We start from the raw sequence: 52,162 nt of genomic DNA, 5'->3' as shown, positions 1-52,162 counted from the left end.
ATAATAACCTCTATCCATCTGTATAAAGCCGGTAATGAAACCAATTGCAGATAATATAACCCTGCAATACTCATCAAACTCTTTGAAGGTGATTTTTTCCTCACAATCTATAATTAAAAAATTATGAATATGATAAAAAAATGAAAATGTATATTTTTCTTTAATATTAAATTTTAAATAATTATTCAAACTACCGTAAGGCTCATGTGCAAATACATCACTACCAAAATGATAAAATAAATTATGATGTTTACTACTGGCATTTTCACAAGGTATCCATAGCTTATAGTAGCCTTCTCTTGTCTCATTAAATCCAACACTTGCAAATTCATATATGCTCCAATAACTAGAATCCCCCTCTTGTCTTTTAAATAGTGATGATATAATTTTTATCTTCATACCATTTATATCTAATTTCTCATCATCTATTTTTGCAGTTCTGAGATCACCATCAATGAACTCATTGTCTTTTTTTAGTAAAAATATATTTCCATCTTTATAAAAATTATTTTCTTGTGCTTCTACAACATCAATCAATTCTGTCTTTTTCATAAATTTCACTACCTTTTTTGTTTTTTGCCTAGTTATATTATACGGCATTTATTGTGTTTTTGTTATTAATGCAAAATATCTTATTGATTTAACCCGTCTCACTTTTTTCGTAAAAAAATTTCTCATTTTTAACCTTAATGTAAAAAATGAGATTTTTTACCCCTCAAATTCAATCTCTATTTCGTAATTATCCGTACTTAATCTATGGCTTACGCTTTTGATACTAAATTCGTTTGCTTCTAGTCCAGCTATACCGCTAAATTTAAGCTTTCCGCCCGCTACTATATTTGCGCCTGGTAAACTACACCTGCCGTTTATGCCGCCCTTTTGCAGTTCGTTTAGCTTGGCTTCGCCTTGTCTAAAAGCCTCGTTATCTGATTTTGGTTGGGCTATTTGCATCTTGTAGGTTTGCTCGCCCGAGCCTACCTTAATACTCTTTGTTTTTCCCGCTTCTACATCTTGCCACTCTACTATTACGGCCGTATACGAGTTTCTATTTGCCTCCGTGATCTCCAAGGAGTAAAGCTCGGCTAAATTTAGAGTAAATTTGGGCAAACTCTCGTTTTTAGGCGTATTTGAAGTTTGCGTTTCGTCTCCTTTGGCGTCTTTGGAAGCTATAACGATGGTGTTATTTTTTACCGCCATGATAAAGCCGTAATCAAAGCAAAGCCCATACAAGAAATCTAGATCTCCCGCGTCGTTTTGCAAGACGGAAGCGATGTTTTGATCCTGCCCGGACGTTTTTACGGCAAGTTTATTTTCGGCGGCTATTTTTCTTGCTATTTCAAATACGGTAGTGTTCTCCCAGCTTCTACGCTTTTTGATTTTTTGAGGGCTGGCGAAGTTTACGGCAGTGGCTCTTGCTTCGGTGGTTCGGTTTTTATAATCCCTACTAGCTGTTTGCACGCTAAACGAGCCGCAAAGATAAAGATCGTCCCCATATCCTAGCCAAAGTTTTAAGCTATCGCCGAATACGGGCTTGGCGTATATATCACTAACGCTAAAGCTTATCTCGTCGCTTTTGCTGCCTTCCTTATCGTCAAAATTTAGACTGATGAGATTTGCTTTGATGATCTCCGTAATATCTTTACCGTTTGCTTCGAGTTTAAAATTCGGGTGTTTTACCATAATTTGGCCTGTTCTTTGGCTTTCTCTTTTATCTCGGGCAAAAATACCTTGTCGCCCGCTTTAAGTGTAGCGGCTAGTTTTGGATTTAGAGATAATACTTGCTCGAAAAATCTTAAATGTCCGTAATGAGCGTAAACGATAGTATCGATCCTATCGCCGTCTTTTGCTATATAAATTTTAATCATAATCTCTCCTAAGCTCGATATTAAAGCTCTGTGTAAAAAACGCTCCGTTTGGGGTAAATACGGCTTGTTTTTCGCTGATTTTAATAACCGCAAACCTGCCGAAATATTTGCCGTTTCCGTTGGTTAGCGGATAACTTTGCCTTGAGTAAGCTATATCGTAAAGTCTTTTAAGTGCCGTTTGTTTGTCGCCGTTATAGGGCATAGTCTGGCCCTCTATGCTCACGGTTTGGTTTCCTAAATTTGCCGCAAATAAAATGGGGTGATTTTGGATACGATCCTGCGAGCTTATGCCAAACTCGGTCTCGAGCGATATGCCGCCTACTTGCTTCCAGTTAAATTTAAATCCGCCCAAATTTAAGACCATATCGTTACCTTTGCTCTCTTATTTCGGTGTTGGTGCTATTAAATTCATCTCTTTTAAGCGCCTCTTTGACTCCTCTTGTTATTTGAGCCTTAAAGCTTTCAAGATCGAATTTGCCGTTATTTGAATTAAGCAAAAAATCGCCGTTAAAGTTTATATTTATATTCGCTCCGCTTGAGGTAGCCGCTAACGCGGCGGCTTGCGGGGAAGCGGGTTTAGACGCCGCGGATAAGACCTCTTTGGCCTTTACCGGCGCGCTTTGAGGTTCTTCGTTGTTAAACCACGAAAAAGGGTTATACCAGTTGCTCTCTTTGCCGTCTCCTATACCAAGAGCGTCTTTCGTCCAATCAGTAGCCACTCCCAAGGCGTCTCCGATAGAGCTAACGATATCTACGACCCACTGAAATTTCTCGGATACCCAATCAAAAAAGCCTCCAAAGATAGATCTCCACCACTCTACTACCGAATCGAATATAGAGCTAAAGAAATTTGAAGTAGCCTCCCAATAGGGCTTTACGCTCTCCCAGATATTTCCAAAAAAGGCTTTTACTTTGTCCCAGTTTTCTATAATCCATGCCGCGCCCGCTCCTAAAGCTACTACCAGGGCTCCGATACCAGTAGAGATGAGGGCTAGGCGCATTATTTTCATGCCGGCCGCAGCCGCGAGAGATGCGCCTCTTACTGCCGCCATAGTCGCCGCCCATGCTTTGCCCACGGCGTTTGCTATCCAGGTAGCCGCTGCCGCGGCTTTCATACGAGTAGCGGTGATCAAATACGCAGCATTTAACTTTAAAGTATTTAGATATTTAAGCTTAAACACACTATTTAAAAAGCTTATGCCAGTCCCTAAAATTTTAGCTTGTTGCCATGCTATATTAAGACTCCACCACAAAATTTTAAGCATAGGAGCCACGGTGATAATAGCAAGCATACCGCCTACAATACCAAATAGTGTTTTTGACAAATTTGGAAATTTCTCGGTAAACGCGGCTATAGAATTTGTCACTTTTGAAAGTCCATTTACGATTAAATTTAACGTTGGCAAAAAGGCATCACCTATCGTGATACCTAAGCTTATGAAGCTTTGAGTAAGCCTTTCTAGTCCGCTTTTAGTAGTGGCTAGTTTAGCCTTCATCGCTTCGTCCATACTACCGATCGCTCCTTTATCGTTTACTAAATTTACAGCCTGATTGTATTGACTGATCGCGTTTACTAGCGAACCCATATCGTCGGCAAATTGAGTACCGAATAGATCGGTTAGTACGCCCATTTGAGCCTTTTTATCGACTTTGGCTAGAGTGTTTAAAAACATATCAAGCCCACCGCTAGCATCGCGTGCCATTGCAACCTTTAAGTAGTTTGCATCCATTCCAATGCTTTGCAGAGCTTTTTTAAATTTCTCGTCTTGCCCGTCGATATTTGCAAGTTTATTAAATAGCGAGTTCATTGCTGTTGAGGCCACTTCGGGAGCTTTACCTAGAGACAAAAAGCTGCTAGCAAGAGCTGAAATTTTATCACCTTTAAGTCCAAGTATCGAGCCTGAGCCTGCCGTACGACCGATTACGTTTATGATATCTCTTGCTTTTACCATAGACATTTTATCGTCAAGATAGTTTATCTTATCGCCAAGAGTTGCTATCTCATCAATTCCTAGTTTTAGGTTGTTCATCGTTAGCGCAATCGCATCGCCCGCATCTTTACCGCTCATATCAAATGCTACGCCCATTTTAGAGACTAACTTTGTAAAGTCTGCGATCTTTGAACTATCGAGTCCAAGCTGTCCGCCAGAGGCTGAAATTTGCGCTAGCTCATTTGCGTTTATGCCAAGTTCGCGACTTAGCTGTTTTATCTGCTCTCCTAAATTTTTTACCTCGTCTTTGCTTTTAAAATCGACGTATTTTTTAACTTCTGCCATCGAGCTTTCAAAATCTACGGCGAGTTTAACCGGCACCACAAAGCTAGCAGCCGTTGCTAGAGTGCTTTGCCATTTGCCCAGCTCACCGCTGATCTTGCCTACATTCGTATCGATGTTTGCTTTAAGTGCGCCGATCTTAGCTATTTTTTCATTTAGCCCAGTAACGTTTTTACCAACTTTTTCAAGCCCAGCACTAAGCTTGCTAAGTGAGCTTATATTGCCAGATAAAGCACCAAAGCCAGCTGTTTTTAGGCTAATTAATATGCCCACTTGCGTGCTATCCATTTTTGTTCTCCTTTTCTTGACTTTACTGGTTTTTTGGCTTAAAATATCCGTATGAAACGACTCATTTTTCTTACATTCGTCCTACTTTTAGGAACTCTTAGCGCCTATATGATCGAGGGTAAAATACCAAATAGCGATAATATCGCGGGCGGACTATTTTTCGGAACCATCTTGGCTGTACCGATCTTTGCTTTACTTAACGCTTTTGGATTAGCCCCGTGCGTCAAAGATCGCCCTACGCCTAATATGGATTTTCTTTTTGATGAAAAAAAAGACAGCAGCGTTAGCATTTTTGTAGCCTCGGCTCTAATTTTTTCAGGGCTAATAGGCTTTTTTAGCATTGAATTAGCTCTTGCTTGCGCCTTTGGCTCCATACTATTTCAGGGCGTTATTAAATTCTTAATAAGCTATATCTTTTATGCCAAACTTTGAGATTTAGCCTTTAAAATTTCCATCGCTATTTTTAAAAAATCCTCGTATTCATCTACGTAAAACTCCATAATTTCATCAAACGAAAAATGAAGCGCGTGTCCTATTATCGCCACGCCCTCGCGAGTGTGGCCTACGCTAAAAAACCCGCTACCGCGCTAAGAATAAGCGAGCAGTCTTTGGCTTCTAGCTCCTCAAGCTCCGCTTCGCTCATACAAGTAAGGTTGCTAGCTAGCCTAAAAGTCAAATCAGCCTCGTTGCTTCTGCCTGCGCTCATAGCAAAGCGAAGATCTTTGCCTTTTGGATGCCTGATTTTAACTTCGTTGCCGTCTGATAACGTAACGACGGTGTATTTGATGCCGTCTTGCTCGATGATTTCGTTTTTCTTGCTCATTTTTATTCCTTTGACTTAAAATTTAAGGGCCTTTAAAAAGCCGTTTAATCTATCGGCGCAGCTCTCGTCGCCGATAGAAAATATTGATTATTCGCCCAAATTTGAACGTACTTGCGCCAAATAATCCACACCGCCTATAAGGCATATCATGTTTTCGACGTCTAGTAACGCTACCGGGACTTTGCCTATATTTATATCTAAAAAATGAACGGCTAGCTTGACGCTAACTTCCATCTCTTTTCCGCTTTCAAAGCTTCCCGGGTCTATCTCGGTGATATCGCCAGTGACAGCCATAGAAAAAGGCTCGGGAGCGCCTTTGCCGGATTGAAAGATGCTAGCCTTGAATAAAAAAGGAATTCTGTTATTCCAAGTGTTTAGTCCATAACCCAAGTATGTGTTCCTATCAAGCACGCTTAGCTTAAACTCCATTTCTACGGGTTTTATCGTCCCGCTTGCGAAATTCCCGCCGAGCGCCCCTTTGGCTTCGATCGTCTCTTGTTCTATCTTTGGTATTGTGAGCGATTTAACTACGCCTAAATATCCTTGACCGTTTATGAATACGCTTGCTTCCTGAATAACTTGAGGAATTTGTCTCTTTACCATTTTTTACTCCTTATTTATTTAAATCGTTCATAAGCGTTTCACCGTATTTATCGACATAGATAAAATCAAGCGTAAGCTGTTTTACGATAGGATTGTTTTGCATGCGGACGTCCAGATAAAATTTGCCGTCCGTAATGTTTGCTAGCGTATTTTTCTCGCTCCAGCTAAGTTCGTATCCGAGCAGTACTTTTGCCCCGACCAGACTGCGCAGTAGCTCGCTAACGCTTCTTTTGGCGTGATATAATTGATCTGCTTTTCTATCGATCGCAAACAGCACTCCCTTTTGGCAAGCTTGCGAAATACGGTCAAATACCCTTACTCTTGCAAGGTCTTTCCATATAGTATCTTGATCGCTAGTCTCTCCGCCCCACGCTCTAAAACCGCTTTCTCTGATAACGGTCGAAATTTTAGCCGCCCTTAGCTCGTCCGCGGTGCAAGTTTCTCCAAGCTCAAAATCCACGTCTATTTGCGTACCAGAAACCCCTATCATAACTCTGTTTGAGTAGCTGTCGCTATATCCAAACTCGCTCATGCCGTCCGTATGAGCTATCATGCCGGCTATTCTCGCACTTTGCCCCTCATAGACATAAGCGTTCGTTTCATCATCCCAAACCTTGACATTTGGATAAGCAGCAACTAGCCTTCTAGTGCCAAAGTCTCCCATCTTTACTATCGCCGCGGCCGCATCCTGAACTTTTAGATCTACGATGCCGGTTGCTTTTAGCCTGGTTGCCATCTTTTCTATCTCGCCCTTAATCGCATCTTCGTGGCTATATTCGGGTGCTACGATTAGATTAGGGTTATATCCGAAGCGAGATTTAGCTTTAGCAAACTCTGTAACGGCACTTTTGCACTCTGTGATCTCATTGTTCGTATCGCTATCGTCGTCTTTGGTGAATACGCTTAATATTATTTGTGTATTAACCGCCTGATCTTCGATGCCCTTTAATGCCCTATAAATAGAGCCTTTTTTAAAAGCTTGGCTCGCATCCTTTTTAGCTTTGTATTTTGTTTCAAGAGCTTCAAGTGCCTTTGCTGTTGTCATATAAAAATGTAGACCATTTTCTAACACCTCTTCATACCCTGCTATACCAATAGGCGTAGTACTTTCTACGCTGATAGGCCTTGCGGCCTCGGCGCTTATGGTTACGTTTACCCCGAACTTTGCTGCCATACTATCTCCTTTTAAAATTTGTTAATGTTTGAAATTCTTTATCGGGCGTCTTCGACTCCCTTAAACGGATGAAACGCCCATACCGTCTCTAAGGCTTTCTTATCTTCGGCTTGGGTATATTCGTGCCAATTTTTCTCATTCGCGTCGGCTATGTCCATAAGTTTCCAGCCGACGTAAATTCTCGCGTAAAACCGCTTGTTCCACCTGATCATGCGGTAATAGCCGAATCTTCTCCTGCCGTCTTTGAGGCGACACTCCACCTTACACCACGAGCTTACCCTGCCGCCGTTTGAGGTTACGCTAGGGTCTCCTATCGTAACTACGCTAGCGGGATCTATGTCGTCCATCTTGACGCCTAGGTATTTGCTTGAAAAATAGCCTATGCGGTTTCTGTATAGCCAACAAAGGCGCGCGAAGTACGTGCGGTTTTTAGGAGGCGGGAAGTGATCCCGTCTCCACCCGCCGTCGCCATTTATGGCTGCATTCTCTCCGTCATAATAGTCGTTGGCGTCCTCGAACCATCTAGCCCATTTCGGGAGACGATCGTTGCTAGGCTTCGTAAAAGCTAGAGCTATGGGCACTACTACGAAAGAGGCTATCTCAAGCGGAAGCTCGATAGCGATATTTTTTGAAATTTGCAAAATTTCTTTATTGTTTAGTCTTCTCATTTTTATCCTTTTGATTTTCTTCTTGCTTTGATTCGTTTTCTTCCGTTTGATACTTTGGGCTAGCAGGGCAGCCGCTCCAAGGGCAATTTCCTTGTTTATCTAGCTTTGAACTGCATATCTCGCAGCGTTTAGTTTTCTTTTTCATTTTCGTCTCCTTTTTCTAGGGCTTGTTTTTGGGCTATAAGCTCTTTGTATTCCTCGCGAAGCTCGGGAAGGGCGCTATCGTTTCCGATGAGTATCGCATGACGGATATAGCTTTCGGTTTCTTTGATTTGCGCTTCGAGCTGCGCTAGCTCGCGCGCTTTTTCGTCTATTTTAGCGTCTAAAATTTCGTTTAGCTCAGCCTCGTCTATCGCAACCAATCCCGCTCTTAAAGGCTTCTCGCCGTCCTCGTACCCGTAAATTTCATTATTATCGTCTTTGTAGTATTTCATTTTTTCTCCTATCTGAGTTCCACCCAACCATACAAAGCACCATTGCCAGAAACTTTATACGTTGTTTTTGGAGGTATGATAAACGTTTGGGCAACATGAGTAGCTGCACTGGTATGTGCGGTATTTGACGCGGAAACCAATTCACCGCCTATGTTCACATTCAAAATTAGTTGCATGACTTTGTTTTCGTTCCAAACATCTACATACAAAACGATGGGCCTTAATGAGGTATTCTCATAAAATACGTCTAGCCTCCTAGTGCTTAATAAATTTTGGGTTGTTTGATTTATTCCCAACATCTGGTTTTTTAGCGCAAATTTCTCGTCGGTTTGAGCTTTCGTGTATGCGTCTATTTTGTCGGTCTTTTTAAAATACGTGGCCTCGGCGATAGCGCTATCTAGTTTAGGCGCTAGTAGCGCGTTAACCTCGCCTTTTGAATAGCTATCGCTTATATCGCGCTTTGAAGCTAGCTTTGCGCTAGTGTCAGATTTTAGCGTCTCTATCTCGCCTTTTAGGTATCCGGTACGGTTTGCCAGCTGAATAGCTTGCTTGTTACTTATTCCGTCCGCGCCGCCGACTACCGGGTCGGTCGTTTCTAGTTGATAAATTCCGCTCTCCCAAGCGGCAGTTTCTCTTAAATTTGCCATTTTAATACACTCCGTAATTGTAAGTTTTATCGTAGGTTGCCTTGCCGTCGTATCTTAGCGCGGTCGTTCTAGCCTCTACCGCTACTAATACGCACCTAGCGGGTGCAGCGGCGATTGCGGCCTCTTTTAGTCTTTGCGCTTTCGCGCGGTCCGTTAGCCCGCTAGTTATGATGCTATATTCCGCCCAGTGGTTGTTGCTTCCGTAAAAGCGCGAGCCGCCAAATTTAAAAGCGCCGTTATATTTCTGGCTTAGATTTCCTTCAATGATAAGCGCGTCTTTATCGTATGCGCTCACGGCTTTTTTCATAGCGTAAAAAGTACCGCTATAAAAATGTATCTCGAAGGCGTTTTTTATAAGCTCTCTGGCTGCCGCTTCACTAAGTCCATCTATATCCACGTCGTAGCTTTGAGCCAGTATAGGCAAAAGAGAAGCCGGGCAAGAGTCGGCCAGTATATTTATCGCTCCCAAATCCAGATTATCAAGCCTTACTCCGAATAGCTCGTCGAATTTTTTATCGAATTTGTTTTTGTGGTTCGGCAGTAAACTCATAACTCGGCCTTTTTGTAGCTTAGAGAAAAACTTACTCTTATAAAGCTATCTTCTCCTACTTTGGTATCCGCGCTCAGAGTTATTAGCCTTGCTCTATATACCCCGCTTCTATGAAGAGTAGAGTAGATGTAGCTTAAATTTAGATCTTCGCCGATAGAAAGAGAGGTTTTTGAGGCCTTGATTTCTTTATCTATACTATCTTGCAAAAACATATCGGTGAGCTCCAGCTCGGCCTTAACCTCTATATTTTTTATCGCAGCGTTTGCTACCGTAACCGTATCTGTTAGCGGGCGTACCTTCTCGCCGCTTAGATAGTCCGCTACGCTTTGTCTGGTCTCTTCGCTCATATCGCTAGTTTTTAGGTATACCTTTACTATGCCCGGTCCCCCATTTAATACGCTGGTTTCTTCCACCTTTGCATTTGCCGAAAGGGCGTGATATATATAGGCTTTTTTGCTTCCCGCGGTCGAAAACCTCTCCAAAGATAGCACCGCTCTTTCCCTTAGCCTTTCGTCGCTTTCACGCTCGGCTCCGCCTTCAAACTCACTTAGCTGTTTTGCTTTTAGCACGAAAGGAAAAGGCGTTTGGATATATTCGCACTTTGTTCTACTGGTTTTTGTAAACTCATCTAAGATGATCGTTCCGACGGCCTTTAATTCGTTTGCTCTTATTATCGTCTCGCTTTTTAAGGTTGCTTGCTTGCCGTTTTCGCTACGTAAAATTAGACCTTTTGGCAAATACGTATCGCTGCTTCTTGGCATAGAGAGTGTAAATTCACTCTGCGCGGTCGGCTTTTCTCCTTTTAGGCGCTCTATGCCGTATATCGCTACGATATTATCAAGATCGCTACCTTGGGCAAAAGGTAAAAGCATAGATTTTACGCTACTATTTATCCTGGCTCGCAAAAGCAGCTCGCGGTAAGCCAGCGTCTCAAGCAGGGCCGAATAGTTATCGCTCTCCAAAAGCGAAATTTCTTTATCCGTCAAATAGCTTTTAAAAAGCTCTTTAATACCGTTTAAAAGCTCGTCGTAGTTAAGCTCTTCGATCACGCCTGGATACGGTAAATTTTTTAAAAAGCTCATAGCTCTATCCCTATCTCGTCGCCGCTAATTAGAACGATCTTAAAATTTAGCCTATGGTCTTTTAGGCTTATTAGCTTTACTTCGTCTATCTTCACTCTTTTTTCCCATCTTTCTACGGCTTCTATGACGTAGCACGCCAGATCAGCACGAAATTCATCATCCACCTTGCGATCTATTAGCTCATAAATTCTGCTGCCATACTCAGGCAGCATCACACGAGAGCCAAGCGGAGTTAGGAGTATGTCTTTGATAGAGTTTTCTATATCAATTAGATGTTTCACCATTAATCCCTTGCAAGTCCGTTATTTGTATGATCTGTTAGGTTGCCACGCCCGTCACTTACGCTGCCGCCAAAGTTTGCATTACCACCTGCTGTGATTGAACCAGTGATCCTTACATCTCCATTTATCTCAAAGCTACCACTACCGCCACCGCTTCCTGCTGTATTTATTGCCCCTTCAATTAGTGTATTGCCGAGCAGCTTGATATCCCCGCTTTTTATAGTTGTATCACTAGCTTCTACCATCACATTCTTAGCCTTTACATTTGCGTTATCGCAAGTTATGTTTATAAGCTTTGGAGATGAAATTTCAAGGCAAGAGCTAGAGCTGTCATAGCTCATCTTTATGCCATCTTCAAAACTTATATGTATTTTTTTATCAGTTGCATCAGTTTTATGTGAACTTTGATAAAGCCCACGAAGCACTACGCCTGAGTTTAGCTCATCATGAACAGGGAGCACTAGCACTTGCTCTCCTACACGTATTGGTGAAAAGCTCACTGCATAAGAGTTGGCATGTGCTTGAAATACCGGCAAAAAATCAGTTACCATCGAACCAATGGCAACTTTTGCACGGTCATTTCTTACTTCGCTTATAATTCCAACTTCAATCATTTATATGCTCACTAAATTTTTTATTTCTTGGCATTCTCGTATACTTTACGCTATGCTTGATCTCTTTTACATCTTCATGTATTTCATTAAGCTTCTCTTTACTCGTTGCGAAATTTGCTGCTAAGATATCGCTTAGCTTTTCAGTGGCACTACTTTGTTTATTTATAGCTTCACTATTTTTATTCACTACATCGATCATCAAATCAGTGTTTTTGCTCGTATATCTACTAAGCAGCAAAAAGACCACCACAAAACCGATAAAGCCAAAAATCGTCATAAAGACGATAAATTCATTTAGCCCCCATGATCCAGCTAAATTTATTAATCCAGCTGTCTCTCTTATCTCATTGCCAAAATCTAGGCTATTTTCCATCTTCTTCCTTTATTCCAAGACATTGTTTTAGTTTTTTTTCGCAATCGCGGTAATAGATCATCTTTGCCTTATGCGTCTCAAATTTGCCGTCGTCTTTTGGCTTATCGGGCATCTTAGCATTGCACCTTACGGGCATATATTTTTCTTTATATACAACACTAGGCTCAGGCACTTGTTTATTCGCGCAGCCTGAAAAAAGCAGAACGAGCACCACAAAGAACACTAATATTCTCATTTAAACAGCTCCTTATATGCAGCCAACTCGCTTTCGCAACTTTTATCTTTGACGTATATCTTCTTTATCCGCTCGACCTCTTTTGACGGGGTATCGTCGATCTTTACCGCGGCAGCCTTTATAGCTTCGTTTTGCAAAGAAAGAGAGGAGTTGCAGGCGTTTAGATTATTTTTTACCGTAGCGTAGTCCTTGGTCAGTCGCTCGTTTTTCTCTTTTACACTTTCAAGGTCTTTAAGCAAGACGGAATTTATGCCCTCTAGCCTTGACTTTTCGAAATACAAATTTACGCAAGCAAAACCTAAAAGCGCGGCTAATGCAAAGCCTACGATAGGAAGTTTAGTTATCAAAAATCCCATTTAAACGCCTTTGTTTATAATTTCTACGGTTAGCGGCTTATTCTTAGCTCGCTCCATAAAGGCTTCAAGCGTCTTTTTGCTATCGTAAATTCCTCTTTCATCCGCTTTCGCGCCTATCAAAACGCAGCCTAGCGTATCTTTGGGGTAGTTTCCAGCGTGAATGAGTATACGGCGGTTTTTGCTTACCTTTTCATTAAAAAGCGTTGCTAAAACCCGTCCGAAGCGCGGGCTATATTCCCACGCCGTCTCGTATACTCCTTGCGGCACGCGTAGATCTCGCCCCGGCGTTACGCAGTCTTCACCCGCGGGTTCAAGAGTATAGCCTGAAAGTAGCGGCTTTTCGTCCGCTTCGCGCAGTTCAAACTTTCCTATCGTGCCGTCACTTATATTTTTAAAGCGCATTATCGTTAACTTCACAATAAGCCTCCTAGTACCTTTTTTGCTCTGTTTGGAGTTTGTTTCGCCCAAAGAGAGCTCATACCGCTTTGATAGGCGGCTTCGTATTCGCCCATTCTTATATGATGCATCGTGGTTACGAATTTCTTCACCTTTGAAACGCCTAGCTGATAGGCCATTTCCATCACTACTTCTTGGACGTTTTGCGGTTTCTCCTTTAACCAATCAAACGTCGCGAATACTGCGGCGGTTAGTTTTTCAAGCTTGAGCTCTAAAATTTTATCGGCCGTCTCTTTGCTCATGGGCTCTACTTTGCCGCCGTTTAGCGCTAGCTCGTCGGCCGTAAGCGCGGCAAGCAAAAAGCCGTAGCCAACGGTCGGTATTCCTAAGCTATCCTCGTAAATACACTCTTTAAAACCCTCGTTTTCTTTGATTTTTTCTATTAAGGTCATGGCATCCTCCAAACTTTTGCCGCAATATTACGCCATACCCATCCCAAAATATATCACGATTTTTTGTCAAAAAACTTTGTTAAAGTCCTGTAATAGATTTTCGGTGCGAAACATTTCATAATTGCGCCAAAAATAAACCAAAGGCGGTAAATGCTGGAAGAATTTGAAAAAGAGCTTATAAATACGATTAAAGAAGTGACCGAACCAAAAAGCTCAGTAATTAGAGCGTATCTGGGCGAGTTTAATAACAAAGAGGAGATGGAGCTATTGATAAAAGGCGGCGAGAGCTTCATATTCGTAGAGTTCGTGGATGAAAAATACGAAAACGTAGTAGAACGAAGTGCGACATATAATATCCATATACTAGCCTGCACTTCAAACAAAAATCAAAACTACCGACAAGCCAATAAATTTAAAGCCTACGCTCTATGCGAGGCGATAGATGAAAAGCTAAGAAACTCGAATTTATGTAACGAGTTTAGGATAGAGCCCCAAAGCGCTAAGGCGTCGCTAAACGATATTACCGACTATGGCTACGTCTACGTGCTCACCAGGCAGATACAAACACAACTTTTAGAAAAGGACGAATTCTTATGCTCATAACAAAAGACTTAATCGCACTAAAGGACGATAAAGAAGGAGTTTTAAGCGAAATTTGCCTGGCCGTAACTGGCGTTTGGCAAGGACACGCTGGAGGAACGTTTAGCATAGACGCCGCCGATATCGAAAAAATGAAACTAAATTTTGACAAACGCAGCCTAGATATAGTGATCGACTACGAGCACCAAACTTTAAGCGGAGAGATAGCGCCTGCTGCGGGCTGGATAAAAGAGCTTTTTATAAAAGACGGCGCGCTTTACGGGCGGGTAAGTTGGACGACTAGGGCAAAAGAATTTATCAAAAACGGCGAATATAAATATCTTAGCCCGGTTTATGACTTTATGGGGATAGATGAAAAAACCGGAGCTTGGCAGGGCTGCACATTGCACTCGGCGGCGCTAACCAATAAGCCGTTTTTAGACGAACTCGGAGAAGTAAGAGCAAATAAAAATTTCACAAAGGAGACGAGCATGGATGATACGAAAAATCCAAAAGGCGAGCCGCAGGCTCAGGCTGCTACGCAAAACGGCGCAAACTATGAGGCTCAGATAGTCGAGCTTAAAAATCAGCTTGATGCCTCTAAACAAGAGGTCGCTACGCTAAAAGAACAACTAGCTCAAAGCGCGGTAGACACGGCTATTATCGCAAATAAGCTGCCAGAAAGTCAAAAGCAGTGGGCACTCAGTTACGCAAAAGCCGATTTAAACGGCTTTAATGAGTTTTTAAAAGGCGTTATGCTGCCGCAGCAAAAAACGAGCATACCGAGCAACGATATGTTTGCCAACAAAAGCCAATCGGACGCAGAAATAGATGTCGTTAAATTTGCATTAGGAGGAGAATAAGATGTCAAACGAACAGAAAAAACCAAAAACCGTCGGAGATGTGGTCGTAAACAAGGTGCTCGGCGTTAACGCCAAAGTAGAGACCACTAAGGCCCTAGAGTGCGGAGCCGTGCTGTTTAGTATTAACGGTGGCGAGAGTTTTGCGGCCGTAACTAGCGACAATCAAACCGCTACTATCGCAAACGCTTCCGCGGTATTTGGGGTACTTTGCGACAACGTAGAAACCACCAAAGAAGCGGACGTGCTTGTGCTCGGCGAAGTGATGCTGGAAAACGCCGCGGCGGAGCTAAAGACCGCATTATTCAAACAAAAAATCATAGTTAGATAAGGAGATAAAAAATGGATGAACTTTTAAAAAAATTTACGGTCGAGGCGATGACTGAGATCATAATTCAGACTAAGGTCGATCAAAATTTTATAACGGATACGTTTTTCAAAAAATGGACTCCGACGCTTTCCAATACCCATAACATTATCATCGAAAAAGGCGCGGGCATAATCCTTGAAAGCGTTAGCGAAAACGGAGAGCACTTGGTGAAAAAAAATCCCGACCAAACTATCATCTCTGTACCGCTTCCTCGCTTCCCGCAGTATGATCTGCTCCCGGCTAGCGAGATGAATTTGCTAAGAACGCTCAATACTCAAAGCGAGCAGCTTAAATCATTGTCTGCGGCTATCGGCAAAAAACTAGCTAGCCAAAAAAGTAATATCACCAATACGGTAGAGTATATGGCTATAGGCGCTATTTTTGGTAAGGTAATGGACGGCAAAGGAAAGGTGCTGTTTGAGCTTAGCGCAAATAGAAAAGAGATAACTATTACGAACACTACCAAGTTGCTAAATTTACTGAATGATATCGAAGCCGCTCAAAAAGAGGTGTTAGGCATCGCTAAGCCTTATATAGCGCTAGTAACTAGGGAGCTTTTCAACGAGTTGCTCAAGATGGCGGAAGACCAAGAAATTTTAAAATTAAAATCTTGCGAAGTCGTGGATAGCAACGGTGCTTTAACCCTTAAACTTTTCGGCAAGACCTTTATGCCTTACGATGCCTCGTACAAAAATACGAAGGGTAAAGATACGAGCTACATGAGCGGCAAAAAAGGCGTAGTAGTGCCTTTGATGGACGATATCTTTGAGATAGTTTATACGAGAGCAAACCATACGTCTGCCATTGGAAAGGCTCCGACTAAATTCTTCGCTGCGGCTCCAGAGGTGCTTGACAAAGGTATGGGCTGGGGCATTGTTAGCGAAAGCAGACCGCTTCCGATCTGCAATAGGCTTGACGCGATCATTGAGCTAAAAATGTAACAAATCGATTTAAAAGGGCTTCACGTCCTTTTAAATCAAAAACGACTAAAACTACGAGAAAAATATTTTAAACGTTTTAACGCGCTTTTAATGCTCGCTAAAAGCTAATAACGAATACGGTCAAAAGGTTTAAAATATTTGGAGACAAAATAATGGTTTTAACAAACGAGGATCTACTAAAAGAAGTTTCTACTAGAGAGCTGCAAGAGCTCAGCGACTTTGAAGGAAGCGGCGCCGTTAATCAAAGCGTCATAGACGATAGCGTAAACGATGCCTTAGCTTATATCTCCTCTTTCATCAAACTTCCGCAAAACCCTACGCCGCTATTAAAAGACATCGGCGTAAATTTAACTATTATCGAGCTCAAAAAGCGCAACAACTTTCCCAAAGAGGCGCTGAATGAGCAGATAGAAAAGATGGACGCTCTACTTTTGAAGATGGCTAACAAGAAGCTTCCGAGCCAAATAGAAGACGATAGCGCGCCCAGGCTCGGTATAAGAGCGTTTAGACACAGCGAGAAAAAAATGGACTTAAAGGATTTAAATGGCTGAGAAACCGAATATCAAAGAGCTAGCAAAAGAGCTATATTTAAAAGGCTTCAGCCTTGAGCGCATAGCCGAAATTTTAAACAAGACCGTAAAAACCATAAAAAATTACAAATCTCAAAACGGCGACTGGGACGAACTAAAAGCCGCAAGCTATCTAAATAAAAGCGGAGAAGATAAGCAAAACATCTATCAAAACTTTATCGAAGAGATGCGCCTGGCCGTAAAAGATATAAGAGAGAGTGAACTGCCTGCGGGCAAAAAGGCCGAGGCGCTTTCAAAGATAGGCGATAGCTTTGTTAAGATGACCAAAGTTGCAAGCTACGAAAATCCGGCGGCATACCGCTTAAGCATCGCCAAAAAGGTCATTATGCTGGTAGTCGATAAATTTAAAGACGACGAGAACAAAGAGTGTATCAAAAAACTCGTAGAGCTCATCGAGAGCGAGAAATTCGTCAAAGCTATCGAAGAACTCGACGTTTAGGATGATGTATGCTTTTTTCAAGAGATGAGTTAGACAGCTTCCTAGAAGACAGTAGAGAAACGCACAAGCAAGCCGGCGCCGTAGAACCCGAGCTTAGCAAGCTCACGCGCAAAGACTTTTACGGCTGGCTGGAGGAGCTTAGCGGCGAGCTAAAAGAGCAGATACATCTAAATAGCCCTCTGTCGCCAAAAGATAGGGCCGCAAGAGTAAAACGCGCCGAGCGCGATTTTATGTTTTTTGCAAGGACTTATTTCCCGCACTATTTTAGCATTAGTAGCTCTTGCGCTCTTCACGAGGATCTAGCGCAGATTTTTGAAGCTATGACGCAAAACGCAAGCGGAGACAAATACGCCCGCGCCGCACCGCGCGGTCATGCAAAGACCACGTACTGCTCGCAGCTCCTTCCGCTTTGGTGTATTTGTTTTAGCAAGAAGCGCTTCATTGTCGAAATTTCAGACGCCGTAGAATTGGTCGAGGGGTGTCTTGAAGCCATCAAAGCCGAGCTTGAGGACAACGCCAATCTAAAAATGGACTTCCCGCACGTTTGCGGCGCGAGCAAGAACTGGAAGATAGGCGAGTTCGTATCCAAAAACGGAGTCAAGCTTAAGGCTTTTGGCTCGGGTAAAAGACTGCGCGGCGTAAAATTCGGCGTTTATCGCCCCGATCTAGTAGTCCTAGACGACCTGGAAAACGACACCAATGTGCGCAGCAAAGAGCAACGCGACAAGCTCGAGGAGTGGCTAGACGAAGCGGTTTTAAATTTGGGCAGCGTAGACGGTAGCCTCGACGTGCTTTATATAGGCACCGTACTTCACGCAGATAGCGTTTTAGCTAGGAAGCTCAAGCTTAAATTTTGGAATGCCAAAAAGTACCAAAGCATCATAAATTACCCAAAGCGTATGGATCTGTGGGAGAGATGGAGCGAGCTTTACAAAAACGTCTCAAAAGAGGCTAGCGAAACGTTTTATTTAAAAAACAAAGCCCTTATGGACGACGGGGCACGGGTGCTTTGGCAGGATGCGCTACCGATTTTAAAACTCATGCAAAAGCGCGCCGAAAACTTGAAATCTTTTAACAAAGAGCAGCAAAACGATCCGCGTAGCGAGACTCAAATTTTCACCAAAGAGAGTATGCATTTTTACCGCGAACTTCCGAGGTGCGATTACTTCGTGATGTATATCGACCCCGCAGGCGAAAAGAAAAAGAGCGACTATACGGCTATAACGGTGCTAGGAGTGAGCAAGGCAGAAGCCAAGATATATGTAGCAGAAAGCATAGTAGAGGTCATGAAGACTAAAAAGACCATCAAAGAGATCATTAGGCTTAATCAGCTCTATAAATGCCGCGTTTGCGCGATAGAGAACAACGGTGGGCAGGAGTTTTTTAGAGGCTGGATCAGAGAAAAGGCCTTCGAGATAGGCGTAAAACTACCTTTAAAAGGCGTGAATAATACCGCAAGCAAAGGGCAAAGAATAGAGGAGCTTGAAGTGCCTATAGAAGACGGCGAAATACTCTTTCATCAAAGTCAAAGCTTGCTTATCGAGCAGCTTACGGAGTATCCCGAAGCCAAGCACGACGACGCACCCGACAGCTTGGCGGGCGCATACGACTTAACGAAACTAAAAAAGAAAGTAAAAAGGCGTATGAGATGATATTTGACAAATTATTTAAAAATAAATCCGAGCAGCCACAGCGCAAGAAGGCGGCTCTCATCCCCCAAAACGGTACCCTGATAGATTTGCTGATAAATACAGGAGTTTCGAGTGTAGGCGACGACGATATGGATATGATACTAGCCGATCTTACCGTTACGCAGTGCGACGTGAGCCGCAAGTCCGTGACCGAGAAAAAAGAGATCCAAATCGTTTGCGACGATGAAAAAATTAAGGACGAATTTAAAAAGATTTTTAATCCCGACGTAGTCAGCCAAATTTTAGAGACCTATCTTTACGGATTAAACGTATTCGAGATTAACTACAAAGAAAAAGAAGGTCTTGTATACCCAAGACTAGTGCAGCGCGATTTTAGGCAGTTTAAATTTAACGACACGGGCGAGTTCACATTTAATGCGAGCGGAAGCGAGCGAAGTATTCCGCCTTTAAAAGTTATATACGCATTAAACAGAGCGAATTTTAGAAAGGTATACGGAGACGGGCTGCTTAAAAAGCTGTATTTCCCAGTCAAGATGAAAAACGCCAGTTTAAAGTTTTGGTTTAGGTTTTTAGAAAAATTCGGATCGCCCTGGGCGATAGCAAAAACTAGCTACGAGCCCGATGAAATGGCTGCAGAAGTGCAAGCTATGCTTAGCGGCGATAGCGCGGTCATAGACACGGACGAGGAGATCACGCTGGTGCAGCCTACCTCAAACGTAGATTTTACGAGACTTCCCGCATACCTCGACAATCAAATCAGTAAGGCTATTTTAGGCGCAAATTTGACTAGCGATGTAAAAGAGGGAAGCTATGCCGCGGCAAAGACACATAATGAAATCAGAGAGGATTTGGCCGCAAACGATGCTAAAATTTTAATCTTCGTGATGAACAAGGCCATAAGCTTTTTTAAGGAAATCAACGGCTATAACGGCGAGCTTTACGCAAAACTATTCGACGAAGACGCTCCTAATACCGAGCGCGCCACAAGAGACAAAACGCTATACGATATGGGCTTTGCTCCGACCAAAAAATATATAACCTCGACTTACAATATCGAGATCGACGAAAATGCCTGGGCGCAAGAGAAAAATTTAAAAGCTAATAAAGCTAATTTAACAGCCTTAAAAGGCTCTTTAAAGGCTTTAGATAGATTTGATAAAGCCACGGACGAGATGGATATCGAGGGCGGCGAGATAGAAGCGACCTTAAACAAACTAATCGCAAGCAGCGAGACTTACGAAGAAGCTTTCGATAAGCTTTACGAGCTTTACGATCTACCCTTTGAAAAGCTTGAGCCCTTGATGTTTAAAGCCGTAGCAAACGCTCAGATGTTGGGATATCTAGATGAAATTTAGTTTTTTCGAGGAGCCTACGGCGGTTTATGAATATTTAAAGAGCAAAAAGCCCCAAGCGCACTTTGATTACGACGAGATTATGCACGACGCCCACAAAAAGGCTTTTACAATAGCCAAGATGACAAATTTAGACCTTTTAAAAGATATGCAGGCTTCGCTCGCCAAAGCCTTTAAAGAGGGCGTTGGGTTTGACGAGTGGAAAAAGAGCGTAAAGCCTATGCTTGCAAAGAAAGGCTGGCTAGGAAATATCAAGGTAAAAGACCCAAAGACCGGCGAAGAAAAAGAAATTTACGTAGGCAATAGGCGGCTAAGGACTATATTTAATACCAACATGAGAACGGCCTACGCCAAGGCTAGGTATGAAAGCCAGATGGAAAGCCTAGGCGAATACTTCCGCTATACTGCAGTGCTTGATAGCAGAACAAGAGAAGCCCACAGGAAGCTTCACGGCAAGACACTACCTAAAACTGATAAATTTTGGGATACCAACTATCCGCCAAATGGCTGGGTGTCGCTGCAAGGTGCAGGTGCTAACTGAGGCTGAATGTATAGCCAGAGGTATCGTGCCACTTGCAGATGGCTCTTTTTTACCTCAAGCTGCAGAAAAAGACTTTAGATACAACCCAGGCAAAGTAGATAAAACAGACGAAATTTTAAAAGATAAGCAAAATAAGGCCTTGGACGCCATTACTTCAACTCTTGCAAAGAAAAATTTAAAACAGACATTAGAAAACTTCGAGCACGAAAGGGATATTTATGTTTGGCAAAAAAGCTTAGATGACGCAGTAGATGAGCTTTTGGTAAAGAAGAATTTAAAAGCTCCGATAGTCGCCTTTGCGCTAGGAAAACTAGGTAAAGACGTCATAAAAAAGAGCGAGAAGCTGCTGGGTGTCAAAATAGAGACTGAGCATATAGCAGGAGACAAACACGGCATACTCCACATCAGACCTGAGCGCAAAAGGCAATATGGGCAAGATTTGCGAATAGAAGAGATAAAAAAGATAGTAAAAACTTTAGCTGACGATAAAACTCCCGTAAGCGTAGATACCGTGAATAAAAACATCGTATTTTGGTTCGAGGATGAAAAAGATGCGAGCAAGATAAACAAGATCGTCATAGACCTAAACTACAAATTGAAGAAATTCGGACTTACTAATTATATGGCGACGGCAAGCAAGGTAGACAAGACTAATGAGAAAGAAGCACAATTTATAAAAATCAGATGACGGCGGGAGTTGCACCCGCAATACAGGTCCGATCTCGCAAGGCGAGCACCTATCGACTACTACATTGCGATCATCAATCATCTGATTAGCACTAATTATACCACTCTCAAGGAATAAAGGCAAATGATAGAAGTTAAAGGCTTAGAAGAGCTGCAAGCTAAGCTAAAATCTCTGCAAAACATCGAGAAAAAAACCAAACCGCTAATGCAAACGCTAGGCAATATCTTACAAAACGAAATAGAAGCTAGTTTTGAGAGCGAGAGCAGTCCGTTCGGACAAAAATGGCAAGCCTTGAAACCTAGTACGATTAGGCAAAAACAAAAATTAGGAAAGTCATCTAACATTTTAAGATCAGACGGAAATTTGGCAGATAAATGGGTAGTTAAAGCAGGCGATAAAAAAGCCACGGTATCTAATAATACGAATAAAAACGGCTTTGCTTATGGACTAGTTCATCAATTTGGCACCAATAAGGCGGGGCGAAGCAAAAACGTAAGAATCGCGGCTCGCCCGTTCTTACCGGTAGATAAAAGCGGAAAGTTGCCTGACAAAACCGAAGAAGTCGTAAAAAAAGTAGCTATAAAATTTGTAAAGGATAGCTTTAAGTAGTAGTCTAGTCTCTTCTATTTTTTTTAAATTCCCAAAATTAATTATATTTTAAGAAATTTTCTTTATCAAAATAAGTTAAAATATTATAAAAAATTAAGGAGGACAAAATGACGCCTTTTATTAATTGTCAACAAAGCAGGGTTCTAGATTTCCTAGAAAAACAAATATCATCTATGCAAGATGAAAACATTAAGAAAGATGTTTTAGGGCTTTATGTTGATCTATGCAAAGGCTTTATGGCTACTGAAAAAGAGGTTTGGCAATCCAATAGTCAAATGGGAGTAGACAACTATAAAGCAAATTTGGATTATCAAAACAAAACACAGGTAAATAACGTAGAACTCCAAAAAACGTTCAATTCATCCAGTTCGGTTGCTTCTACTCCATACTTTATACAAAATACGTAATGGCGATCAGGCCATTACGTATAGTCTTTACTCGAACAAACTAGGCTCTCTTAACTCTTTGGTTATGGCACAAACGCTGTTATAGCTCAAGTTATGCTTTGCGGCGATTTCGCGAATGACTACTGGGCGTGGCTTGCCTAGCTCTATGCCTTCTTCGTATTCTTTGAGTATATCGTAGTTTCTAAACGTACCTTTGTAGCTTGGCACGTAAATATTTGCTCCGCCGTATTCTTTAATGATGTCAGCCATGTTTTCGCTCTCTTTGACGCGGTTGTAGAACTCGGCAAATATATCGAAGCTATTTATCATTTGTAGTATTTGTCTTTCATTTGAATAAGGGCTTGCACGACGTCGGCGGCATCGGATCTTGATAGAAATTTAAGATGCAAAGGTCTGATTTTAACTATCCTAAAGATGAACTCTCTTAAAGCCATGCCTGTTTTTACGTTGGCTATCTCTTCCCAGATACCGGTCATAGTTTCAAGTTGCTTTTTAGTAGCGTATAGGCTGCCTTTAGCGGGCGTTAGATCTTCGCCGGCTACAAAAGAAGGACTAGACGTTTTGTTTGCTTTGGTTTTGCGGGTTGCTTTGGTTTTGTGCGCAGGTCTTTTAAAATTTGTGTCTTTATGGGGCTTGTATCCCACGACCTCTAGCACAACCCTAAGCTCCTCTATACTTAGCTCTTTCAGGCTATCTTTGCCAAATTGCGCCCGTAAATATACTTTCCTGCACTCGTCATCCACGAAATAGTTGTGCTTCAATGTTTGTATCATTTTTATATAGTATTTTTTTAGTTCGCTCGTATTCATCTCAAACCGCCAAATTTAAGGTATTTTCCCTTATAGTTGTAACAGTTGTATCGGTTGTAGTCTCCGCTTTACAACTATATATCACGCTCTTGCCCATTTTACGGCTAAACCATAGCTTGCCGTCGAATTTATCCAGGCAATCCCTAGCCGTTCTATCGTCTTTTTCGTAATTCATAGCGTTTAGTAGCTCGGTCTTGTTTGCCTCGCCGCCGGCTAGTATCTTTTGCGCTAGAGTAGTAAAATTTAGCTCGTATTCACTCATTCTAGCTACTTCAACGTCAAGCTCGTTTAGTTCTAAATTTAGCGTTTTTACACAAAAACCGCTATCTTTTACTCCGGCTCTTTCCTTGGCTACTTCAAGTAAGAAATTTAACTCGTTTTCCTTGCTAGGGCGTTTTAGTAGATGATACATAACGTCGAGAGAATTTCTTATATGGTTGCTGCCTTGATAGTTTTTACCGTCTTTGTTAGAGTGATGCAAGATGATGATCGTGGCTCCAGCTTCGCGTAAATTCTTAAGTGCGCCGAACAGCCTATTTATGCGGTTGTCGTTGTTGATGTCTACGAAATCCCGCAAGCTATCCAGGATAAAAACGCAATCTTTGTAAGCTTTGCCTACGGCATTTTCTTCTAGCTTTAAAACAAGCTCGAATCCGCAAAGCTCCAAAGTGGAGCGCTGGATATAATTCATATTCTCGTAGCTTTCTATAAGTAACCTATCTACGCCGCGCTGTTTGAGTACGCCTACTGGGTTGTCGTAGTCTATGAAAAATACCCTTTGACCCTCTTTGCAAAGTTTTTTAGCTAGAGCAAAGGCCATGTAGCTTTTGCCCGTGCCACCGTCCGCGTAGATCAGTGTGATTAGCTGCTTTACTAAAAAGCCCTCTATCAAAAACTCGACCTTTTCGTTGAAACTATCCTTGGTTAGGCTAGAACTTTTTAAAAACTCGAAAATTTCGCTCATTATAATCCTTTTTTCCACAGCTCTTTTTCTAAAAATCCACGGCTTAAACCGCTACACCTAGCTAACTTAGATACGTTTAGTTTTCCGTTTTTAAAACGGTAAAAACTAAGATCGTAGCTTAGGACATTATTAAGTCTAGCTTGATACGATTCTCTCTTTTTTGCGTGCAGATTATTAAGATGAATTTTTTGTTTAGTTGTCAAACCGTCTTTCCTTAAAATTAAACCCTTTAAAGAGCGTTAAAGTGGTTTAAAACGCTCTTTAAAGGGCTTAAAGCCCTTTAACGCAAATTCTTAATTTTTCTCGTCTTACAAACCTAGGCAAAAGCCTATTTTTGCTATCTTTTAACTTTTTATATTCACTCCAGTAAATTTGAAAATCGCTCTTTATCTCGTTCATTTTCCTACCTCCAAACTCTCTATTTTAGGCACTATCCTAAAATTATCTTTTACCACTCTTTTAAGACCGAGCTTTACCAAATCCTCGTCTTTTAGCTCCGCAAGCGCTTCTTTATTAGGCTTTTCTTCGTATATGATGCACTCTTTGCCTAGCCCAAACGCCTTTATGGAGTTTAGCAAGCTCTCAAGCTTGGCTTTTACGCTAGGTACTCTTACGCTCTTACTTATGCGATAGCCGATCTCGCCGAAGGTAAATTCCTTAGAGCGTTTTTCGGCAAATTCAGCCTTATTGTCCTCACAAAATAGTGTGATTTGCTGCTCAATGTAGCTTTTTTCGCTCTCAAGTCTTTCAACTTCACTCTTTCTAGCTTCTTTTATACGGTTGCATTCAAGCGTTACTTCGCCATTGATTTTTTCTATACCTACGCTTACTTCGCATAGTCTTTTTAAAGCAACGTCTACGTCGCTAAAACTACTTATTTGCATCTTTTACTCCTCATTAAAAATTTTTATTAGCCCTATCACTCAAACAAACTAAATTTAAGCTCACTAAGACCATATTCTTTAGCCCATGCCGCCTCTTGTGCCATGCCCTTACTCTTGTCGCTCCATTTGCACGGGTGGCTGTAGTAGTAGCTGCACACTCTAAGCAGTTCTTCGCAGTTTTTCATTACTCTTTCACGCTCAAGCTCGCTATATACGTCTATCCACGCAAGCACGGGCGAGATAGGCTCGTAGCCATTAGCTCTGACGATAGCGCAAGCCTGCTGCGCTATTTGCTTAGCGTAATAGTTTCTGTCTCTGTCTTTACACTCGATGCTGGCATAGGGCGTAGAAACAAAGACGAGTCTCGCTGTTTTCATTTATTCTCCTTTCTTAAAATTTAACTTTATAGGAAGCTCCGCAGAGCTCCCGAAAAATCAAAATTAAGCTGCCGTATCGATTACTTTGCCGTCGGCGGTTCTTATGATATATTTGCCTACTAGCTTAAACATACTCTTTGAGTAGTCGGCCTTTTGACCCTTTATCATATTTCCGCGCCTTATGCCCCATAGCTCACCTTTAGCACTTACTCTCATTTCAAATCCTTTTTCTTCAAATTCTCTTACCAGTCTAACTAGCCCCGCCGCTTGTGTTCGATCAACTGCGCTATTTTCAAGAGGATTTATAGCTATATCCATCATTTTTTACTCCTTACAACTATTACAACTGTTACAACTATAAAAGCAACATCTTCGTAGCCTCTTTGACTACGTCTTCATTTATAAGGGTCTTTGCATATTCGCTTAGCATCTTCGCCCTTCTTAACAGCTTTTCGGTCTTTCTGAAATTTCCTTTAGCTAGCGCTTCTATTAGATCGATGCATGGTTTTTGCGTTACGCCGAAGTTTTTACAAACTGCTTCTAGATCGTCTCTTATCTTTTTCTTATCTTCGTCTACGTAGGAAAGTCCGCATAGTATCCATTTATTTCCGACTCTCGAGCTTAGCTGTTCTAGCTCGTTTCCGCTCTTTGAAGCTGTTAAATTTATGAGCAGCTTGTTAGTACCCACAAGCACCAGAGTAGCACGACTAAAATCGTGCATCCTGCGCAAGCTTTCAAGCGCACGATAAGGCAAATGCTCGGCCTCGTCTATAATGATTGTTCTGCTTACCTTTTTTAGGGCTTCCGCGCTTTGACGTATTAGCTCATCTATGCTTCCTTTGTCGTTTAGTCCGAGCTCTCTGGCTAAAATTTTAAAAAGACTCTTTGCGGACGTATTTATGGTGGCTTCAATTAGAATGCTGTCCGGATGCGTTCTTGCGTATTCTCGCACGGCTCTAGTCTTTCCGCTGCCAGCTACCCCGCTTATCATCGCCATATCCCTATCTTGCACCGCCCAGCCGATCACCGCATGTATGCTCTTGGCGTCCTTGGTTTTTACGAAAGGTAGCTCGTCTTGTAAAACGTCCACTTTTTGGATAAAATTGTCAAGATAGTTCTTAGCTGGCTCTTCTACTTTGTCGGCATACTTGTAGCTAGAGCCTTCCTTTATATATCCCGAAATATACGCGGGATTTATTCCCAACGCCGTAGCAAATTTGTTCTGACTCATACCGCTTGATTTATTAGCTTCGATGAAGTCTTTTATTCTGTCTGCTAACTGCATTTTTCCTCCTTTGATTTTGTTTTTTAAATGTTTTAAACGCCGTTTAATAGGACTTTAAACGACCTTGAAAGCATTTTTATTCTCCGCTTGCTATCTCTATAGCGTCATCTACGGAAAATTTCTTTTTAGTTGTTCGCTCTGTGGTAAATTCGTTTAATTTATCGTAATCAAACCCAGCGTTTATTATGTTATTTACCTCTTTTTGCTTTTTTATGGTCTCTTTTAGCGTCTCTATCTTGTCGTCGTCCTCGTATTTGAAGTTTTCAGGTTTTAACGCCTCTTTATGGGCTTCAAGCATTACTTCGAGGTCGTAATTTACGTTTAGTCTCGTAAATTCGCTAAATTCGGCGCGTTTGATGACGGCGCGGATAGCTTTCATATCGTCTTTAAAGACCTTTTTAACGGCCTTATATGTTTCCGCGCTCATAGGACATATCTCTTTATCCTTTGCTTCGCAGATGAAATTTCCTTCCATATCAAACACAAATATCGAGCTTACGTCGTCTATATTTTCTCCAACTAGTACCGGCGTTTTTACGGCCGGGAGAAACGCCGAGCCGAATTCTCTTGCATCGTAACTAATTCCCTTTTTGCCTACCATTCTAGACTCCAATCCTCCCGCATGTAGCATAAACTCCTCTTTTCTTACGCCGCGAAGCGGAGTCGTATCACTATTCCAGCGATCCATCGGGCTTGATTTTTTGCGTCCTACGCTCATTATGTCCCATTTAAGCACCTCGGCTTCAAATTTAACCCTTGCCTGATCTAGCGTTAGTAGGTATTTAAGGTTGGTCTTTTTAACAAACCCTAGCTCGTCTTTTGCGGATCTGTCTTTTTTAGGCGTTCTTTGTTCGATTGCCTCTCTCATGGCTAGGTTAAATCCTATATACCCTGGCGTTTGAGAGATGCCTGCATGCTGCATCACTCCAAAGTGTCTCTCTACAAAGCCCTTTTCGTCGCCGCTATATGCTATGGCTCTATCGTAGTCGATATTTAGACCGTTTAGTAGATGCTGGAACTGATCGCTTAGGTAGTCTTTACCGTTGTCGCCCTTTATGTAGTCTGGTTTGCCTAGCTTACTAAGTGCTTTCCACATGAGCCTTACAAGGCCCAGGGCATTTGATTTTCTCTCTATGCTGGCTACGCATCTGCCGCTATATACGTCCACGATGCTAAGGATATTGGCTCGTATAGCCTCTCCTTTTTCTCCGTCTCTTACCATCACGTCAAGCGGCGAGCTATCTATCTGCCAGCATTGGTTGCGTCTGGTTATCATCTCGCCCTGATCGCCCAGAGCTGGCTGGAAGTAGCTTTTCGCTTTATCTTCGCCTTTCGTGATCATTATGTATTCAAGCTTGTTAATGGCGTAATAGCCGTCTAGGTATCTTTTTATTACGCCTGCGTCAAAGAGTGGTTTTATCTTTCCGGTTAGAAATTTCGGATAATTATGCGCTTCGCCTCTGCGCCTAAAATACTCTTGATGGAGTCTGCGGTAAAGCTCTGTTATATTTAACCCGCCTGCGCCGTAAGCGCGGAAATTTCAAGTATAAACTCCTTCATCCACTCTTCAAGCACACTGGCGTTTTTCCTATGTTTGCCTCGTTTGTCTATTAGCGCTACCGCGCCTTTTTCCTTATAGGCTCTTTGCCATCTAAAAAGGTTTGCCTGGCTTTCGCCGCTGTCCTCACAAAACTTTTTACATGACACACCATGTTTTTTAGCCTCTTCATACTCTTTTAGCACTCTGATTTTTTTATTTATTTCCTCTTTTTCGTCATCGTCCAGCACCGCGTATTCCTTACTTAAATTCTCTTCTTTACCGCCGCTCGCACCCTCTTTGTTCTTGCCGCCGCCCTTGATCTCGCTAAATTTCATCTGTCTAAATCCGCTTTGCTCCGAGCTATCCTCTACGTATACGCATACATCTTTATCTGCCTTGCCGCTCTTTATCGCCGCGTCTATGTCGGCGATCTCTACTGCAAATAGCAGCTTCGCTCCACCACGGCTTCTGGTGCCGGCGTCTTTTATGCGGACGAACGGGTATTTTTGGGAGTTGCGCCTAGCAGCTTCTTTAAGAGCGCTCAAAGAAACGCCGAAAATTTCAGCAGCCACAGCAGTTTCGACATAGATCATTTAGCTAGCCTTACTCTCTTCTTGTTCTTTTTTGAGACCACTTGGAAGCTCTTTGATTATTCCCTCACTTAAAAGCACTTCAAATACCTTCCTTGAAGTAGCGAAATTTTTACTACCTGCCACTTGACCACTTATCACCATATATGTAGTTCTCTCACTAAGATTGTGCTTTTTAGCCCACTGCCTTATGCTTATGCAGTTATCGGTAAAGTATTTTTTTATCATCTTGCACTCCTTTCTTCTAATTTTCATTGCTAAGTCGGCTGTTTTTGGCTCCTTTTTGGTAGAATCAACTAAAAAGGAGCGACTATGAGTCTTTATAAATACGTTTCCAATATTGAAAGCATTATTGTAGAGATAGGCAAAGAGATGAGCCAAAAAGATCTAACGACCGTTAAAAAGCTATTTGCTAACGCCAATTTCGATCCGGAGCCTTTATCTAGCCTTTTGCCCGTAACGCTTGAGTATATCGGTAAAACGCCGAAAGCTCGTCAAAGCTTTATCGCTAAGCAAAAAGATCAAATGGTTATTAGGATTTATGCCATCTATGTACTTGCTAGAGCTTACGAGGTTGCTGAAATCTCGGAAGATATTGTAAGTAGCGTAGGAGCTTCCTACCGAAGCTTCGCTCAAACCGCCGCTAGCGCCTCTCGTCATCTATCTCACGAGAGTTTTTGCGAGAAAGCTTATCGTTTGCTTGACGGTCATTGTTAGATATAATGGCCTCCATACTTTCTTTGGCTTCGCCTACTTGCACTCTGATATTATCGGCTAAATTTTCGATCAGCTCTCTTCTTTGAAACACCCCGTCCATCACGGATATCTCCGTTATCATCTCGCTAAACGTTTGTATGGCGCTAAGAGATTTGCCAAGATCTATTAAGTTTTTATCCATTGAGTATCCTTTTATGTTTAAAAACCGACTTAACAATGAAAATTTAAAGAACTATTTTTCAAACCTTTGAAAGATTTAATCTCAAATAAGATATAATTTTTCGTAGATTTGAAAGAATTATACAGACATTTGCATACATTGTCAAGATATATTTTAAATTTTTGCATACTTTTTTATAAAAGGGGTATTTATGGATCAAAACTCAAGAGAAATTTTAGACAGATGGAAAACTAGTCTGAATATAAAGACCGATAAAGAGCTTCGCGAAAAATTAGGTGTTGAGAGACCAGCAATGGATAAATGGATTAATAGAAATTCTATACCAGACACAGCATTTAAAAAATTTGATCAAGTATGTAAAAGTATGCAAAAGCAAAGTAACGCAGATGGCTACTGGATAAAAAAAATAAACCAAAAAGTCGGTGCAGGCACGAGTGTAGACATAACGGAAGTCGATGTTATAGACGAAGATGATAAGTTTTTTGTTCCAGCGACTTTTTTTAAAACTATAATGAAAAACGAAAAACTACGCATGGCTCAAGTTGACGGCTATTCTATGGTGCCGATGCTTCATCCCGACAACTGGGTTATTTTTGAAAAAACAAAAGAATTTAAAGGTGACGGCTTGTATGTGATAATGTATAACGACAATCTTATGGTGAAACTCCTACAAAAAACGCCGCGCGGAAATTTATATATCAAAAGTACGAACAAAGACTATGAAAGCTTTGAGCTTGACGAAGATACTTATGGGTCTTGTCTTATAGTCGGCAAAGTGATTAAATGTATTATTTAAAATAAGCTTAAAATGTGTCTTAATCAAGAATGCCAAATTTTTAAGAATAAAACCTTTTAATTGTGATATTTTTACGATGTGTCTTAATAAGATTTTGAATATATCGCCTCTTGATACATTTAAGACACATTAAGTTTAATTAAGACACATTTTTTGCATTTTTTTGTGTCTTAATGCCCATATTTTTAAATTTTATCTATGTTCTTGACGGCAAACCTTAAGCGGTATTGCCCTTGATGCGTAAAATCTTGGGACGATTTTTGGGACGCTTTAAAAGGTGTTTAAAGGTCGATTATTTGGTATTTAAAGTCTTTTTGCGATGTTAATTTTTTCCGCTTTTTTGGGATAAAACGGACGATTTGGGATTATAGGGATTTTTCTTGCAGCTGAATTTTTACATTACAACTGAGAGTGAAGCTTTTTAAAGTGCCTATTTTTCGCGCTTTCAAAAATCTCGCGCTAAAATTTCTCACTCTCATTTTCTATACCCCCTCACACAATTCTTGCGAGTGAATGGAATTTTAAAATTTGCAAATACTAAAGGTATGAGCAGAAAAAAACAAGATAAAATTTAAAGCAGCTATATAAAGAATTAAATTTAAAAATATTAAAAACCCCAACCCAGCTTAAACCAGGTTGGAGTTTATTAAATTCAGTAGTTTGCATTAAACAAATTTAAGTTTGTTTGTTAAGAAGTCTTTTAAAACCTCTTCTTCCTAACCTCTTCAACTATGGCTTTAGCCATCTCATCTACTTCTGATGTTACTTCATTTGCTTGGTTGGCAATTACAACATTTTCTTTTGTTAGATTATCTATTTGAGCAACTGATTGATTTATCATATTTATGCCTTCACTTTGCTCTTTGATTGATTCACTCATCTCATTTATTGATTGAGCTAATACATTTGTATTTGCTTCTATCTCACCAAGTGATTTTTGAGTTCTCTCAGCTAGCTTTCTAACTTCATCAGCCACGACGGCAAATCCTCTACCATGTTCTCCTGCACGTGCAGCTTCAATTGCAGCATTAAGTGCTAGAAGGTTTGTTTGATCTGCTATATCTCTAATGATAGTTATGATGTTTTTAATTTCATCTGATTGTCTTATAACATCAGCTGTCTTTTGAGAGATGGCATTCATTGAGCTAGACATTTGCTCAACTGCAGCTGCAGATTCTTGTAAGCTATTTGCTTGAGTATTTGCTGAGCTTGCTACTTTAGAAACTGAGCTTGCTAGAAGTTTAGCTTTTTCTTCTAGTACTTGTGCTTGGTTTAGATTGTCATTTAGCATTTTAGATATCTCTATGCCTAGAGAGTTTATACCACTTGCTATCTTACCATCATCATCAAGTCTTTTTGTAAAGTCTTGGTTTTTATAAGTGTTTAGTAGATCAAGTACATCTTTGCCATTACTTGAGATTGCATTTTTAAGAGCAAGTTGTAGATCTTTAAATGTGCTTTTTAGTTGATTTAGAGCTGGGTTATTAGTATCTGCTTCTAGGCTTGCTTCATAGTTGCCATCTTTTATCTCATTTACAAAGGTATTGGCTTTTTGGATGAAGATACTTTGATCTTTCATACCATCTTCAATGGCCTTTGTGTTTTTGTTTATGAGCTCTGCCATTTGACCAAATTCATCTTTAGATGTTATCTCTATAGGCTGGGCTTTGTTTGTCTTGTGATTTAGTAGATCAAAGAAAGATAGTAGTCCTGTTTTTAGTTTGAGGATGATTTTTAAAAGATATGATGATAGGTAAAGTGAGAGTAATAGTCCTAAAATAAGCACCACTACAAGCACTCCGACAGACGCATAAGCAAGTGAGTTTAGATCCTCTAAAAGCTCATCTTTGTCAAGCTCGCCGATAAGATACCACCCCATACTTTTGATATATTTTGAGCCGATCAATAAATTTCTGCCATCTTTATCTAGCGATATGTAGCTGCCATTTTCGTTGATTAGCTTTTTAAGGTTTGCATCACCAACTAAATCTTTTAGATTGCCGCTTACGTCTTTGCCGATCTTGATGTCGCCTTTTTCATCGACTAGTAGAAATTTACCGCCACGACCTATCTTTTGCGACTGGACAAAATTTACTATCTCGCTTAAATTTACGCCAGTCGCTGCGATACCATAAAATTTATCATCTTTTTGAACTTTGTAGTTTATATACATCATTATCTTGCCGCTGCCGTCTTCAGCCTTGTTTATGTCGATCAGGCTTAGGCTGCTGCCATCTTTTAAGGCATAGTACCATTTGTCGTTTTCTGGGTTAATGACCTTTAAAATTTTATCTTCGACGTAGTAGTTTAGGGTTCTGTCTGAGCCAAACATTATCGTATCTAGTTTTAAATTTTTAGCAAGAGTTTGAAAATAGTCAAATAAGACCTTTCTGCCGTGCTCGTCCTCGCCATTTTTGACCCAGTCTATTAAAAAGCTATTTTGAGTTATTTGATAAGAAGCGTCGATTATCTTATCGATGTAAGATTCTATTTTATAACCAACTTCATTGATCGCAAGTGGGAATTCTTTACTTTCGACCCTGTCGGTATATAAATTTTTAGCCATGTTATAGGTCACAAGACCAACCACACTAACACAAACCAAAAGCATGACACTTAGCACAAGTGCCGTTCTCATCCTGAGTGACTTCATTGCATTCTCCTTAAAGTAAATTGACAATTTTATTACAATATATTTAAATAATATTAAAATTTATAAATTAGAAATTTGTGAGATTTTTTGCAAGAAGCATTTTGCCTCTTGCAAATTTGTATTGAGAGTTACTTCTTAAGGCCGTATTTAGCGAGCATTTTGTCAAATTCGCCAGATTTTTGTAGCTCTTCGATCGCAGCATCTATCTTTTTGATAAGATCAGTATGTTTTCCCTTGTCAAATGCCATCGCAAAGCCCTCTGTGCCGTCAGGAAGTCTTAAAAACTCCTCTAGGTCTGGATTTTGTTTTAGATACTCTATACCTATCGGGCTATCTGTTAGCACAACGTCGATCTTACCAGCGTTTAGTGACATTATAGCAGAGGCTACATTTTCAGCTGGGATTGACTGAGTTGTGATATTTTTAGCTGCCTCTTCTTGAAGTGTGCCAACTTGAGCTGAAATTTTCTTATCTTTAAGGTTGTCTTTATTTACGTCTGAGCCTTTTTTGCGGATAAATAAATTCTCTGAAAAATAATATGGCTTAGTAAAATCAACAGACTTTCTTCTCTCGTCAGTCGCGCTCATGCCGCTTATCGCGATATCGATCTTGCCTGTTTTTAAAGCTGGTATTAGCCCATCAAAACTCATATTTGCTACATCAAATTTGATCCCAGTTTTTTTAGTGATCTCATTTAGAAGATCGATCTCAAAACCAACGATTTGATTTTTATCATCAAGATACTCAAATGGAGGATAATCAGCACTTGAACCCACCTTATAAACTACCTCTTTGCTAGCTTCTGGCGCATTTGCAACGGTTTTTTTGCCACCATCATCACCACAACCTATAAAAAACAGAGCCAACCCTAACGCTAAAACTTTTAATAAATTTTTCATTTTTATCCTTTATTAGTGGTTTAAAATTTTGCCTAAAAACTCTTTTAAGCGCTCATGCTGCGGATTTGTAAAGACATTTTTTGGCGTGTCATCAACTGCTATCTTGCCTTTGTCCATAAAGAAAATTCTATTTGCCACGTTTCTTGCAAAGCCCATTTCGTGGGTCACCACAAGCATCGTTATACCCTTTGCTGCGACATCTTTCATGATATCAAGCACCTCGCCGATCATCTCAGGGTCTAGCGCACTCGTTGGCTCGTCAAATAGTATCACCTCCGGCTCCATCGCTAGGCTTCTAGCGATGGCGATACGCTGCTTTTGACCGCCTGAGAGCTTGTGCGGGTAGGCAAATTTCTTATCGCTTAGCCCAACGCTCTTTAGCAGCTCATCTGCCCTCTTCTCGGCACTCTCTTTGTCTAAGATCCCAGCTTTTATCGGAGCTAGAGTTAAATTTTGCAAGACGTTTTTGTTTGCAAAAAGGTTAAAGTGCTGAAACACCATGCTCACTTTTTGGCGAATTTTATTTATGTCTGATTTTTTATTGAGGATATCTTCGCCATTTATCTTGATATGCCCACTATCTGGCTCTTCAAGGCGGTTTATGCAGCGCAAAAATGTACTTTTGCCGCCACCACTTGGACCAATTATCGCTATGACTTCGCCTTTTTTGATATCAACGCCAATGTCATTTAAAACACGCAAATCGCCATAGCTTTTGTTTAAATTTTTAATCTCAATCATGGCGATTTAGTCTCCTCTCAAGTAGTTTCACCAAAAGGGTGAAAAATTTAACGCTCACGTAATATACAATGCCCGTAAAAATGACTGGCTCTGGGCTGTAAAAGACCGCTTGAAGGCTCTTGCTTTGCATCGTAATATCAACAACGCTTATGTAGCCAACGACTGAGGTCTCTTTAAAAAGCGATATAAACTCATTTGCAAGCGCTGGCAAGATATTTTTAGTAGCTTGTGGAAAGACTATCTCACGCATCGAAACGTAGTAGTTTAGCCCCATCGCCCTAGCTGCCTCCATCTGACCTTTATCGACGCTATTTATGCCACTTCTTACGATCTCAGCGACGTATGCTGAGCTATTTAAGCCAAGTGCGATCACTGCGACATAGAAGTTATCACTCCAAGTGGCAAAAATGACCACTGAAAATATAAGAAGTTGAAGTATTACAGGCGTTCCACGTAAGATGTCGATGTATTCGTCTATTATAAAATTTATAACTTTGATATTTAGAAATTTAATAAACGCTAAGATAAATCCAAGCGTAATACCTATGGCGACACCACCGATAGTAAGTCCCAGCGTCACTCCGTAGCTCTTGATATAGGCTAGCTGCTGAGCATCGCTAAGCTCCCTTGGGTAGAAAAAATATGCGCCCAATGAGACAATTATTATAAAAAATAGAAATTTGGCTAAATTTTGAGCGTTCAACTTCATCCTTTCTTTAAAATGTAGCCTTAAATGATACGAAAAAAAATATATCATTTTGCTTAAAATTTTTTAAGGAATAAGCCCGCTCATTGAAATTTAAATGATTTTATAATAACATAAGCGTTTTATTTTATTTGAAAGGAATTTTATGAGCTTTGGGTCTTATTTAGCCATCGCCATCTATTTTGGTTTCTTGCTCTTTATTGGACGATATTTCTACGATAAAAACGCAAGTATGAACGAGTATCTACTGGATAACCGTCAAATGGGTCCAGTCGTCACCGCACTTAGCGCTGGCGCTTCTGATATGAGTGGTTGGATGCTACTTGGCGTGCCCGGGGCCTTATACGCAACTGGCGTTGCAAATGTCTGGATGATAGCTGGTCTTATCGTGGGAGCTTACTGTAACTACTTATTTCTAGCAAAAAGGCTTAGGGTCTATACTGAGGTTGCAAGCGATAGCATCACGATACCAGACTTTTTAGAAAACCGCTTTAAAGATAGGACTAAAATTTTAAGGATCATCTCAGGTCTTATCATCTTGATATTTTTCACACTTTACGTAAGTAGTGGCATCATCGCTGGTGGCAAGACATTTGAGAGCTTTTTTGGCATAGGTTTTAAATATGGCGCGATATTTACGCTTTGTATCGTGGTCTTTTACACGTTTTTTGGTGGATTTAAAGCCGTTAGCATAACCGACGCATTTCAGGGACTTTTGATGTTTTGTGTTCTAGTCTCGATCCCAGTCGTGGCATATCTAAATTTAGACCTGCCAAGCGATACAAATTTGATAAAAGAGATAAGCAGACTTGATGCAAATCACCTAAATCCTTTTAGAGATCAGACTTTCTGGGGCATTTTGGGTCTTTTAGCTTGGGGCTTTGGCTACTTTGGGCAGCCACATATCATAGTTAGATTTATGGCGATACGTGACTCAAAAGAGCTTGCAAAGGCAAGAAGGATCGGCATTGGCTGGATGAGCATCGGCCTACTAGGTGCAATTATGAGCGGACTTATCGGTTTTGTTTATTTTAGCCAAAGAGGCGGACTAAGCGACCCTGAGACCGTATTTTTAAAACTTGGTGAGCTACTTTTCCCACCATTTTTTATAGGCATCATCATCTCAGCCGTGCTTTCAGCGATCATGAGCACCATCTCAAGCCAGCTTTTAGTCACATCAAGCTCGGTCACAAAAGACTTCATCTTTGCTTTTTATAAAAAAGAGGTGAGCCAAAGCACGCAAACAGCGATCAGCCGCTATGCAGTCGTGGTCGTAGCACTAATCGCCACAGTGCTTGCCTTTTTATCAACAGATAATGTCTTAAACGTCGTTGGTAACGCTTGGGCTGGATTTGGCGCAAGTTTTGGTCCGGTGCTTCTTTTTAGCCTTTACTGGAAACGTATGAGTGCGCTTGGAGCACTTGCTGGCATGATAGCTGGCGGTGCGACCGTAATATTTTGGATAGCATCAGGGCTAAATGCCTATGTTTATGAAATTTTGCCAGGCATTTTAACCTCAAGTCTAGCCATCATCATGGTCAGTATCTGGGGCGATGCGATAAATAAAATGACTAGCGAACCGCACGAGCAAGTCATACAAGATGAATTCGAAAAGATGAAAACAAGACTTTAGGCCTTAAATTTATTAGAAATTCCTGGCACTAGCTGGGAATTTCTAAAAGTATCTTTACTTTTTTATTAGAAAATCATCCAGATAGCAATAACAATTTAAATCTTAAACCGCTCTCGCTATTCATATAAATTTATAAAATAAGCATTTGCAAAGCTTTTATTTTTCTCTTGTATGCAGCAATACTGCAACTTTCAAATTTGCATTTTAGATATAATCTAAATTTAGCCTTTATACATAAAAGACACCTTTGCTGGTGCCTTTTTAACTATTCATATTTATTTTTTCTTCCATCTTATATGTCACAATCCATCTTGCAGTTTCTAAGTCTTGCGGATCATGAACTGTGTTCTTTTTGTATCTAGCATAGCAATTTTTAATATATCTTCATCAGTAAAAGCAAAATCAAAAACTTCTATTTTGTTTCATACGCTCTTTCTTTACAGATTTTGGGACAACAATGACATCTCTTTGAATTAACCACCTTGGCATAACCTGCCCTATAGATTTATTATATTTTTCCCTATTTCTTTTAGTATATCTACATTAAATGTATCATTATCTCCTCTACACATAGAGGCAAGCCTCATGAGTTTCTCTCCCGCTTCAAAGCCTAACGCGCCAAAACGTGAGTGTTCTCGCAATCAAAAATTCTCTTGCTAGCGACGCTTTTTGCGATCACTTTCGTGTCAGCGTTTAGATTGTAAATTTTACTCATTTTTCTTCCTTTCGTAAATTCACGCGTCATTGTAGCTAAAGTTTTTGGACGATTTGTTGATAAAGGTCATGTATTTTTTGTTAAGCTTTAATAACACTTAAATAGTATTTAAATTTATTTATTAGAATCGTCTTTGTTCCTGCCAATTATAAAAGCCTCAATGCTTACATTGTTGTCACTTATGCCATTTTCCACATAGTTCTTCCAGTACTCCACTAAATCTCTATCCATAAAATCGCAAGCGGACTTTCCAACATTGCTCATCTCTATATCTGTCGGGAAATTAGACTTATTGAATAATAATATTTTTTCATTTTCATCCCTACTTTTGTTTAAATGTTCAATTATTACATTCAACACATTGTTTATAATAAAATCGTATGTTTCCTTGCTCAATACAATTTCATTATTTTTAATAAACGTGAATTCAAGTTTCCCGTTCGTAAGGAATTTCGGTATTTCATTATAAGATAAAGACATCAGTATGTAATCTCCGACTCCCCTAGTAGCCCATCCCGCACCGCCTTCAAACATACAATATTCGCTTTGTTTATAATTTTTACTCGCTAAATACATCAGCAGTACATTATCATCCGTAATACTACTTCTTATTTGATCTTTTAATGGCTCTAAGACCGTAAATTTACCGGCATCTTGTACAGAGGTATAAAATATTTCATCCTTTCTAACTCCACATTTTTCTATTAATAAGTAATATATAAAGTCCGTAAATCTTTTATCACGACTAGAGTGGGATAAAAATATTTTATACTTATCCTTTAGCATGTCGCCTTGTACTTTATTGGATACGATCATCGTAAACTCATTGACTTGCTCTGATGGTTCGTTGGGAAAACGCTCCTTTAGTTCATTTTCTACTTCTTTTATAAAATTATTCTTTCTTTTATCAAAATTTTTATTATCCTTATCCCTTATGTCGTTTGCTAATTTTTCTCTTTTGCTTATCAAATCACCAATTATACTTTTTACAATGTCTACCAACAACGCGACCCTTTCATCATGTTCATCTAAATTTTGACGATTTGAAGTTGCAATGTCTGGTAAATCATCTTCATCTAATAAGTCAAAGTGTATTTCACCCTCTATATAATTAACGAAAGCCTGAGTGTTACCTAAGTAGTTTAGGAAATTTTCTACCGCGAGCTTATTTCTAACATATAACCTGAGCTGGATTGGATTATAAAAAGTATTTTTTATAAAGTTTACATCATTGTCTTTTGCTATTTTATTGTCTATCGTACTATGTATACCTATCCATCCATTTAAAGTATATTGCTTACTTTTTTTGATGCCCTGCTCGTCAGTAAATTCCCCGCTTCCACTAACTTTATTTTTATCAAGTAACTCAATCTTTCTATCAAAAAGATATTCTTTATCTCTCTTTTTGGACTCTATTTTGAATTTAGAATCCTCTTTGAGTAGTTTGTAAAAAGTTTCTTTTAATCCTTGTTGGCTATCTTTTAGAAAATAATCTATAAAAGCCATATTTTTAAATGCTATTTTTTTCTCTATCGGTCTAAATATAGGTTCTTCACTATCTTTTTTTACAATTGCTAGAAAAATCTTTCTATCCATCATAGAATCCAACGAAAATATATTAGCTAACTTGTTTTCTAAGCTATCTAGCGCTCGTTCGCCAAGTCCCTCTAGATTTACATTTTCCAATATCAACGCTGTGCCAGTCTTAATTTTTTCCCAATTTTGATTAGATTGTAATTTTGTTTCTGTATCGTTTATTAATCTTAAAAAAGGTTTTTCGTTTTCGTCTTTTTTGTTTTCGCTATAGTTCATTTCCCATTTATTGACTACTCCAGCACTTGTTTTAGACAATATAAAATATCTCTCGGAAAGATAAAGTGCCGCCAATTTTCCTATACCTTTTCTGCCCATCATTTTATAGTTTTCGAGTACTTCTGGGGCTTGCTCCAATCTTTTGTTGTAACCGACTTTCGCGTAGATACTAATGCTATTTTCATCCAAACCGATACCATCATCAATAATCTCCACAAGAGATTTTGATTTATTTATCATATTTATATAAATATATATATTTTTAGCATTTGCATCAAAACCATTTGCTACAAGCTCTGAAATAGCGCTCCAAGCATTTGAATAAAGGCTTTTGCCTAGTAATTTTAAAGCAAGCCATCCGAAAGAAAATTCTACTTTTTGCATCACTATCCCTTCTCATACTTTTTTTTATAAGCTAAAAAACTTTTTGCCACCTCATTTGCAAGGCCAATAGCAAGTAAAGGAGGTACGGCATTACCGACTTGGGAATTTTGTTGAGTTTTACCACCGTAGAATTTAAAAAAATCAGGAAACGACTGCAATCTAGCCCCTTCTCTTGTGGTAAGCGCCCTGTTTTCTTTTGGATGTATACATCGTAGAGACGAAGGTGTTCCTAAGTTATTCGTTATCGTTGTAGACGGTTTATTCCACCATAGCCTTCCATATGTATTTTTGTAGCCAGAAGTGAGTCTATATTCTGACGGCAACTTTTTGTTATCTACCAAGCTGTTTATATACTCTCGCCCCTCACCTTCTATTACGGCATTTATAACGCCCTGAATTTTCTTGCCGTAAGAACCGCTCTTATGACTAGTTAAAACATCGTTGTTGTTTCTCATAAGTTCTTGGTAAATATTTTTAGGACCCGTTAAATATTCTCTCTTTTCTTCGTTTAATCCTAGTGGCGGCAAATCCGACAATGCATTTTCCACACTTAAAAATGTATCACAATCAGTTAATATTTCATCCGGAAATTCCCATGCTAGATCTACGTCTTTTCTTACACCGACTATAAATACTCTCTCCCTATTTTGCGGTATGCCGAAATTTACCGCATTTAAAACTTTTTTATGTATTTTATAGCCGCTGGTATTTCTTATATTATCAAACATTTCACAGATGTCTTCTATTACAGGTCTACCAATATTATTCTTCATAGTAAGCAAACCTTTCACATTTTCAAAAATAAACATTTTTGGTTTTAGAATACTAAGCAACCTGCAATATTCCTTGTACATAATAGCTCTATTATCGTATTGTCTTTTACCTACGGTACTATAAGACTGGCAAGGTGGTCCGCCTATAACAAGATCAACGCAACTTATATCAATTCCATTATCTTTTATTTTTTTCTTGTCAATTTCTTTAATATCGCAATCTAACAATTTTATATTTGGGAAATTTAATTTAAAAGCAGCTGCAGCATTTTTATCATATTCATTTGCAAACAAAAAATTAAATTTATCATTTTTTATAAATTTATTCATATTCCTTTTATAGTAAAATCCAAATGTTAGACCACCAGCTCCTGAGAACAAGTCAACAATATTTATAGACAGATTTCCCAATTTTTAGGTTTACTCCCACTCGATAGTTGCAGGTGGCTTGCTTGAGATGTCATAAACTACGCGGTTTATGCCATTTACCTCGTTTATGATGCGGCGGCTTACGTTTTCAAGTAGATCATAAGGAAGCCTTGAAAAGCTTGCAGTCATGCCATCACTCGCATCGACTACACGCACGCAAACAGCGTTTTCGTAGGTGCGGTTATCGCCCATTACGCCAACAGAATTTACATTTAAAAGCACGCAAAATGCCTGCCAAGTTTTGTTATACCAGCCACTACTTTTTAGCTCATCGCGCAAGATCACATCAGCTTTGCGAAGTAGCTCAAGGCTTGGTTTATTCACCTCGCCCATGATGCGGATAGCAAGGCCAGGTCCTGGGAAAGGATGGCGGAAGACTAGCTCGCGGCTTAGTCCAAGCTCAAGTCCTAGCTTTCTAACCTCGTCTTTAAAAATTTCTCTTAAAGGTTCTATTAGCTCAAATGTCATCCAATCAGGCAAGCCTCCAACGTTATGGTGGCTCTTTATCGTCTTACTTGAGCCAACAACTGAGCTTTCGATGATGTCAGTATAAAGAGTGCCTTGAGCTAGGAATTTCACATCGCCATGCTTTTTAGCCTCTTTTTCAAAAATTTCTATAAATGTCTCGCCTATGATCTTGCGTTTTTTCTCAGGATCAACGACGCCAGCCAAGCGACCTAAAAATATCTCACTCGCATCTATGCTAACTAGCTCAACGCCAAGCTTTGTTCTAAATGTAGCTTCAACTTGCTCTCTTTCATTTGTTCTAAGAAGTCCGTTATCAACAAAGACAAGGATCAAATTTTCAGGCACAGCAGCTGCTAAAAGTGCCGCAGTCACAGAGCTATCCACACCACCACTAACTGCGCAAAGCACCTTGTGAGTGCCCACTGTTTTTCTGATCTCTTCTATCTTATTTTTAGCGAAGCTTCCCATATTCCATGTGCTCTCGCATCCGCAGATATATTTAGCAAAATTCTTTAAAATTTGCGTGCCATACTCGCTGTGTTGTACCTCTGCGTGAAACTGGATCGCATAAAATTTACGTTTATCATCACCAAAGGCGCAATAAGGCGAATTTTCGCTGACCGCAATCGCCTCAAAGCCCTCTGGTAGGTCTTTTACATAGTCGCTATGGCTCATCCATACGATTTGTTTTGAAGGTGTATCTTTAAAAAGATCGTGCTCTTTTATCACGCTAAGTTCAGCCTTGCCGTACTCTTTGTGATCAGCTGCTAAAACCTCAGCACCATGCGTGTGAGCAAGTAGCTGCATGCCATAGCAAACGCCAAGTATAGGGATATTTAGCTCAAAAACGCCATTATCACAAAAGTAAGCATCTTTAGCATAAACGCTAGCTGGACCACCACTTAAAATGATACCTTTTGGATCTTTCGCCTTTATATCGCTTAGTTTTGCGTTAAATGGCAAAATTTCAGTATAAGCTCCCTCTTCTCTTAGCCTTCTAGCTATTAGCTGAGTATACTGCGAACCAAAGTCCAAAACTATAATCGTATTGTTCATTTATAACCTTTTAAAAGTAGATGTGAAAAATTTCAAACTGCACATACCAAACAATGAGTGATACGATGTATCCTAAAACTACCATCCATGCATATTTCATATGCGCACCAAAGGTATAAATTCCTTTTAATTTACCCATTACTCCAACGCCAGCTGCCGAGCCAAAACTGATCATTGAACCACCGATACCAGCTGTAAGTGTCACAAGTAGCCACTGACTCATAGACTCACCAACATCAGCCCCCATGGCTGGATTTGCTTTTAGCACAGCTGACATAACAGGGACATTATCAACGACTGCTGAAAGGAAGCCAACACCGATATTTACAGGTGTTGAGCCAAATTTATCATAAAGTGACACAGCATAATTTAAAAATCCAGCAAAGTGAAGAGCACCAACTGCAGATAAAATTCCAAAGAAGAAAAATAGAGTGTTGTTCTCGATCTTTGACATATGGTGAAAGACATTCATAGGCTCTTCGTCTTTGTGAGCTTTTTTGAAATAATATGTATAAAGGCTAAGTAGCGAGAAGCCAAACATCATACCCCACATCGCTGGTAAGTGAAATAACTGATGCATCATAACTGCACAAAAGATAGTAAATGCACCTATAAAGATAACCGCTTTACCGCCCTTTTTCATGACCACTTTTGGCTCAGTAGCTGGGTCAAAGTGCGGGCTACCAACTGGCACGACGCGTGAAAGTAAAAATGCAGTTACAAACCAGCCGATAAATGACGCTGGGAAAAGTGCAAAAAAGTCTAAAAACGGTGACTTGCCAGCTGCCCAAACCATAAGTGTAGTGATGTCACCAAATGGACTCCACGCTCCGCCTGCGTTTGCTGCTACGACGATATTTATAGCACCTGCGACTAGGAAATTTGTATTATTTCTATCTATCGTTAAAAGAACGGTTGATAGGATAAGCGCTGTTGTTAGGTTATCAGCCACTGGGCTAATGAAAAATGCCAAAATGCCAGTTAGCCAAAATAGCTTTCTATAAGTATAGCCTTTTGAAACTAGGTTGTATTTAAGCGCGTTAAACACATCTCTTTCAACAAGTGCCTCGATAAATGTCATCGCTACCATTAAGAAAAATACAATCTGAGCTATCTCTAGGATCAGGTGGTTTACCTCGTGCTCTAGCAAATGCACATCCATGCCATTTATAAGCATATAAACGCCGATGAGTAGGAACATAAAAGTGCCGATAAATATGGCAGGTTTTGCCTTGTCGATGTGAAAATTCTCTTCTGCTGCTATGAAAAAGTATCCAACAACAAAAATGATAAGCGATAAAATTCCCGCCCATGTAGTAGTTAAGTCAATAGCCGCAGCTTCTCCGTCAGCACCAAAGGCTAAAGCAAAAAACAAACCTAGAAGTCCAAATAACCTCATATACTCTCCTTGTAAGATAAAAATTTGCGTATTTTACTTAAATGAGCCTAAAATTTAGGTTAGTTAAATTTATTAAGCTCGCATTACATTTTTATCTTACGCCAAATTTAAGATCAAATTTTATTGATCTTGTCAATTTTTTTCTCTTTTACAGGTGCATCGCCGTAAAATGGATCGTCCTTATAGCCGCAGCCACTAAGTGCAAAAAGAGCGAAAATTAAAATAAAAGATGATAAGATTGCCTTATGAAAAACGCTAAATTTATGATAGATGCTATCCACGAAAATCCTTTGTATAAAGAAAAATTAAGCATGGCAGACGAGTGCCGAGAGCTTCTTCGCCTCATGGGTAAAGCAAAGCGATTTTATATAGCTTTTTGCTATGTTAGAGAAGGTATATTAACCTTCGTTCTCACTCATCCCTCGGGGCTTTTAGAGCTTAGACGTGATAGTAGTATAAATGATATAAAAGAGTTATTAAAAACCTTTTGCAAGGTCAAAAAAGATAGCATTTTTGCAAGCGTCATTAAGCCAAAACCGCTTAGCGAGATCAACTATATAAAAAACAAAAAAGAAGAAAATATAAGATTTATCGTGAGCAAATATCTAAAATTTTTCACCCCACAACCTACGCAAAGCTCAAATTTCATCATGCCAGCAAGCAAGGGCGAGTTTAAAAATTTAGCCACAAATGAGCAAATTTATAAGAAATTTGAAGAGCTAAGAGAAATTTTGCTAAAGAAAAATGAGCAGGCAAGATGCTAATAGACGAGATAAGAACGCTACCAAACGAGCCTGGCGTATATCAATATTTTGACGCTCAAAACAGACTTTTATATGTCGGCAAGGCCAAAATTTTAAAAAACAGGGTCAAAAGCTACTTTAAATTTACCCCAAGCCTTGCACCAGCTGAGAAGCTAAGCCCGAGAATTTCAAAGATGATAAGCGAGGCTGTGCATCTTGAATACATCGTCACGCCAAGCGAGGCAGACGCGCTTATCTTAGAAAATTCATTTATCAAGCAGCTTAAGCCAAAATACAATATCTTGCTTCGTGACGACAAGACCTACCCTTATATCTTTATAAATTTAAACGACGAATTTCCGAGATTTGAGATCACTAGAAAGGTGGTAAAAGGCTCAAATATCCGCTATTTTGGGCCATATTTTAGTGGAGCTGGCGAACTACTTGAGGCACTTTATCTAAATTTCAACCTAGTTCAGAAAAAGTCCTGCATAAAAGGCAAAAAAGCCTGCCTTTTTCACCAGCTAAAACGTTGCTACGCCCCATGTGAGGGCAAAATTTCAAAAGAGAGCTACGCTAAAATAGTAAGCGAGGCTATCACTGCCCTTCAAAATCCAAATTTGTTAATCGCCCGTCTTGAAGAGCTCATGCTAAACTACGCCAAGGCCGAAGACTACGAGCAAGCAGCCGCGACTAGAGATAAGATGCAAACGCTTAAAAATATGCAAACAAAGGTCGAGGTTGATCTAGCCAAGCTTGAGGACTTTGAAGCCTACTCGGTCGCTTGTGTGCATGATATGATCTGCGCGGTGAGATTTAGCGTGCAAAGTGGCAAGATAACGGGCGTAAAAACCGATATCACGCAGGCTAAAAACGCTCAAAAAGACGAGATAAACGAGGCTTATAAGCAGGCTATTTTAAAAAGTTTCATCGCTGGCCAGCCAATAATCAGCACCAAAATTTACGTCCATGAGGACTTTGAAGATAGCAAGCTGGTGGAGGAAATTTTAAACGAGAGATTTGGACGTAAATTTAGCATCACTTGCCCAAAAATAGGTGATAAGCGTAAAATTTGTGAGATCGCAACCAAAAACGCCGAAGTTAGCATCGAAAAATACCTAAAAACACACGATAACGAGCTACTAAACGAGATAAAAGAGTGTTTTAATCTAGCTCACACGCCTTACGTGGTCGAGGCTTACGACAACTCGCACCTTTTTGGCGAGGCAAGTGTGGGGGCGATGGTGCGCTATGAGCATGGCGAGTGGGCGAAGCAAAACTACCGCCACATGCACCTAAGCTCTAAAAACGACTACGATCAGATGAGAGAGAGCCTAACTGCCAGAGCGCTTAGGTTTGACAAGCTTGGCCCGCCTGATCTTTGGGTTATTGACGGCGGCGAGGCGCTTTTAAGCTTAGCCTGCGAAATTTTAGCAAGCAGCGGGGCAAACGTCGATGTGATCGCTATCTCAAAAGAGAAAATAGACGCCAAAGCTCACCGCGCAAAGGGCGAGGCGAAAGATAAAATTTATACAAAAAATGGCAGCTTTAGCCTAAGCACGAGCGATAAAAAGCTGCAGTTTTTCCAAAAAATGCGCGATGAGAGCCATAGATTTGTCATCAGTTTTCACAGAAAAACAAGGCAGAAAAACGATATGCAAAGATCAGTGCTAAGACAAGCTGGCGTATCTGAGGGCAGTATCGCGAAATTAATAAGCTTTTACGGAAGTTTTGATAAAATCAGCGAAGCAAATTTAGACGAAGTGGCAAAAATAACAAACAAAAGCGTAGCAGCAAAGCTTTTAACGCTCAAAGAAGGAAATTTGAAGTGATAATATACGACAAAAACGGTCAAATTTTGGCGATGGGAGATATCTCTCTTGGTCTGCTTGAATTTAAAGATATAAGGGAGTTTTTAAGCGAGCATAAAGACATTGACGAGCTAGTTTTAGACTACAAAGAGCCTGGAGTTTTTATAGATTATCTAGCTAAAAGACCAAATTTAAGAGTAAATTTAAAGACTAAAAACGGCAAAATTTTAAATGCGACACTTAAATTTTCAAAGATCAGCTCAGTAAAAAACGAAGAGTATTTCGAGCTTCTAATCCTAGATCAAACAGAAATTTACAGCCAAAACCAGCAAGCTGCGATGAAAGCAAAGACCAAACTTCGCTTGCCAAATTTAAAGGTAGATGAAAAAGAGCTTTTAGACAAAGAAGAAGAGGTTTTAAACGAGAGCTGGTTTAGCGAGACGGCTAGCTTTTTAAATTTAAGCAAAAGCGAGTTTGCGACCTATCTTAGTATATTTTTAAGCAAGGCAAAAGACAAGATGATCTTTATCCAAAGTGCGGTGCAAGCAAGAGATACTAAATTTTTAGAAGAGAGCATAAAGATATTAAAAGAGCCAGCGCTAAATTTAAAGATCACTCCGCTTGTGGCAAATTTCGATGCGCTACTTACCAGACCAAACAAAATGAAAAAGATCGCTCATATCAATGAAAGACTAGGCGAAATAAGCACGCTTTGCAATAAATTTTCAAAAAGGCTTGGCCATGAGAGTTAGTAAATTTTTGGTTCTTTTGCCGATATTTTTGGCGGCTTTGGCTTGCTTTTACAATGGCGTGCTCTACTTTGATAAATTTAGGATCTCTTATGACATAAATAGCGAGGTAAAAAGAGAAAGTTTGATAAGAAAAACCTTAGATGCGATCGTTTCAGAAAGAATAGCTTACGAAAGATATGAAAAAACTAGGTCGCCACAAGACGAGACGGCTTTAAGAGAGGCAAATGCTGCTAAGAATTTGTTTGTAAAAAGTTTATCAAACACTCTTTCTAACACACCAGATGATAAAAGGATAAGAGATAGGCTAAATGAAGTTTTAAAAAACGCAAATGCAAGTTGGGAGAGCTCTAATCTCTCGTTTCTTAGCTTTGTTGAGTTAGCAAATTCTGTCGTAGAAAGTGGGCAAATTTTATTTAGAGATGTTGCTTTAGATATTAATATGAAGCGTTATATACTCTCTTTAATCAGAGCCTATGAGCTACTTCAAAACGTAAATACCACAAAAGAGCATATCTTGGCTGTGCTTATGGGTAAAGAAAAAATTACCGAAAGTTCGTTAAAACAATCTCTAGATAGCCTTAAATACAACGATATAAATGCAAATTTACTCCCAAATGGCGACATAAAAGACAACATAATAAGAGATATAGATAGGCTTGATAATATAGAGACCTCTCAGGGCTATGACGAGATCCGCCTTAAGCTAAAGCTAAAAAATGAGCTAACACGTGATGAAATTTTGCAGATATATACCTTTGAAAGCAATAGAGCCAAGCTCTTTAGCAAGATAGCAAATATCTTAAGTGACGAGCTAAAGAGACTAAATGATAACTTTAGAGTAAAGGTGCTTAGTCTAACATTTTTGATGTTTTTTCTATCGCTTTGGCTCTTTTACGCTGGCTATAAAACATACATCTGGCTAAAAGATCTAGAAAATTTAAACCAAAAAATGAAGCTTATAAGAGATGAGATTTTAAAAAGAGGGGATAGAAATCCACAAAATTTAATAGAAAATTTCATAACCCTATATAAAGAGCTACTTCAAAAGTATGAGCAAGAAAGAAGCTTTGCTGCGATAAAAGATAGACTGCTTGTTAGGCTAAGTAAGAAATTTTATCAAGCAAAAGAGCAGATCTTTAGCTCGGTCGCTACCCTAAAAAAAGATGAAAATGTGGTAAAAAATGAGCTTCTTTTTGAAAATTTAGAAAAAAATAGCCAAATAATCGCGCTAAATTATAGCAATATAAAAGGCTTGCTTGATAGCAAAAATGGCGAAGTTGGACTAAATTTAAAGCCATTTAACCCACAAATTTTATTTTCAAACATACTTGAAGCGCAGATACCTTTTACGCAAGAGAAAAAGCTAAATTTCTTAACCTATCTTGACGCAAACATTAGCGACGAGCTAGAGGGAGATAGCGAGAAGATAAGCGTTGTATTTGGCTCTATCATGCAAGCTATCGTGACAAAATGCGATAAATTTGCCAACTTGATAGTGGAGATAAAAAATGTCAGCGACGCCCTTAGCCAAAGTGGTCTTTTGCTCATCGAAACAAAGATAAGGACAAATCAAATTTTCATAAACGAAGAGCAGATAAAGGCTTTAAGCGCAGAAGATGAAAGCGAGATAAACGATGAAGAGAGCGAGTTTTATCTCAGACTTGCTAGCTTTTATCTAGGGCTTTTTAACTCAAACCTTGATATAAGCACGCTTGGCGGAGCTGGCAATGAGTTTAAATTTATCCTTAGCCTAAAAAAGGTGCAAAAACTGCAAAATTTCAGCCTAAATCACGAGCTAAGGATCGCATATTTGCCTGATATAAATGCAAAATACAATGAATTTTTCGCAGCTACTTTAGAAGATATGGGGCTTAGGTTTCAAAATATTATCTCAAATAACCAAGCACTAGCGAAAAACTACGACATCGTCTTTGCAAGGCAGAGTGCTAGTAAAAATATAAATATAAAAAATGCGGTCTTGCTAAAAGATCCGCTCACGCCACTTAGCGTTGCGCGGCTTGTCTATATGGAGAAGAACAAGGGCGAGAGCTTGACTGAAGAGAAAGTGCTCTTTTTACTATGCGATAAAAATCCGCTTAGTCTTGAGATGTTTTCGCGCGCTTTTAGCTTCTTAGACTGCGAAGTCATAGGCGTTAGCAGCCATAAAGAGCTTAAGCAAGCACTGCTTTTAAATAGGTTTAACGCGGTTTTTATCGATGCTTCTTTTTTTGAAAATGGCGTGGCAAATTTCGTAAAAGAGATAAGATCGCTTCAAGAAGAGAAGTTAAATTTAGTCGCTGTGGTCTCAAACACCTCAAATATCCCTGAAAGAGAGTTGCTACCTGCTTTTGATGAGAAGATCAGAAAGCCTTTTAGCAAAGATGATCTAAATCAAATTTTGCCTAAATTTATAAAAAACTATAAGCCAAGCAAAGAAAATAGATACTTTAGCAAAAATGAAAATATAGTGATTTACAAGAGCACGAAGCTTGAAAATAAGATATTTGCTGGCGCTCTTGGCGAGTTTCAAAACACGCTTGAGATCGCAAATAGCTTTAGCGAGCTTTTGATAAAGATAAAGACAAAACCTTGCTCGCTAGCGCTTGTGGATGAAGTAGCGGAGGGCTTTGATATAAAAGAGCTAATAGCCACGATATCTGAGCTTAGATCGGGGCTAAAGCTAGATGCTAGAGTGCTACTTTTTAGCAACAACTTGGAGCTTAAAAATCAAAAAGAGTATATAAAAATCCTATCTCCAAGTGTGAGCAAGATAGAGCTTACAAACTTCGTAAAATCAGAGCTTAGCGAGATAAATTCGACCCAAAATGAACTAAAGAACAACTTTAAGTTTATAAAATTTAAGAGTTGAGTGTTTGGCTAGCTTGTAAATTTGAACTAAATTTCTAGGCTTGCATCTTTAGTAAATTTATGTGAGATAAAATTTAAATTTTTGCTGGTAAATTTGCCGCTTTGATTTAATTTAATCAAATTCTAGCTAAGGATTTGCAGGTTTTTAAATTGATCTAAGCCAATAGTAGATCAAATTTATTCTTAAAACGGCATAGGTAAAAATAGAAATTTAACTAGCCTATAAATTTGGCGTCAGGCTAACTTTGGATCAAATTTACTCTTTTATCCTACCGATAGCTTCAGCAAATTTAAGCTCTTTGTTTTCAAAGAGGTTGTACTCGATCGCATCTTTTTCGCTAAGTATGACGATAGTTGAGCCAAGCTCGAAATTTCCAAGACGCTCACCCTTTTTGATGTGTAAATTTTCATATTCATAAATTTGCGTAAAATTTGCCATCGCATTTGTCTGGATACGATCATCAAAGCAAAATTTCATCTTACCAACGTTTAGCGCACCCACAAAAACTAGCCAAAGTTTTTTGCCATTTTTCATCTCACAAAGTAGCGCTACACGCTCGTTTTTGGTATAAAGGCTATCGACCTTGCTAAGCCATTTTACTGCCACACTGTAAAGCTTACCTGGGATATAGACCGCTTTTTTTATCGTAATATCACAAGGCGCATGATAGTGATGATAGTCTTTTGGGCTAAGATAGATGTTGGCAAAGTCAAACTCGCCCTCAAGCTCACCCTGCCCCAAAAGCTCCTTTACGCCGTAGCTCATGCCCTTTATGCTAAAGGCTTTTAGCTCGTTTGTGGTGCCAAAACTAAGGCAGGTACCATCAACTGGGCTAATAAATATCTCATCTGCTGCGTCAAATTCTCTTGGCTTCAAGAGCTCCCTAGTGAAAAGTTCGTTTAAATTTTTATACTCATTTGCTGGCTTAAACTCGCTCATATCGATCTTAAACAGCTTTATATAAAAGGAGTTGATAAGCTCTTGAAGCGGCTTAAAAAAGTTTATTTTTGCCACCTTGCCAAAAATTTGAGAAAAGAGATTGTCCTTGTTCATTTTAGTCCTTGCTTAAATTTAAAATAGCGATCTCACTAGGAGCAAATATCCTAACCGGAGGTCCCCAAAATCCTGCACCGCTACTAACATAAGCTTGCATTTTATCATTAATCTTATAAAGCCCATGTAAAAAACCCTGATCCAGCAAAACTAGGATACTAAAAGGGAAAATTTGTCCAGCATGCGTGTGACCGCAAAGGACTAGATCGACATCTTTTTGCATAGTTTTTATAAATTTTGGCTGATGAGAGAGTAGTATGGTCGGCAAATTTGGGTCGCGTCCAGCTAGTGCTTCGTCTAAATTTGGCTCTAAATTTTTAAACCTTATGCCAGCTAGATCATAGACCCCAGCTAAATTTATACCAGCTATTTTTTCATTTTTATTACCAAGCACCCTAATGCCAAGAGCGCGAATTTTTTCTAGTATCCCATCAACTCCGTGGTAGTATTCGTGATTGCCAGGGACATAAAAGGTGCCGTAAGTGCTTTTAAGATTTTTTAATGGATCTAAAAAATCCCCTATAAGTTCAGCTCTCATATCAACCAAGTCGCCAACTATCACGACTAGATCTGGTCTAGCTAAATTTATCTCTTTTACAAGCTCAGCCACAAAATCCTTTTGTAAAAACTCACCAATATGCACATCTGTTATCATAGCTATTTTTAGATCACTTTGTAAATTTTTTATTTTTATACTAATCTGTCTGATCTTTGGCGGAGTAAGTGCATTAAAAATTCCTTTCAAAAAGCAAGCAACTACAAAAATGACAAATGTCACATCAAAGCAAAATTTAATAAATTTTCGTCTCGTGGGATTAAAATTAGCTTTTGAGCAAATGGATCTAACAACATCATAAAACAAACTAACGCCAAATAAAAATAGAGAAAAACCAATGAGCGTTCCTGCTATCAGATAGAGTTCTATATTTAAAAAAGAAAATCTTAGTTGAAGAACAAATACAAACTCGAGCACACTAATAA

The 52,162-nt window shown here is 39.8% G+C and carries 63 protein-coding genes and 1 pseudogene; 19 read left to right on the top strand and 45 right to left on the bottom strand.

The features are described from left to right. The 5 genes from G6W42_RS08270 to G6W42_RS08250 all read right to left on the bottom strand — a co-directional run. On the bottom strand, positions 1-552 hold a 552-nt coding region (locus G6W42_RS08270), incomplete at its 3' end, for a hypothetical protein (protein ID WP_194173639.1). A gap of 156 nt (positions 553-708) precedes the next feature. Then, on the bottom strand, positions 709-1,680 hold the full coding sequence (locus tag G6W42_RS08265; protein WP_194173638.1) for a phage late control D family protein: 972 nt from the start codon (positions 1,678-1,680) through the stop codon (positions 709-711). After that, the gene (locus G6W42_RS08260) at positions 1,674-1,865 is read right to left on the bottom strand and encodes a tail protein X (RefSeq protein ID WP_194173637.1); all 192 of its coding nucleotides are present in this window, start codon (positions 1,863-1,865) and stop codon (positions 1,674-1,676) included. Before G6W42_RS08260 ends, G6W42_RS08265 begins: the two co-directional genes overlap by 7 nt. Further along, positions 1,858-2,229: a phage tail protein gene (locus tag G6W42_RS08255; RefSeq protein ID WP_194173636.1), complete on the bottom strand. Its 372-nt coding sequence runs from the start codon at positions 2,227-2,229 to the stop codon at positions 1,858-1,860. The genes G6W42_RS08260 and G6W42_RS08255 overlap by 8 nt, the downstream gene beginning before the upstream one ends. A gap of 4 nt (positions 2,230-2,233) precedes the next feature. Beyond that, a complete protein-coding gene (locus G6W42_RS08250; protein ID WP_194173635.1) occupies positions 2,234-4,426 on the bottom strand; it encodes a phage tail tape measure protein in 2,193 nt (730 codons plus the stop codon). 51 nt (positions 4,427-4,477) lie between these two features. On the opposite strand from G6W42_RS08250, the gene G6W42_RS08245 reads away from it, so the two are divergent. Next, positions 4,478-4,858 (top strand): hypothetical protein, encoded by a 381-nt coding sequence (locus G6W42_RS08245; RefSeq protein WP_194173634.1) that lies wholly within the window; start codon positions 4,478-4,480, stop codon positions 4,856-4,858. Here the strand turns inward: G6W42_RS08245 and G6W42_RS10690 are convergent. The 17 genes from G6W42_RS10690 to G6W42_RS08165 all read right to left on the bottom strand — a co-directional run bounded on the left by G6W42_RS10690 (position 4,843) and on the right by G6W42_RS08165 (position 13,114). Beyond that, positions 4,843-4,971, bottom strand: coding sequence for a hypothetical protein (locus G6W42_RS10690; RefSeq protein WP_021084060.1), 129 nt, complete (start codon positions 4,969-4,971; stop codon positions 4,843-4,845). The genes G6W42_RS08245 and G6W42_RS10690 overlap by 16 nt on opposite strands. A 17-nt stretch (positions 4,972-4,988) precedes the next feature. Next, positions 4,989-5,249 carry a phage tail assembly protein gene (locus G6W42_RS08240; protein ID WP_148817339.1) on the bottom strand — a complete coding sequence of 87 codons (261 nt, stop codon included), beginning with the start codon at positions 5,247-5,249 and terminating at the stop codon, positions 4,989-4,991. A gap of 87 nt (positions 5,250-5,336) precedes the next feature. Continuing rightward, positions 5,337-5,852, bottom strand: coding sequence for a phage major tail tube protein (locus G6W42_RS08235; protein ID WP_103604090.1), 516 nt, complete (start codon positions 5,850-5,852; stop codon positions 5,337-5,339). Between the two features lie 10 nt (positions 5,853-5,862). Further along, on the bottom strand, positions 5,863-7,026 hold the full coding sequence (locus G6W42_RS08230) for a phage tail protein (protein ID WP_194173633.1): 1,164 nt from the start codon (positions 7,024-7,026) through the stop codon (positions 5,863-5,865). A gap of 38 nt (positions 7,027-7,064) precedes the next feature. Then, entirely contained in the window at positions 7,065-7,694 is a 630-nt protein-coding gene (locus G6W42_RS08225; protein ID WP_194173632.1) for a DUF7338 family protein, read from the bottom strand. Then, positions 7,675-7,839, bottom strand: a complete 165-nt coding sequence (locus G6W42_RS08220) for a hypothetical protein (protein ID WP_194173631.1) — start codon at positions 7,837-7,839, stop codon at positions 7,675-7,677. Before G6W42_RS08220 ends, G6W42_RS08225 begins: the two co-directional genes overlap by 20 nt. Beyond that, entirely contained in the window at positions 7,823-8,128 is a 306-nt protein-coding gene (locus tag G6W42_RS08215) for a hypothetical protein (RefSeq protein WP_194173630.1), read from the bottom strand. The genes G6W42_RS08220 and G6W42_RS08215 overlap by 17 nt, the downstream gene beginning before the upstream one ends. A gap of 8 nt (positions 8,129-8,136) precedes the next feature. Then, the gene (locus G6W42_RS08210) at positions 8,137-8,775 is read right to left on the bottom strand and encodes a hypothetical protein (protein WP_194173629.1); all 639 of its coding nucleotides are present in this window, start codon (positions 8,773-8,775) and stop codon (positions 8,137-8,139) included. 1 nt (position 8,776) lies between these two features. Continuing rightward, positions 8,777-9,325: a phage tail protein gene (locus G6W42_RS08205; RefSeq protein ID WP_194173628.1), complete on the bottom strand. Its 549-nt coding sequence runs from the start codon at positions 9,323-9,325 to the stop codon at positions 8,777-8,779. Then, positions 9,322-10,407, bottom strand: a complete 1,086-nt coding sequence (locus G6W42_RS08200) for a baseplate J/gp47 family protein (RefSeq protein ID WP_194173627.1) — start codon at positions 10,405-10,407, stop codon at positions 9,322-9,324. The genes G6W42_RS08205 and G6W42_RS08200 overlap by 4 nt, the downstream gene beginning before the upstream one ends. Continuing rightward, positions 10,404-10,688, bottom strand: a complete 285-nt coding sequence (locus G6W42_RS08195; RefSeq protein ID WP_194173626.1) for a GPW/gp25 family protein — start codon at positions 10,686-10,688, stop codon at positions 10,404-10,406. The genes G6W42_RS08200 and G6W42_RS08195 overlap by 4 nt, the downstream gene beginning before the upstream one ends. 2 nt (positions 10,689-10,690) lie before the next feature. Next, positions 10,691-11,302 (bottom strand): phage baseplate assembly protein V, encoded by a 612-nt coding sequence (locus G6W42_RS08190; protein WP_194173625.1) that lies wholly within the window; start codon positions 11,300-11,302, stop codon positions 10,691-10,693. After that, positions 11,295-11,675 (bottom strand): hypothetical protein, encoded by a 381-nt coding sequence (locus tag G6W42_RS08185; protein WP_194173624.1) that lies wholly within the window; start codon positions 11,673-11,675, stop codon positions 11,295-11,297. Before G6W42_RS08185 ends, G6W42_RS08190 begins: the two co-directional genes overlap by 8 nt. Next, a complete protein-coding gene (locus tag G6W42_RS08180; RefSeq protein ID WP_148817213.1) occupies positions 11,665-11,910 on the bottom strand; it encodes a hypothetical protein in 246 nt (81 codons plus the stop codon). Before G6W42_RS08180 ends, G6W42_RS08185 begins: the two co-directional genes overlap by 11 nt. Continuing rightward, positions 11,907-12,266 carry a hypothetical protein gene (locus tag G6W42_RS08175; RefSeq protein WP_194173623.1) on the bottom strand — a complete coding sequence of 120 codons (360 nt, stop codon included), beginning with the start codon at positions 12,264-12,266 and terminating at the stop codon, positions 11,907-11,909. Before G6W42_RS08175 ends, G6W42_RS08180 begins: the two co-directional genes overlap by 4 nt. Further along, positions 12,267-12,683 (bottom strand): DUF5675 family protein, encoded by a 417-nt coding sequence (locus G6W42_RS08170; protein WP_194173622.1) that lies wholly within the window; start codon positions 12,681-12,683, stop codon positions 12,267-12,269. Then, positions 12,680-13,114 carry a glycoside hydrolase family protein gene (locus tag G6W42_RS08165; RefSeq protein WP_194173621.1) on the bottom strand — a complete coding sequence of 145 codons (435 nt, stop codon included), beginning with the start codon at positions 13,112-13,114 and terminating at the stop codon, positions 12,680-12,682. The genes G6W42_RS08170 and G6W42_RS08165 overlap by 4 nt, the downstream gene beginning before the upstream one ends. Before the next feature lie 150 nt (positions 13,115-13,264). Between G6W42_RS08165 and G6W42_RS08160 the strand changes: the two genes are divergently transcribed. The 11 genes from G6W42_RS08160 (at position 13,265) to G6W42_RS08110 (ending at position 22,142) form a co-directional block, all read left to right on the top strand. Then, positions 13,265-13,717 (top strand): hypothetical protein, encoded by a 453-nt coding sequence (locus tag G6W42_RS08160; RefSeq protein ID WP_194173620.1) that lies wholly within the window; start codon positions 13,265-13,267, stop codon positions 13,715-13,717. Continuing rightward, entirely contained in the window at positions 13,708-14,556 is an 849-nt protein-coding gene (locus tag G6W42_RS08155) for a phage protease (protein ID WP_194173619.1), read from the top strand. Before G6W42_RS08160 ends, G6W42_RS08155 begins: the two co-directional genes overlap by 10 nt. A gap of 1 nt (position 14,557) precedes the next feature. Then, the gene (locus G6W42_RS08150) at positions 14,558-14,884 is read left to right on the top strand and encodes a hypothetical protein (RefSeq protein ID WP_194173618.1); all 327 of its coding nucleotides are present in this window, start codon (positions 14,558-14,560) and stop codon (positions 14,882-14,884) included. Positions 14,885-14,895: 11 nt separating this feature from the next. Then, positions 14,896-15,864 carry a major capsid protein gene (locus tag G6W42_RS08145; protein WP_194173617.1) on the top strand — a complete coding sequence of 323 codons (969 nt, stop codon included), beginning with the start codon at positions 14,896-14,898 and terminating at the stop codon, positions 15,862-15,864. Positions 15,865-16,016: 152 nt separating this feature from the next. After that, positions 16,017-16,415 (top strand): phage protein Gp36 family protein, encoded by a 399-nt coding sequence (locus tag G6W42_RS08140; protein ID WP_103604057.1) that lies wholly within the window; start codon positions 16,017-16,019, stop codon positions 16,413-16,415. Then, positions 16,408-16,893: a DUF1804 family protein gene (locus G6W42_RS08135; RefSeq protein WP_021088424.1), complete on the top strand. Its 486-nt coding sequence runs from the start codon at positions 16,408-16,410 to the stop codon at positions 16,891-16,893. Before G6W42_RS08140 ends, G6W42_RS08135 begins: the two co-directional genes overlap by 8 nt. Before the next feature lie 8 nt (positions 16,894-16,901). Continuing rightward, complete coding sequence (gene terL / locus G6W42_RS08130; RefSeq protein WP_194173616.1) at positions 16,902-18,545, top strand: phage terminase large subunit; 1,644 nt, start codon at positions 16,902-16,904, stop codon at positions 18,543-18,545. Beyond that, a complete protein-coding gene (locus tag G6W42_RS08125) occupies positions 18,542-19,900 on the top strand; it encodes a phage portal protein family protein (RefSeq protein WP_194173615.1) in 1,359 nt (452 codons plus the stop codon). Before terL ends, G6W42_RS08125 begins: the two co-directional genes overlap by 4 nt. Next, positions 19,890-20,438 carry a phage minor head protein gene (locus G6W42_RS10575; RefSeq protein WP_242042727.1) on the top strand — a complete coding sequence of 183 codons (549 nt, stop codon included), beginning with the start codon at positions 19,890-19,892 and terminating at the stop codon, positions 20,436-20,438. The genes G6W42_RS08125 and G6W42_RS10575 overlap by 11 nt, the downstream gene beginning before the upstream one ends. Before the next feature lie 811 nt (positions 20,439-21,249). Further along, on the top strand, positions 21,250-21,735 hold the full coding sequence (locus tag G6W42_RS08115) for a phage virion morphogenesis protein (RefSeq protein ID WP_194173614.1): 486 nt from the start codon (positions 21,250-21,252) through the stop codon (positions 21,733-21,735). 107 nt (positions 21,736-21,842) lie between these two features. Then, complete coding sequence (locus tag G6W42_RS08110) at positions 21,843-22,142, top strand: hypothetical protein (RefSeq protein ID WP_194173613.1); 300 nt, start codon at positions 21,843-21,845, stop codon at positions 22,140-22,142. A 27-nt stretch (positions 22,143-22,169) separates the two neighbouring features. On the opposite strand, the gene G6W42_RS08105 is transcribed toward G6W42_RS08110, so the two are convergent. The 11 genes from G6W42_RS08105 to G6W42_RS08060 form a co-directional block, all read right to left on the bottom strand. Next, positions 22,170-22,451 carry a hypothetical protein gene (locus tag G6W42_RS08105; RefSeq protein ID WP_103629331.1) on the bottom strand — a complete coding sequence of 94 codons (282 nt, stop codon included), beginning with the start codon at positions 22,449-22,451 and terminating at the stop codon, positions 22,170-22,172. After that, positions 22,448-22,951, bottom strand: coding sequence for a phage protein GemA/Gp16 family protein (locus tag G6W42_RS08100; RefSeq protein ID WP_194173612.1), 504 nt, complete (start codon positions 22,949-22,951; stop codon positions 22,448-22,450). Before G6W42_RS08100 ends, G6W42_RS08105 begins: the two co-directional genes overlap by 4 nt. Position 22,952: 1 nt before the next feature. Next, positions 22,953-23,915, bottom strand: a complete 963-nt coding sequence (locus tag G6W42_RS08095; RefSeq protein ID WP_194173611.1) for an AAA family ATPase — start codon at positions 23,913-23,915, stop codon at positions 22,953-22,955. Between the two features lie 270 nt (positions 23,916-24,185). Next, a complete protein-coding gene (locus tag G6W42_RS10685) occupies positions 24,186-24,314 on the bottom strand; it encodes a hypothetical protein (protein ID WP_258030146.1) in 129 nt (42 codons plus the stop codon). Further along, positions 24,311-24,799, bottom strand: coding sequence for a host-nuclease inhibitor Gam family protein (locus G6W42_RS08090; protein ID WP_194173610.1), 489 nt, complete (start codon positions 24,797-24,799; stop codon positions 24,311-24,313). The genes G6W42_RS10685 and G6W42_RS08090 overlap by 4 nt, the downstream gene beginning before the upstream one ends. Before the next feature lie 35 nt (positions 24,800-24,834). After that, positions 24,835-25,176, bottom strand: coding sequence for a hypothetical protein (locus tag G6W42_RS08085; RefSeq protein WP_194173609.1), 342 nt, complete (start codon positions 25,174-25,176; stop codon positions 24,835-24,837). A gap of 63 nt (positions 25,177-25,239) precedes the next feature. Continuing rightward, positions 25,240-25,497 (bottom strand): hypothetical protein, encoded by a 258-nt coding sequence (locus tag G6W42_RS08080; protein ID WP_194173608.1) that lies wholly within the window; start codon positions 25,495-25,497, stop codon positions 25,240-25,242. Between the two features lie 34 nt (positions 25,498-25,531). Next, positions 25,532-26,461, bottom strand: coding sequence for an AAA family ATPase (locus G6W42_RS08075; RefSeq protein ID WP_194173607.1), 930 nt, complete (start codon positions 26,459-26,461; stop codon positions 25,532-25,534). A 76-nt stretch (positions 26,462-26,537) separates the two neighbouring features. Next, positions 26,538-27,803: a DDE-type integrase/transposase/recombinase gene (locus tag G6W42_RS08070; RefSeq protein WP_194173606.1), complete on the bottom strand. Its 1,266-nt coding sequence runs from the start codon at positions 27,801-27,803 to the stop codon at positions 26,538-26,540. 167 nt (positions 27,804-27,970) lie between these two features. After that, positions 27,971-28,594 (bottom strand): helix-turn-helix domain-containing protein, encoded by a 624-nt coding sequence (locus G6W42_RS08065; protein ID WP_194173605.1) that lies wholly within the window; start codon positions 28,592-28,594, stop codon positions 27,971-27,973. Continuing rightward, positions 28,595-28,819: a hypothetical protein gene (locus tag G6W42_RS08060; protein WP_021086766.1), complete on the bottom strand. Its 225-nt coding sequence runs from the start codon at positions 28,817-28,819 to the stop codon at positions 28,595-28,597. A gap of 84 nt (positions 28,820-28,903) precedes the next feature. On the opposite strand from G6W42_RS08060, the gene G6W42_RS08055 reads away from it, so the two are divergent. Then, entirely contained in the window at positions 28,904-29,308 is a 405-nt protein-coding gene (locus G6W42_RS08055; protein WP_194173604.1) for a hypothetical protein, read from the top strand. On the opposite strand, the gene G6W42_RS08050 is transcribed toward G6W42_RS08055, so the two are convergent. Then, positions 29,235-29,489: a hypothetical protein gene (locus G6W42_RS08050; protein WP_194173603.1), complete on the bottom strand. Its 255-nt coding sequence runs from the start codon at positions 29,487-29,489 to the stop codon at positions 29,235-29,237. The two genes, G6W42_RS08055 and G6W42_RS08050, sit on opposite strands and share 74 nt — an antisense overlap. Positions 29,490-29,679: 190 nt before the next feature. Between G6W42_RS08050 and G6W42_RS08045 the strand changes: the two genes are divergently transcribed. Further along, complete coding sequence (locus G6W42_RS08045) at positions 29,680-30,285, top strand: LexA family transcriptional regulator (RefSeq protein ID WP_242042726.1); 606 nt, start codon at positions 29,680-29,682, stop codon at positions 30,283-30,285. A gap of 700 nt (positions 30,286-30,985) precedes the next feature. On the opposite strand, the gene G6W42_RS10865 is transcribed toward G6W42_RS08045, so the two are convergent. The 5 genes and pseudogenes from G6W42_RS10865 to G6W42_RS08025 all read right to left on the bottom strand — a co-directional run bounded on the left by G6W42_RS10865 (position 30,986) and on the right by G6W42_RS08025 (position 35,287). After that, on the bottom strand, positions 30,986-31,576 hold the full coding sequence (locus tag G6W42_RS10865) for a methyl-accepting chemotaxis protein (protein ID WP_232527126.1): 591 nt from the start codon (positions 31,574-31,576) through the stop codon (positions 30,986-30,988). Positions 31,577-32,155: 579 nt separating this feature from the next. Beyond that, positions 32,156-32,851, bottom strand: a pseudogene (locus G6W42_RS10860) (cache domain-containing protein); the annotation flags it as partial. Between the two features lie 215 nt (positions 32,852-33,066). Then, on the bottom strand, positions 33,067-33,837 hold the full coding sequence (locus G6W42_RS08035) for a basic amino acid ABC transporter substrate-binding protein (RefSeq protein ID WP_194173601.1): 771 nt from the start codon (positions 33,835-33,837) through the stop codon (positions 33,067-33,069). Positions 33,838-33,849: 12 nt separating this feature from the next. Further along, positions 33,850-34,578, bottom strand: a complete 729-nt coding sequence (locus tag G6W42_RS08030; protein WP_194173600.1) for an amino acid ABC transporter ATP-binding protein — start codon at positions 34,576-34,578, stop codon at positions 33,850-33,852. Then, entirely contained in the window at positions 34,571-35,287 is a 717-nt protein-coding gene (locus G6W42_RS08025) for an amino acid ABC transporter permease (RefSeq protein WP_194173599.1), read from the bottom strand. The genes G6W42_RS08030 and G6W42_RS08025 overlap by 8 nt, the downstream gene beginning before the upstream one ends. Positions 35,288-35,429: 142 nt before the next feature. Here G6W42_RS08025 and putP point away from each other — a divergent pair, with 142 nt between their 5' ends. Continuing rightward, complete coding sequence (gene putP, locus G6W42_RS08020) at positions 35,430-36,917, top strand: sodium/proline symporter PutP (RefSeq protein WP_194173598.1); 1,488 nt, start codon at positions 35,430-35,432, stop codon at positions 36,915-36,917. Between the two features lie 829 nt (positions 36,918-37,746). Here the strand turns inward: putP and G6W42_RS08010 are convergent. Genes G6W42_RS08010 through nhaD form a run of 4 tightly spaced genes read right to left on the bottom strand, consistent with a single transcriptional unit; the run spans position 37,747 to position 43,953 of the window. Then, entirely contained in the window at positions 37,747-39,828 is a 2,082-nt protein-coding gene (locus tag G6W42_RS08010) for an ATP-binding protein (protein WP_194173597.1), read from the bottom strand. A 2-nt stretch (positions 39,829-39,830) separates the two neighbouring features. Continuing rightward, positions 39,831-40,982, bottom strand: a complete 1,152-nt coding sequence (locus G6W42_RS08005) for a DNA cytosine methyltransferase (RefSeq protein WP_242042728.1) — start codon at positions 40,980-40,982, stop codon at positions 39,831-39,833. A gap of 39 nt (positions 40,983-41,021) precedes the next feature. Beyond that, complete coding sequence (gene guaA / locus G6W42_RS08000) at positions 41,022-42,554, bottom strand: glutamine-hydrolyzing GMP synthase (protein ID WP_194173596.1); 1,533 nt, start codon at positions 42,552-42,554, stop codon at positions 41,022-41,024. Positions 42,555-42,564: 10 nt separating this feature from the next. Then, positions 42,565-43,953, bottom strand: a complete 1,389-nt coding sequence (nhaD, locus tag G6W42_RS07995; RefSeq protein ID WP_194173595.1) for a sodium:proton antiporter NhaD — start codon at positions 43,951-43,953, stop codon at positions 42,565-42,567. A gap of 245 nt (positions 43,954-44,198) precedes the next feature. Here nhaD and G6W42_RS07990 point away from each other — a divergent pair, with 245 nt between their 5' ends. Genes G6W42_RS07990 through G6W42_RS07975 form a run of 4 tightly spaced genes read left to right on the top strand, consistent with a single transcriptional unit; the run spans position 44,199 to position 50,128 of the window. After that, on the top strand, positions 44,199-44,717 hold the full coding sequence (locus tag G6W42_RS07990; RefSeq protein WP_194173594.1) for a hypothetical protein: 519 nt from the start codon (positions 44,199-44,201) through the stop codon (positions 44,715-44,717). Further along, a complete protein-coding gene (gene uvrC / locus G6W42_RS07985; protein ID WP_194173593.1) occupies positions 44,711-46,528 on the top strand; it encodes an excinuclease ABC subunit UvrC in 1,818 nt (605 codons plus the stop codon). Before G6W42_RS07990 ends, uvrC begins: the two co-directional genes overlap by 7 nt. Beyond that, on the top strand, positions 46,525-47,259 hold the full coding sequence (locus G6W42_RS07980; RefSeq protein WP_194173592.1) for a hypothetical protein: 735 nt from the start codon (positions 46,525-46,527) through the stop codon (positions 47,257-47,259). Before uvrC ends, G6W42_RS07980 begins: the two co-directional genes overlap by 4 nt. Next, positions 47,249-50,128 carry a hypothetical protein gene (locus G6W42_RS07975; RefSeq protein WP_194173591.1) on the top strand — a complete coding sequence of 960 codons (2,880 nt, stop codon included), beginning with the start codon at positions 47,249-47,251 and terminating at the stop codon, positions 50,126-50,128. The genes G6W42_RS07980 and G6W42_RS07975 overlap by 11 nt, the downstream gene beginning before the upstream one ends. Positions 50,129-50,383: 255 nt before the next feature. Here G6W42_RS07975 and G6W42_RS07970 read toward each other — a convergent pair whose 3' ends face one another. After that, a complete protein-coding gene (locus G6W42_RS07970; RefSeq protein ID WP_194173590.1) occupies positions 50,384-51,181 on the bottom strand; it encodes a phosphatidylserine decarboxylase in 798 nt (265 codons plus the stop codon). A gap of 1 nt (position 51,182) precedes the next feature. After that, a complete protein-coding gene (locus G6W42_RS07965; protein ID WP_346010469.1) occupies positions 51,183-52,160 on the bottom strand; it encodes a metallophosphoesterase in 978 nt (325 codons plus the stop codon). Positions 52,161-52,162: the final 2 nt, after the last annotated feature.

This window comes from Campylobacter concisus (assembly GCF_015230015.1).
Classification (GTDB): Bacteria; Campylobacterota; Campylobacteria; order Campylobacterales; family Campylobacteraceae; genus Campylobacter_A; species Campylobacter_A concisus_AF.
The sequence above is the reverse complement of the archived record's forward strand: the minus strand, read 5'-3'. Positions and strand labels throughout refer to the sequence as shown.

Coding starts and splice junctions, on each gene's coding strand:
- G6W42_RS08265 (WP_194173638.1), bottom strand. CDS start 1,680: ATGGTAAAACACCCGAATTTTAAACTCGAAGCAAACGGTAAAGATATT.
- G6W42_RS08260 (WP_194173637.1), bottom strand. CDS start 1,865: ATGATTAAAATTTATATAGCAAAAGACGGCGATAGGATCGATACTATC.
- G6W42_RS08255 (WP_194173636.1), bottom strand. CDS start 2,229: ATGGTCTTAAATTTGGGCGGATTTAAATTTAACTGGAAGCAAGTAGGC.
- G6W42_RS08250 (WP_194173635.1), bottom strand. CDS start 4,426: ATGGATAGCACGCAAGTGGGCATATTAATTAGCCTAAAAACAGCTGGC.
- G6W42_RS08245 (WP_194173634.1), top strand. CDS start 4,478: ATGAAACGACTCATTTTTCTTACATTCGTCCTACTTTTAGGAACTCTT.
- G6W42_RS08240 (WP_148817339.1), bottom strand. CDS start 5,249: ATGAGCAAGAAAAACGAAATCATCGAGCAAGACGGCATCAAATACACC.
- G6W42_RS08235 (WP_103604090.1), bottom strand. CDS start 5,852: ATGGTAAAGAGACAAATTCCTCAAGTTATTCAGGAAGCAAGCGTATTC.
- G6W42_RS08230 (WP_194173633.1), bottom strand. CDS start 7,026: ATGGCAGCAAAGTTCGGGGTAAACGTAACCATAAGCGCCGAGGCCGCA.
- G6W42_RS08225 (WP_194173632.1), bottom strand. CDS start 7,694: ATGAGAAGACTAAACAATAAAGAAATTTTGCAAATTTCAAAAAATATC.
- G6W42_RS08220 (WP_194173631.1), bottom strand. CDS start 7,839: ATGAAAAAGAAAACTAAACGCTGCGAGATATGCAGTTCAAAGCTAGAT.
- G6W42_RS08215 (WP_194173630.1), bottom strand. CDS start 8,128: ATGAAATACTACAAAGACGATAATAATGAAATTTACGGGTACGAGGAC.
- G6W42_RS08210 (WP_194173629.1), bottom strand. CDS start 8,775: ATGGCAAATTTAAGAGAAACTGCCGCTTGGGAGAGCGGAATTTATCAA.
- G6W42_RS08205 (WP_194173628.1), bottom strand. CDS start 9,325: ATGAGTTTACTGCCGAACCACAAAAACAAATTCGATAAAAAATTCGAC.
- G6W42_RS08200 (WP_194173627.1), bottom strand. CDS start 10,407: ATGAGCTTTTTAAAAAATTTACCGTATCCAGGCGTGATCGAAGAGCTT.
- G6W42_RS08190 (WP_194173625.1), bottom strand. CDS start 11,302: ATGATTGAAGTTGGAATTATAAGCGAAGTAAGAAATGACCGTGCAAAA.
- G6W42_RS08185 (WP_194173624.1), bottom strand. CDS start 11,675: ATGGAAAATAGCCTAGATTTTGGCAATGAGATAAGAGAGACAGCTGGA.
- G6W42_RS08180 (WP_148817213.1), bottom strand. CDS start 11,910: ATGAGAATATTAGTGTTCTTTGTGGTGCTCGTTCTGCTTTTTTCAGGC.
- G6W42_RS08175 (WP_194173623.1), bottom strand. CDS start 12,266: ATGGGATTTTTGATAACTAAACTTCCTATCGTAGGCTTTGCATTAGCC.
- G6W42_RS08165 (WP_194173621.1), bottom strand. CDS start 13,114: ATGACCTTAATAGAAAAAATCAAAGAAAACGAGGGTTTTAAAGAGTGT.
- G6W42_RS08160 (WP_194173620.1), top strand. CDS start 13,265: ATGCTGGAAGAATTTGAAAAAGAGCTTATAAATACGATTAAAGAAGTG.
- G6W42_RS08155 (WP_194173619.1), top strand. CDS start 13,708: ATGCTCATAACAAAAGACTTAATCGCACTAAAGGACGATAAAGAAGGA.
- G6W42_RS08150 (WP_194173618.1), top strand. CDS start 14,558: ATGTCAAACGAACAGAAAAAACCAAAAACCGTCGGAGATGTGGTCGTA.
- G6W42_RS08145 (WP_194173617.1), top strand. CDS start 14,896: ATGGATGAACTTTTAAAAAAATTTACGGTCGAGGCGATGACTGAGATC.
- G6W42_RS08140 (WP_103604057.1), top strand. CDS start 16,017: ATGGTTTTAACAAACGAGGATCTACTAAAAGAAGTTTCTACTAGAGAG.
- G6W42_RS08135 (WP_021088424.1), top strand. CDS start 16,408: ATGGCTGAGAAACCGAATATCAAAGAGCTAGCAAAAGAGCTATATTTA.
- terL (WP_194173616.1), top strand. CDS start 16,902: ATGCTTTTTTCAAGAGATGAGTTAGACAGCTTCCTAGAAGACAGTAGA.
- G6W42_RS08125 (WP_194173615.1), top strand. CDS start 18,542: ATGATATTTGACAAATTATTTAAAAATAAATCCGAGCAGCCACAGCGC.
- G6W42_RS10575 (WP_242042727.1), top strand. CDS start 19,890: ATGAAATTTAGTTTTTTCGAGGAGCCTACGGCGGTTTATGAATATTTA.
- G6W42_RS08115 (WP_194173614.1), top strand. CDS start 21,250: ATGATAGAAGTTAAAGGCTTAGAAGAGCTGCAAGCTAAGCTAAAATCT.
- G6W42_RS08110 (WP_194173613.1), top strand. CDS start 21,843: ATGACGCCTTTTATTAATTGTCAACAAAGCAGGGTTCTAGATTTCCTA.
- G6W42_RS08105 (WP_103629331.1), bottom strand. CDS start 22,451: ATGATAAATAGCTTCGATATATTTGCCGAGTTCTACAACCGCGTCAAA.
- G6W42_RS08100 (WP_194173612.1), bottom strand. CDS start 22,951: ATGAATACGAGCGAACTAAAAAAATACTATATAAAAATGATACAAACA.
- G6W42_RS08095 (WP_194173611.1), bottom strand. CDS start 23,915: ATGAGCGAAATTTTCGAGTTTTTAAAAAGTTCTAGCCTAACCAAGGAT.
- G6W42_RS10685 (WP_258030146.1), bottom strand. CDS start 24,314: ATGAACGAGATAAAGAGCGATTTTCAAATTTACTGGAGTGAATATAAA.
- G6W42_RS08090 (WP_194173610.1), bottom strand. CDS start 24,799: ATGCAAATAAGTAGTTTTAGCGACGTAGACGTTGCTTTAAAAAGACTA.
- G6W42_RS08085 (WP_194173609.1), bottom strand. CDS start 25,176: ATGAAAACAGCGAGACTCGTCTTTGTTTCTACGCCCTATGCCAGCATC.
- G6W42_RS08080 (WP_194173608.1), bottom strand. CDS start 25,497: ATGATGGATATAGCTATAAATCCTCTTGAAAATAGCGCAGTTGATCGA.
- G6W42_RS08075 (WP_194173607.1), bottom strand. CDS start 26,461: ATGCAGTTAGCAGACAGAATAAAAGACTTCATCGAAGCTAATAAATCA.
- G6W42_RS08070 (WP_194173606.1), bottom strand. CDS start 27,803: ATGATCACGAAAGGCGAAGATAAAGCGAAAAGCTACTTCCAGCCAGCT.
- G6W42_RS08065 (WP_194173605.1), bottom strand. CDS start 28,594: ATGATCTATGTCGAAACTGCTGTGGCTGCTGAAATTTTCGGCGTTTCT.
- G6W42_RS08060 (WP_021086766.1), bottom strand. CDS start 28,819: ATGATAAAAAAATACTTTACCGATAACTGCATAAGCATAAGGCAGTGG.
- G6W42_RS08055 (WP_194173604.1), top strand. CDS start 28,904: ATGAGTCTTTATAAATACGTTTCCAATATTGAAAGCATTATTGTAGAG.
- G6W42_RS08050 (WP_194173603.1), bottom strand. CDS start 29,489: ATGGATAAAAACTTAATAGATCTTGGCAAATCTCTTAGCGCCATACAA.
- G6W42_RS08045 (WP_242042726.1), top strand. CDS start 29,680: ATGGATCAAAACTCAAGAGAAATTTTAGACAGATGGAAAACTAGTCTG.
- G6W42_RS10865 (WP_232527126.1), bottom strand. CDS start 31,576: ATGCTAAATGACAATCTAAACCAAGCACAAGTACTAGAAGAAAAAGCT.
- G6W42_RS08035 (WP_194173601.1), bottom strand. CDS start 33,837: ATGAAAAATTTATTAAAAGTTTTAGCGTTAGGGTTGGCTCTGTTTTTT.
- G6W42_RS08030 (WP_194173600.1), bottom strand. CDS start 34,578: ATGATTGAGATTAAAAATTTAAACAAAAGCTATGGCGATTTGCGTGTT.
- G6W42_RS08025 (WP_194173599.1), bottom strand. CDS start 35,287: ATGAAGTTGAACGCTCAAAATTTAGCCAAATTTCTATTTTTTATAATA.
- putP (WP_194173598.1), top strand. CDS start 35,430: ATGAGCTTTGGGTCTTATTTAGCCATCGCCATCTATTTTGGTTTCTTG.
- G6W42_RS08010 (WP_194173597.1), bottom strand. CDS start 39,828: ATGCAAAAAGTAGAATTTTCTTTCGGATGGCTTGCTTTAAAATTACTA.
- guaA (WP_194173596.1), bottom strand. CDS start 42,554: ATGAACAATACGATTATAGTTTTGGACTTTGGTTCGCAGTATACTCAG.
- nhaD (WP_194173595.1), bottom strand. CDS start 43,953: ATGAGGTTATTTGGACTTCTAGGTTTGTTTTTTGCTTTAGCCTTTGGT.
- G6W42_RS07990 (WP_194173594.1), top strand. CDS start 44,199: ATGAAAAACGCTAAATTTATGATAGATGCTATCCACGAAAATCCTTTG.
- uvrC (WP_194173593.1), top strand. CDS start 44,711: ATGCTAATAGACGAGATAAGAACGCTACCAAACGAGCCTGGCGTATAT.
- G6W42_RS07975 (WP_194173591.1), top strand. CDS start 47,249: ATGAGAGTTAGTAAATTTTTGGTTCTTTTGCCGATATTTTTGGCGGCT.
- G6W42_RS07970 (WP_194173590.1), bottom strand. CDS start 51,181: ATGAACAAGGACAATCTCTTTTCTCAAATTTTTGGCAAGGTGGCAAAA.